51 protein-coding genes and 1 pseudogene (1 of these 52 only partly in view) are annotated in these 55,374 nt (G+C 73.4%); 24 read left to right on the top strand and 28 right to left on the bottom strand.

What is annotated here, in order from left to right:
• The first annotated feature begins 125 nt into the window (after positions 1 to 125).
• The 7 genes from ABD323_RS06385 (at position 126) to ABD323_RS06415 (ending at position 9,037) form a co-directional block, all read left to right on the top strand.
• A complete protein-coding gene (locus ABD323_RS06385) occupies positions 126 to 1,307 on the top strand; it encodes an amidohydrolase (RefSeq protein ID WP_344440181.1) in 1,182 nt (393 codons plus the stop codon).
• 261 nt (positions 1,308 to 1,568) lie between these two features.
• On the top strand, positions 1,569 to 2,633 hold the full coding sequence (locus tag ABD323_RS06390) for a BMP family lipoprotein (protein ID WP_344440184.1): 1,065 nt from the start codon (positions 1,569 to 1,571) through the stop codon (positions 2,631 to 2,633).
• 327 nt (positions 2,634 to 2,960) lie between these two features.
• Entirely contained in the window at positions 2,961 to 4,724 is a 1,764-nt protein-coding gene (locus ABD323_RS06395) for an ABC transporter ATP-binding protein (protein WP_344440186.1), read from the top strand.
• A gap of 5 nt (positions 4,725 to 4,729) precedes the next feature.
• On the top strand, positions 4,730 to 5,884 hold the full coding sequence (locus ABD323_RS06400) for an ABC transporter permease (protein ID WP_344440189.1): 1,155 nt from the start codon (positions 4,730 to 4,732) through the stop codon (positions 5,882 to 5,884).
• On the top strand, positions 5,881 to 7,155 hold the full coding sequence (locus ABD323_RS06405; RefSeq protein WP_344440191.1) for an ABC transporter permease: 1,275 nt from the start codon (positions 5,881 to 5,883) through the stop codon (positions 7,153 to 7,155). Before ABD323_RS06400 ends, ABD323_RS06405 begins: the two co-directional genes overlap by 4 nt.
• Positions 7,152 to 7,553 carry a cytidine deaminase gene (locus ABD323_RS06410; protein ID WP_344440193.1) on the top strand — a complete coding sequence of 134 codons (402 nt, stop codon included), beginning with the start codon at positions 7,152 to 7,154 and terminating at the stop codon, positions 7,551 to 7,553. The genes ABD323_RS06405 and ABD323_RS06410 overlap by 4 nt, the downstream gene beginning before the upstream one ends.
• Positions 7,554 to 7,759: 206 nt before the next feature.
• A complete protein-coding gene (locus ABD323_RS06415) occupies positions 7,760 to 9,037 on the top strand; it encodes a thymidine phosphorylase (RefSeq protein ID WP_344440195.1) in 1,278 nt (425 codons plus the stop codon).
• 60 nt (positions 9,038 to 9,097) lie between these two features.
• On the opposite strand, the gene ABD323_RS06420 is transcribed toward ABD323_RS06415, so the two are convergent.
• The 4 genes from ABD323_RS06420 to ABD323_RS06435 form a co-directional block, all read right to left on the bottom strand.
• On the bottom strand, positions 9,098 to 9,238 hold the full coding sequence (locus tag ABD323_RS06420) for a DUF397 domain-containing protein (RefSeq protein ID WP_344440286.1): 141 nt from the start codon (positions 9,236 to 9,238) through the stop codon (positions 9,098 to 9,100).
• On the bottom strand, positions 9,189 to 10,169 hold the full coding sequence (locus ABD323_RS06425) for a helix-turn-helix domain-containing protein (protein ID WP_344440197.1): 981 nt from the start codon (positions 10,167 to 10,169) through the stop codon (positions 9,189 to 9,191). Before ABD323_RS06425 ends, ABD323_RS06420 begins: the two co-directional genes overlap by 50 nt.
• Positions 10,170 to 10,299: 130 nt before the next feature.
• Positions 10,300 to 10,854, bottom strand: a complete 555-nt coding sequence (locus tag ABD323_RS06430; protein ID WP_344440199.1) for a Uma2 family endonuclease — start codon at positions 10,852 to 10,854, stop codon at positions 10,300 to 10,302.
• Positions 10,851 to 12,161: an MFS transporter gene (locus tag ABD323_RS06435; RefSeq protein ID WP_344440201.1), complete on the bottom strand. Its 1,311-nt coding sequence runs from the start codon at positions 12,159 to 12,161 to the stop codon at positions 10,851 to 10,853. The genes ABD323_RS06430 and ABD323_RS06435 overlap by 4 nt, the downstream gene beginning before the upstream one ends.
• A 67-nt stretch (positions 12,162 to 12,228) precedes the next feature.
• Between ABD323_RS06435 and ABD323_RS06440 the strand changes: the two genes are divergently transcribed.
• On the top strand, positions 12,229 to 13,179 hold the full coding sequence (locus ABD323_RS06440; RefSeq protein WP_425555881.1) for a LysR family transcriptional regulator: 951 nt from the start codon (positions 12,229 to 12,231) through the stop codon (positions 13,177 to 13,179).
• A gap of 91 nt (positions 13,180 to 13,270) precedes the next feature.
• On the opposite strand, the gene ABD323_RS06445 is transcribed toward ABD323_RS06440, so the two are convergent.
• Entirely contained in the window at positions 13,271 to 14,188 is a 918-nt protein-coding gene (locus tag ABD323_RS06445; protein ID WP_344440204.1) for an RNA polymerase sigma factor, read from the bottom strand.
• Entirely contained in the window at positions 14,185 to 15,075 is an 891-nt protein-coding gene (locus tag ABD323_RS06450) for a haloalkane dehalogenase (RefSeq protein ID WP_344440206.1), read from the bottom strand. The genes ABD323_RS06445 and ABD323_RS06450 overlap by 4 nt, the downstream gene beginning before the upstream one ends.
• Positions 15,076 to 15,260: 185 nt before the next feature.
• Between ABD323_RS06450 and ABD323_RS06455 the strand changes: the two genes are divergently transcribed.
• Together ABD323_RS06455 and ABD323_RS06460 are read left to right on the top strand one after the other, a co-directional pair.
• A complete protein-coding gene (locus ABD323_RS06455; protein WP_344440210.1) occupies positions 15,261 to 16,409 on the top strand; it encodes an adenosine deaminase in 1,149 nt (382 codons plus the stop codon).
• Between the two features lie 217 nt (positions 16,410 to 16,626).
• The gene (locus ABD323_RS06460) at positions 16,627 to 17,016 is read left to right on the top strand and encodes an ATP-binding protein (protein ID WP_344440211.1); all 390 of its coding nucleotides are present in this window, start codon (positions 16,627 to 16,629) and stop codon (positions 17,014 to 17,016) included.
• Positions 17,017 to 17,151: 135 nt separating this feature from the next.
• Here the strand turns inward: ABD323_RS06460 and ABD323_RS06465 are convergent, their stop codons facing one another.
• The 5 genes from ABD323_RS06465 to ABD323_RS06485 all read right to left on the bottom strand — a co-directional run bounded on the left by ABD323_RS06465 (position 17,152) and on the right by ABD323_RS06485 (position 21,372).
• Positions 17,152 to 17,334, bottom strand: coding sequence for a PspC domain-containing protein (locus ABD323_RS06465; protein ID WP_344440212.1), 183 nt, complete (start codon positions 17,332 to 17,334; stop codon positions 17,152 to 17,154).
• A gap of 251 nt (positions 17,335 to 17,585) precedes the next feature.
• On the bottom strand, positions 17,586 to 18,251 hold the full coding sequence (locus ABD323_RS06470; protein WP_344440214.1) for a VanZ family protein: 666 nt from the start codon (positions 18,249 to 18,251) through the stop codon (positions 17,586 to 17,588).
• 344 nt (positions 18,252 to 18,595) lie between these two features.
• Entirely contained in the window at positions 18,596 to 18,967 is a 372-nt protein-coding gene (locus tag ABD323_RS06475; protein ID WP_344440216.1) for a hypothetical protein, read from the bottom strand.
• Positions 18,968 to 19,023: 56 nt separating this feature from the next.
• Positions 19,024 to 20,643, bottom strand: coding sequence for a sensor histidine kinase (locus ABD323_RS06480; RefSeq protein WP_425555877.1), 1,620 nt, complete (start codon positions 20,641 to 20,643; stop codon positions 19,024 to 19,026).
• A 51-nt stretch (positions 20,644 to 20,694) separates the two neighbouring features.
• Positions 20,695 to 21,372 carry a response regulator gene (locus ABD323_RS06485; protein WP_344440220.1) on the bottom strand — a complete coding sequence of 226 codons (678 nt, stop codon included), beginning with the start codon at positions 21,370 to 21,372 and terminating at the stop codon, positions 20,695 to 20,697.
• A 243-nt stretch (positions 21,373 to 21,615) separates the two neighbouring features.
• Here ABD323_RS06485 and ABD323_RS06490 point away from each other — a divergent pair, with 243 nt between their 5' ends.
• Positions 21,616 to 22,536, top strand: coding sequence for a SigE family RNA polymerase sigma factor (locus tag ABD323_RS06490; RefSeq protein WP_344440222.1), 921 nt, complete (start codon positions 21,616 to 21,618; stop codon positions 22,534 to 22,536).
• A gap of 196 nt (positions 22,537 to 22,732) precedes the next feature.
• Here the strand turns inward: ABD323_RS06490 and ABD323_RS06495 are convergent, their stop codons facing one another.
• The 4 genes from ABD323_RS06495 to deoC all read right to left on the bottom strand — a co-directional run bounded on the left by ABD323_RS06495 (position 22,733) and on the right by deoC (position 27,091).
• Positions 22,733 to 23,380, bottom strand: coding sequence for an ATP-binding protein (locus ABD323_RS06495; protein WP_344440223.1), 648 nt, complete (start codon positions 23,378 to 23,380; stop codon positions 22,733 to 22,735).
• A 282-nt stretch (positions 23,381 to 23,662) separates the two neighbouring features.
• The gene (locus ABD323_RS06500) at positions 23,663 to 24,565 is read right to left on the bottom strand and encodes an aldehyde dehydrogenase family protein (RefSeq protein ID WP_344440225.1); all 903 of its coding nucleotides are present in this window, start codon (positions 24,563 to 24,565) and stop codon (positions 23,663 to 23,665) included.
• The gene (locus ABD323_RS06505; protein WP_344440227.1) at positions 24,558 to 26,099 is read right to left on the bottom strand and encodes an aldehyde dehydrogenase family protein; all 1,542 of its coding nucleotides are present in this window, start codon (positions 26,097 to 26,099) and stop codon (positions 24,558 to 24,560) included. Before ABD323_RS06505 ends, ABD323_RS06500 begins: the two co-directional genes overlap by 8 nt.
• Before the next feature lie 5 nt (positions 26,100 to 26,104).
• Positions 26,105 to 27,091, bottom strand: a complete 987-nt coding sequence (gene deoC / locus ABD323_RS06510; RefSeq protein ID WP_344440287.1) for a deoxyribose-phosphate aldolase — start codon at positions 27,089 to 27,091, stop codon at positions 26,105 to 26,107.
• Between the two features lie 104 nt (positions 27,092 to 27,195).
• Between deoC and ABD323_RS06515 the strand changes: the two genes are divergently transcribed.
• Complete coding sequence (locus ABD323_RS06515) at positions 27,196 to 27,948, top strand: TetR/AcrR family transcriptional regulator (protein WP_344440229.1); 753 nt, start codon at positions 27,196 to 27,198, stop codon at positions 27,946 to 27,948.
• A 70-nt stretch (positions 27,949 to 28,018) separates the two neighbouring features.
• On the opposite strand, the gene ABD323_RS06520 is transcribed toward ABD323_RS06515, so the two are convergent.
• Positions 28,019 to 28,669, bottom strand: a complete 651-nt coding sequence (locus tag ABD323_RS06520; RefSeq protein WP_344440231.1) for a YbhB/YbcL family Raf kinase inhibitor-like protein — start codon at positions 28,667 to 28,669, stop codon at positions 28,019 to 28,021.
• Positions 28,670 to 28,880: 211 nt separating this feature from the next.
• On the opposite strand from ABD323_RS06520, the gene ABD323_RS06525 reads away from it, so the two are divergent.
• From ABD323_RS06525 to ABD323_RS06535, 3 genes are all read left to right on the top strand, one after another.
• Positions 28,881 to 29,627: an ABC transporter ATP-binding protein gene (locus ABD323_RS06525; protein ID WP_344440233.1), complete on the top strand. Its 747-nt coding sequence runs from the start codon at positions 28,881 to 28,883 to the stop codon at positions 29,625 to 29,627.
• Positions 29,624 to 30,361 carry an ABC transporter permease gene (locus tag ABD323_RS06530; RefSeq protein WP_344440235.1) on the top strand — a complete coding sequence of 246 codons (738 nt, stop codon included), beginning with the start codon at positions 29,624 to 29,626 and terminating at the stop codon, positions 30,359 to 30,361. Before ABD323_RS06525 ends, ABD323_RS06530 begins: the two co-directional genes overlap by 4 nt.
• Positions 30,362 to 30,480: 119 nt before the next feature.
• The gene (locus ABD323_RS06535; protein WP_344440237.1) at positions 30,481 to 31,470 is read left to right on the top strand and encodes a zinc-binding dehydrogenase; all 990 of its coding nucleotides are present in this window, start codon (positions 30,481 to 30,483) and stop codon (positions 31,468 to 31,470) included.
• 25 nt (positions 31,471 to 31,495) lie between these two features.
• On the opposite strand, the gene ABD323_RS06540 is transcribed toward ABD323_RS06535, so the two are convergent.
• Positions 31,496 to 32,038 (bottom strand): HEAT repeat domain-containing protein, encoded by a 543-nt coding sequence (locus tag ABD323_RS06540; RefSeq protein WP_344440239.1) that lies wholly within the window; start codon positions 32,036 to 32,038, stop codon positions 31,496 to 31,498.
• Between the two features lie 61 nt (positions 32,039 to 32,099).
• Entirely contained in the window at positions 32,100 to 32,831 is a 732-nt protein-coding gene (locus ABD323_RS06545; protein ID WP_344440241.1) for an N-acyl homoserine lactonase family protein, read from the bottom strand.
• Between the two features lie 158 nt (positions 32,832 to 32,989).
• On the opposite strand from ABD323_RS06545, the gene ABD323_RS06550 reads away from it, so the two are divergent.
• Positions 32,990 to 33,298 carry a hypothetical protein gene (locus ABD323_RS06550; protein ID WP_344440243.1) on the top strand — a complete coding sequence of 103 codons (309 nt, stop codon included), beginning with the start codon at positions 32,990 to 32,992 and terminating at the stop codon, positions 33,296 to 33,298.
• A gap of 37 nt (positions 33,299 to 33,335) precedes the next feature.
• On the opposite strand, the gene ABD323_RS06555 is transcribed toward ABD323_RS06550, so the two are convergent.
• Complete coding sequence (locus ABD323_RS06555) at positions 33,336 to 35,567, bottom strand: carbohydrate-binding module family 20 domain-containing protein (RefSeq protein ID WP_344440245.1); 2,232 nt, start codon at positions 35,565 to 35,567, stop codon at positions 33,336 to 33,338.
• Positions 35,568 to 35,796: 229 nt separating this feature from the next.
• Here ABD323_RS06555 and ABD323_RS06560 point away from each other — a divergent pair, with 229 nt between their 5' ends.
• Positions 35,797 to 36,477, top strand: a complete 681-nt coding sequence (locus ABD323_RS06560) for a PH domain-containing protein (protein WP_344440247.1) — start codon at positions 35,797 to 35,799, stop codon at positions 36,475 to 36,477.
• Positions 36,478 to 36,588: 111 nt separating this feature from the next.
• On the opposite strand, the gene ABD323_RS06565 is transcribed toward ABD323_RS06560, so the two are convergent.
• The 3 genes from ABD323_RS06565 to ABD323_RS06575 form a co-directional block, all read right to left on the bottom strand.
• Positions 36,589 to 38,289: a phospho-sugar mutase gene (locus ABD323_RS06565; protein WP_344440249.1), complete on the bottom strand. Its 1,701-nt coding sequence runs from the start codon at positions 38,287 to 38,289 to the stop codon at positions 36,589 to 36,591.
• An 88-nt stretch (positions 38,290 to 38,377) separates the two neighbouring features.
• Complete coding sequence (locus tag ABD323_RS06570) at positions 38,378 to 39,211, bottom strand: purine-nucleoside phosphorylase (RefSeq protein ID WP_344440251.1); 834 nt, start codon at positions 39,209 to 39,211, stop codon at positions 38,378 to 38,380.
• A gap of 150 nt (positions 39,212 to 39,361) precedes the next feature.
• Positions 39,362 to 39,799, bottom strand: a complete 438-nt coding sequence (locus ABD323_RS06575) for a gamma-glutamylcyclotransferase family protein (RefSeq protein ID WP_344440253.1) — start codon at positions 39,797 to 39,799, stop codon at positions 39,362 to 39,364.
• Positions 39,800 to 39,957: 158 nt separating this feature from the next.
• Between ABD323_RS06575 and ABD323_RS06580 the strand changes: the two genes are divergently transcribed.
• Complete coding sequence (locus ABD323_RS06580; protein WP_344440255.1) at positions 39,958 to 41,394, top strand: NAD(P)H-quinone dehydrogenase; 1,437 nt, start codon at positions 39,958 to 39,960, stop codon at positions 41,392 to 41,394.
• A gap of 198 nt (positions 41,395 to 41,592) precedes the next feature.
• On the top strand, positions 41,593 to 42,513 hold the full coding sequence (locus tag ABD323_RS06585) for a DeoR/GlpR family DNA-binding transcription regulator (RefSeq protein ID WP_425555882.1): 921 nt from the start codon (positions 41,593 to 41,595) through the stop codon (positions 42,511 to 42,513).
• Positions 42,514 to 42,840: 327 nt separating this feature from the next.
• On the opposite strand, the gene ABD323_RS06590 is transcribed toward ABD323_RS06585, so the two are convergent.
• Positions 42,841 to 44,616: an acetyl/propionyl/methylcrotonyl-CoA carboxylase subunit alpha gene (locus ABD323_RS06590; protein ID WP_344440258.1), complete on the bottom strand. Its 1,776-nt coding sequence runs from the start codon at positions 44,614 to 44,616 to the stop codon at positions 42,841 to 42,843.
• A gap of 330 nt (positions 44,617 to 44,946) precedes the next feature.
• On the opposite strand from ABD323_RS06590, the gene ABD323_RS06595 reads away from it, so the two are divergent.
• Entirely contained in the window at positions 44,947 to 46,185 is a 1,239-nt protein-coding gene (locus ABD323_RS06595; RefSeq protein WP_344440259.1) for a glycosyltransferase family 4 protein, read from the top strand.
• A gap of 47 nt (positions 46,186 to 46,232) precedes the next feature.
• Here ABD323_RS06595 and ABD323_RS06600 read toward each other — a convergent pair whose 3' ends face one another.
• The 4 genes from ABD323_RS06600 to ABD323_RS06615 form a co-directional block, all read right to left on the bottom strand.
• Positions 46,233 to 46,835: a nucleoside triphosphate pyrophosphatase gene (locus ABD323_RS06600; RefSeq protein WP_344440260.1), complete on the bottom strand. Its 603-nt coding sequence runs from the start codon at positions 46,833 to 46,835 to the stop codon at positions 46,233 to 46,235.
• A 76-nt stretch (positions 46,836 to 46,911) separates the two neighbouring features.
• A complete protein-coding gene (gene mmpB, locus ABD323_RS06605; RefSeq protein ID WP_344440261.1) occupies positions 46,912 to 47,076 on the bottom strand; it encodes a morphogenic membrane protein MmpB in 165 nt (54 codons plus the stop codon).
• Between the two features lie 99 nt (positions 47,077 to 47,175).
• Positions 47,176 to 47,394, bottom strand: coding sequence for an acyl-CoA carboxylase subunit epsilon (locus ABD323_RS06610; RefSeq protein ID WP_344440262.1), 219 nt, complete (start codon positions 47,392 to 47,394; stop codon positions 47,176 to 47,178).
• Between the two features lie 24 nt (positions 47,395 to 47,418).
• Complete coding sequence (locus ABD323_RS06615) at positions 47,419 to 49,023, bottom strand: acyl-CoA carboxylase subunit beta (protein WP_344440263.1); 1,605 nt, start codon at positions 49,021 to 49,023, stop codon at positions 47,419 to 47,421.
• A gap of 234 nt (positions 49,024 to 49,257) precedes the next feature.
• Here ABD323_RS06615 and ABD323_RS06620 point away from each other — a divergent pair, with 234 nt between their 5' ends.
• The 3 genes and pseudogenes from ABD323_RS06620 to ABD323_RS06630 all read left to right on the top strand — a co-directional run.
• Positions 49,258 to 50,154, top strand: a complete 897-nt coding sequence (locus ABD323_RS06620; protein WP_344440264.1) for a biotin--[acetyl-CoA-carboxylase] ligase — start codon at positions 49,258 to 49,260, stop codon at positions 50,152 to 50,154.
• Positions 50,155 to 50,389: 235 nt separating this feature from the next.
• The gene (locus ABD323_RS06625; RefSeq protein WP_344440288.1) at positions 50,390 to 51,526 is read left to right on the top strand and encodes an adenylate/guanylate cyclase domain-containing protein; all 1,137 of its coding nucleotides are present in this window, start codon (positions 50,390 to 50,392) and stop codon (positions 51,524 to 51,526) included.
• Positions 51,527 to 51,911: 385 nt separating this feature from the next.
• Positions 51,912 to 53,078: pseudogene (locus ABD323_RS06630) on the top strand (GGDEF domain-containing protein); the annotation flags it as partial.
• A gap of 916 nt (positions 53,079 to 53,994) precedes the next feature.
• Here ABD323_RS06630 and fdhD read toward each other — a convergent pair.
• Complete coding sequence (gene fdhD / locus ABD323_RS06635) at positions 53,995 to 54,816, bottom strand: formate dehydrogenase accessory sulfurtransferase FdhD (protein ID WP_344440265.1); 822 nt, start codon at positions 54,814 to 54,816, stop codon at positions 53,995 to 53,997.
• A gap of 142 nt (positions 54,817 to 54,958) precedes the next feature.
• Between fdhD and hutH the strand changes: the two genes are divergently transcribed.
• A protein-coding gene (gene hutH, locus ABD323_RS06640; protein WP_344440289.1) for a histidine ammonia-lyase crosses the window boundary here: on the top strand, positions 54,959 to 55,374 show its 5' portion. Its footprint extends 1,159 nt past the window's final position; the window shows 416 of its 1,575 coding nt (coding positions 1-416); the start codon lies at positions 54,959 to 54,961; its stop codon lies beyond the right edge, outside the window.

Raw genomic sequence — 55,374 nt, forward strand, 5'->3', positions numbered from 1 at the left:
GTCCCGCGCGCGCCGAGGGGCCCGCGGCGCGGAGCGACGGGGCGGCCGCCGGGGCCGCCGGCGCGGGCGGTCGGCCATCGTCTCCTGACCGTGCGTCGGTTTCCGACGAATCGTCACTTCGGGCGTTGGTGCGGGGATATGACGCCGAGTTGATCGCCTTCCGGCGTGACCTGCACCGTCACCCCGAGCTCGGTCGCCAGGAGTTCCGCACCACCGGGCTGCTCTGCGACCGGCTGGTCGCGGCCGGCCTCGCGCCGCGGGTGCTGCCCGGCGGCACGGGTCTGATCGTCGATCTGGTCCCGCCCGGCACCCCCGACGGCACCCCGCTGCTGGCCTTCCGCGCGGACATCGACGCGCTGCCGATCGACGACGCCAAGTCGGAGGTCCCCTACCGCTCGACCGTGCCCGGCCGGGCACACGCGTGCGGCCACGACGTGCACACCTCGGTGGTGCTCGGGACGGCGCTGGTGCTCGCCGACGCCCTGCGCGAGGGGCGGCTGCGGCAGCCGGTGCGGCTGATCTTCCAGCCGGCCGAGGAGGTGATGCCCGGCGGCGCGCTGGACGTCATCGCGGCCGGCGGGATGGACGGGGTCGGACGGATCTTCGCGGTGCACTGCGACCCCAAGGTGCTGGTGGGCCGGGTGGGCCTGCGCACCGGCGCGATCACCTCGGCCTGCGACGCCCTGGTGCTGAGCCTGGACGGCCCCGGCGGCCACACCGCCCGTCCGCACCTGACCACCGACCTGGTCACCGCGATCGGCCGGCTCGCCGCCGACCTGCCCGGCGCGCTGGCCCGCCGGATGGACCCGCGCTGGGGGGTCAGCCTGGTCTGGGGCCGGATCACCGCGGGCTCCGCCCCGAACGTCATCCCGCAGCACGCCGAGCTGGAGGGCACCGTCCGCTGCCTGGAGCTGGCCGGCTGGCGCGAGGCGCCGGACGTCCTGCACGAGCTGCTCAGCAAGATGGCCGAGATCCATCGGGCGAAGTGGTCGCTGGACTACCGCCGGGGCGTCCCGCCGGTGGTCAACGAGGCCGAGTCGATCTCCCAACTGGAGACCGCGATGAAGCGGCAGTTCGGTTCCCGCGGTGGAGAGGTCGTGGAGGAGACGGAGCAGAGCCTGGGAGGCGAGGACTTCTCCTGGTACCTGGAGCACGCGCCGGGGGCGCTGGCCCGGCTCGGCGTGCGCGCTCCGCACGAGACGGCGGTGCGCGACCTGCACCAGGGGCGGTTCGACGTGGACGAGCGGGCGATCGGCATCGGCGTCGAGCTCTTCGTCTCGCTGGCCCTGGAGCACGCCCGGACCTGATCGACACCACGGTGTGCGACCCCTTCTCACGGTGCGCGGGAGAACGGACGGACGACGGCGCCTGGCCCGGGGAGGGCGGGCAGGCGTCGCGGGCGTGTGATACTGGAACGCTCGTACGTATTTGTCCTAGTTTGGTTGGTTCGAGTGCCACGGTTTGATAACAACCCGAATGGCCCGGCGACCCGTAATACAACCGTGTTCTACGCGCGTTACGGTGGCGTCCGACCACGCCAAACGGGTGTGTGAGAAGGAGATACTCCCTTGCGCCGTTCAGTAAAGCTCGCCGCGGTTGTGCTCACGGGTTCCCTGGGTATGGCCTCGCTCGCCGCTTGCGGCGCAAAGAGCACCGACAGCACCACCACCTCCGCCGGCGCGTCCGGCTCCGGTCTCAAGGTCGGCATGGCCTACGACATCGGCGGCCGTGGCGACCAGTCGTTCAACGACTCCGCCGCCCGTGGCCTGGACAAGGCCAAGAGCCAGCTCGGTGTCTCCGTGAAGGAGGCGGAGGCCAAGCAGGGTGAGGCCGACGCCGACAAGGAGGCCCGCCTGGAGAGCCTGGTCACCGCCGGCTTCAACCCGGTCGTGGCCGTCGGCTTCGTGTACCAGTCCGCCGTGGAGAAGGTCGCCAAGGCCCACCCGGACGTCAAGTTCGCGATCATCGACTCCGACTCGCCGACCCAGCCGTCGAACGTCACCTCGCTGGAGTTCACCGAGCAGGAGGGCTCCTACCTCGCCGGTGTCGCCGCCGCCCTGAAGACGAAGACCAAGGAGGTCGGCTTCATCGGTGGCGTCCAGAACGAGCTGATCAAGAAGTTCGAGGCCGGTTACCGCGCCGGTGTCGCCTCGGTCGACCCGAGCATCACCGTCGACGTGAAGTACCTGACCACCCCGCCGGACTTCAGCGGCTTCACCGACCCGGCCAAGGGCAAGGAGGCCGCGCAGGGCCTCCTGGACAAGAAGGACGACGTCATCTACAGCGCCGCCGGCTCTTCGGGCACCGGCGCCATCGAGGCCGTCTCCGACCGCGGCGCCTGGGCCATCGGCGTCGACTCCGACCAGGCCAACCAGCCGGCGCTGCAGAAGTACAAGGACCACATCCTCACCTCCATGGTGAAGAACGTGGACAACGCGGTGTACAAGTACATCGACAGCATCAAGAGCGGCTCGCCGCTGACCGGCGTGCAGAAGTTCGACCTCAAGGCGAACGGTGTCTCGCTGGCCACCACCGGTGGGCACATCGACGACATCAAGGGCAAGCTCGACGCGGCCGCCGCGGCGATCACCTCGGGTGCCACCACGATCCCGACCGCGCCGCCGGCCGGCTGACGCTCGTCGTCGCACCAGCACGCAAGTAGTACGCCAGTACCAGGGGAGGGGCCCGGTGGGTCGCGCGCGAGCGCACTCCGCCGGGCCTCTCCCGTACTCCCAGGCGTGGCTCCGGCCTGCCGCGGTACCCCCCCGCCGTATCTCCGGGCGCCCTCACCCGCGCTCCGTTCGTCCCGGCCTCCCCAGCGCAGCGAAGCGCTTGCTCACCACCAGGAGATCGCCATCACCGGTTCCGAACCCCCCCTGTCCAAGGGGGGTAACCCCAGCGCGGGGACGGCGACAGCGGCCGTCGAACTGCGCGGCATCACCAAGCGCTTCCCCGGTGTCGTGGCCAACCACGACATCGACATCACCGTCCGCACCGGCACCGTGCACGCCCTGATGGGTGAGAACGGCGCCGGCAAGTCGACGCTGATGAAGATCCTCTACGGGATGCAGCGCCCGGACGAGGGCACCATCGCGGTCAACGGCGAGCAGGTGGAGTTCCACAGCCCCGCCGACGCGATCGCCCGCGGCATCGGCATGGTCCACCAGCACTTCATGCTGGCCGACAACTTCACCGTGCTGGAGAACGTCGTCCTGGGCGGCGAGCACCTGTACGGCATCGGCGGCCGGGCCAAGGCGAAGATCAAGGAGATCTCCGACCAGTACGGCCTGAACGTGCGGCCCGACGTGCTGGTCGAGGACCTGGGCGTGGCCGAGCGCCAGCGCGTGGAGATCCTCAAGGTGCTCTACCGCGGCGCGCGGATCCTGATCCTGGACGAGCCCACCGCCGTCCTGGTCCCGCAGGAGGTCGAGGCGCTCTTCGGCAATCTGCGCGAGCTCAAGGCCGAGGGCGTCACGGTCATCTTCATCTCGCACAAGCTGCACGAGGTGCTCTCGGTGGCCGACGCGATCACCGTGATCCGCCGCGGCACCACGGTCGGCGACGCCGACCCGCAGCAGGTCACCGCCCGCCAGCTCGCCGAGCTGATGGTCGGTGCCGAGCTGCCCTCCCCGCAGAGCCGCGAGTCCACCGTCACCGACGTGGAGATGCTCCGGGTCGAGGACCTGCGGATCGCCAAGCCGGACGCCGAGGGCATCGAGCGCGTCGTGCTCGACGACATCTCGCTGACCATCCACAAGGGCGAGATCCTCGGCATCGCGGGTGTCGAGGGCAACGGCCAGGCCGAGCTGGTCGAGGCCATCATGGGCATGCTCCCGCTGGACGCCGGCACCGTGGTGCTGGACGGCACGGACCTGACCCGCACGCTGACCCGCGCCCGCCGCGAGGCCGGCATCGGCTACATCCCCGAGGACCGCCACCGGCACGGCCTGCTGCTGGAGGCCCCGCTCTGGGAGAACCGGATCCTGGGTCACGTCACCGAGGACCCCAACTCCAAGGGCTTCCGGCTCAACCCGTCCGGCGCCCGGCAGGACACCCTGCGGATCGTCGAGGAGTACGACGTCCGCACCCCCGGCATCGAGGTCACCGCGGCCTCGCTCTCCGGCGGCAACCAGCAGAAGCTGATCATCGGCCGCGAGATGAGCCACCAGCCCAAGCTGCTGATCGCGGCCCACCCGACCCGCGGTGTGGACGTCGGCGCGCAGGCGCAGATCTGGGAGCAGATCCGGGTGGCCCAGCGGGCCGGCCTGGCGGTGCTGCTGATCTCCGCCGACCTCGACGAGCTGATCGGGCTCTCGGACGCGATCCGGGTCATCTACCGCGGCCGCCTGGTCGCCGAGGCCGACCCGGCCACCGTCACCGCCGAGGACCTGGGCACCGCGATGACCGGTGCCGCCGCCGGCCGGATCGAGTCGGACGAGGTCGCGCTGGCCGAGGCCGCCCTGCTGGCCGCCGAGGAGCTGGGCCGCAGCGACGCCCCGGGCGGCGAGCCGATCGGCGCGCCGGCCGACGCCGTCACCGACGCCGACGCCGACGCCGATGCCGTCACCGTCACCGACGCCGATGCCGACGCCGCTGCCGGGTCCGACAGCGCGGCCGACGACGCCTCCGACGCCCCGTCCGCGGACGCGTCCGCTGCGTCGGACGGCACTCCGTCCGACGCCACCACCGAGACCGCTGCCGACGACCAGCAGACGGGGGAGTGACCGACATGACCACTTCGACCGAACCCGCCAAGCGCGGCTTCCTGCAGCGGATCGACCGCGAGCGCCTGCTGCTGGCGATCGCCGCCCCGGTGCTGGCCGTCGTCATCTCGGTGCTGATCAGCTCGCTGCTGCTGCTCGCCTCGGGCCGGGACCCGTTCCAGGCGTTCAACATCATGGGCACCTACGGCTCCGCCTCGGACGCCCAGGTCGCCACCCTGAACAAGGCGACGACCTACTTCCTCGCCGGTATCGCGGTCGCCTTCGGCTTCCGGATGAACCTCTTCAACATCGGCACCGAGGGCCAGTACCGCCTCGGCGCGCTGTTCGCCGCGTACGTCGGCGGTCAGGTGAACCTGCCGGCGTTCCTCGAGATCCCGCTGGTGCTGATCGTCGCCATGCTGGTCGGCGGGTCCTGGGCGGCCATCGCCGGTGTCCTCAAGGTCACCCGCGGGGTCAGCGAGGTCATCTCGACCATCATGCTCAACGCGATCGCCACGGCCGTGGTCGGCATGCTGCTGGTCCCCGGCGTCTTCGCGCCGGGCAAGAGCGTCAGCAGCAACACCATTCAGACCGTCAACATGGCACCCTCCAGCAACTTCTTCACCATCAGCACCCAGGGCGGTGACCTCTACGGCTTCATCATCCTGGCCGTGGTGATCGGCATCGCCTTCCAGCTGGTGCTCAGCCGCACCCGGTTCGGCTTCGACCTGCGCGCCACCGGCCGCTCGGAGACGGCCGCCGCGGCCAGCGGGGTCAACGTCAAGCGCATGGTGCTCACCAGCATGGTGGTCTCCGGCGCGCTGGCCGGCCTGATCGGCATGCCCGACCTGCTCTCCAGCTCGCACTACTACGGCCAGACCTTCCAGGCCGGCCTCGGCTTCACCGGGATCGCGGTCGCCCTGCTGGGCCGCAACACCCCGATCGGCATCGCCTTCGCGGCGCTGCTCTACGCCTTCCTGGACGTCACGGCGGTCCAGCTGCCGCTGCAGGGCGACTTCCCGCAGGAGATCGTCGCCGTCATGCAGGGCACCATCGTCATCTGCGTGGTCGTCGCCTACGAGCTGGTGCGCCGCTACGGCCTCAAGCGCCAGCAGCAGAAGGTCGGCGCCCAGCTCGCCGCTCAGGCCGCGTCGGCCGCCAAGAAGGAGGTCGCCGCGTGAGCACCGCGACTGCCACATCCCGTCCCAAGCCGGCCGGCAAGACGCCGGGCAAGGCCAACCGCAAGATGTCCTGGCCGGTGCTGCTCCTGCTGATCGCGGGCGCGCTGGTGCTCTTCTCGGCGGTCGGCGCCGCCACCGGCAACCACAGCCTGACCTCCTCGGGCCAGATCACCGCCGCACTCAGCGCCGCCGTGCCGATCGGCATGGCCGGTCTGGGCGGCCTGTGGTCCGAGCGGGCCGGCGTGGTCAACATCGGCCTCGAAGGCATGATGATCGCCGGCACCTTCTGCGGCGCCTGGGCCGGCTACCTGGTCAACCCGTGGGTCGGCGTGCTGGCCGGCATGGCGGGCGGCGCGCTCGGCGGCCTGCTGCACGCGCTGATCACGGTGACCTTCGGCGTGGACCACATCGTCTCCGGTGTCGGCATCAACATCCTGATCCCCGGCATCTGCGCGTACGTCAACAAGATCTACTACACCGACTACGTCTCGGTCGGCGCCGGCGCCAACCAGTCGCCGCCGGCCGACTCGCTGCCGCTGATCACCGTCCCGGGGCTCTCCGCCTTCCTGGACAAGATCGAGCTGCACCACTGGTTCCTGATCTCGGACATCGCGGGCATCCTCGGGGGCCTGGTCACCCAGCTCTCCGTGGTGACGGTCTTCGCCGTCGTGCTGATGGTGGCCAGCTACTTCGTGCTCTGGCGCACCACCTTCGGCCTGCGGCTGCGCTCCTGCGGTGAGAACCCGACCGCGTCCGAGTCGCTGGGCGTCAACGTCTACAAGTACAAGTACATCGCGGTCGTCGCCTCCGGCGCCTTCGCGGGCCTGGCCGGCTCCTACCTCTCGCTGGTGCTGGCGCACTTCTACAAGGACGGCCAGACCGGCGGTCGCGGCTTCATCGGCCTCGCGGCGATGATCTTCGGCAACTGGATGCCGGGCGGCCTGTCGGTCGGCGCCGGACTCTTCGGCTTCACCGACAGCCTCCAGCTGCGCGACGCCGACGCGGTGCACGACCTGATCCTGATCCTGGCGATCGCGCTGGCGCTCTTCGCGCTCTGGCAGGCCTGGCGCCGCAAGCTGGTGCCGGCCGCGGTCACCCTGGTGGCGGCCGGTGCGCTGGCGACCTGGTACGCGATGAGCAACGCGGTGCCGCGCCCGCTGATCGTGGCGACGCCGTACATCATCACGCTGGTCGTGCTCTCGCTGGCCACCCAGCGGCTGCGGCCGCCGAAGGCCGACGGCCAGATCTACCGCAAGGGTCAGGGCAAGTGACGGACACCCAGCAGCTCTCCCCCGACTGGGAGGCGCTGCGGGCCGCGGCCCGGGACGCGATGTCCCGGGCCTACGCCCCCTACAGCAAGTTCCCGGTCGGCGCCGCGGCCCTGGTCGACGACGGCCGCACGGTCACCGGGTGCAACGTCGAGAACGCCTCGTACGGGCTGGGGCTGTGCGCGGAGTGCGGGCTGGTCTCGGCGCTGTACGCGAGCGGCGGCGGCCGGCTGGTCGCCTTCACCTGCGTGGACGGCGCCGGGCAGGCCCTGATGCCGTGCGGGCGCTGCCGCCAGTTGCTCTACGAGCACGGCGGTCCCGAGTTGTTGGTGGACCTGCCCTCGGGCATCAAGCCGATGACCGAGGTCCTGCCGGACGCCTTCGGACCCGAACGGCTGTAATGCCCACAGCCTGCGGTTCCGGCGGCGGACGGTAGTAGCCGCGCGTCGTGTGACGCGCGTAGAGTGACGCGGGGGCGGCTTGAGCAGTGGCCGCCCCCGCGTTGCCGTTTCCTGAGCGTTTCCCACAGGGTTTCCCTGAGCGTTGCCTGCTGCGTTTCCTTCAGCGTTTCCCAGACGGTTCTCCCTCCCTCCCTGGAGCACATCCCATGGACGTCATCTCCGTCATCACCGCCAAGCGCGACCGCCGCGAGCTGACCGATCCCCAGATCGACTGGGTGATCGACGCCTACACCCGCGGCGAGGTGGCCGACGAGCAGATGTCCGCGCTGGCGATGGCCATCCTGCTGAACGGCATGAACCTGCGCGAGATCGGCCGCTGGACCGACGCGATGATCCGCTCGGGCGTCCGGATGGACTTCTCCGCGCTCGGCGTGCCCACCTCCGACAAGCACTCCACCGGCGGCGTCGGCGACAAGATCACCCTGCCGCTGGCCCCGCTGGTCGCCGCCTGCGGTGCCGCCGTCCCGCAGCTCTCGGGCCGCGGCCTGGGCCACACCGGCGGCACCCTGGACAAGCTGGAGTCCATCCCCGGCTGGCGCGCGCTGCTCTCCAACGAGGAGATGATGAGCGTCCTGCACGGCGCCGGCGCGGTCATCTGCGCCGCCGGCGACGGCCTGGCGCCCGCCGACAAGAAGCTCTACGCGCTGCGCGACGTGACCGGCACGGTCGAGGCGATCCCGCTGATCGCCTCCTCGATCATGTCCAAGAAGATCGCCGAGGGCACCGGCGCCCTGGTGCTCGACGTCAAGGTCGGCTCCGGCGCCTTCATGAAGAACCTGGCCGACGCCCAGGAGCTGGCCCGCACCATGGTGGGCCTGGGCCGCGGCGCTGGCGTCAACACCGTCGCGCTGCTGACCGACATGTCCACCCCGCTGGGCCTGACCGCCGGCAACGCCCTGGAGGTGCGCGAGTCGGTCGAGGTGCTGGCGGGCGGCGGACCGGCGGACGTGGTCGAGCTGACCCTGGCGCTGGCCCGCGAGATGCTCGCGGCCGCCGGCGTGCACGGCAAGGACCCGGCGCAGGCGCTCAAGGACGGCTCCGCGATGGACCACTGGCGCCGCATGATCACCGCCCAGGGCGGCGACGTGGACGCCCCGCTCCCGGTCGCCCGCGAGCAGCACGTGATCGCCGCCCCGGCCACCGGCGTGCTCACCGCGCTGGACGCCTACGCGGTGGGCGTCTGCGCCTGGCGCCTGGGCGCCGGCCGCGCGCGCAAGGAGGACCCGGTGCAGGCCGGCGCGGGCGTCGAGATGCACGCCAAGCCCGGCGACCGGGTGACCGCCGGCCAGCCGCTGCTGACCCTGCACACCGACACCCCGGAGAAGTACGAGTACGCGATCGCGGCGCTGGAGGGTGGCATCGAGGTCTCGCCGCTGGGCACCGAGTTCACCCCGGCGCCGATCGTGCTGGACCGCATCGCGTAACCGGCGCGACGAACTCCCGGGGCGCGCTTGTTGGGGGCGCGCCCCGGGGCTTTTCCGGTTTCAGCCGAGTGCGCCGTCGCGGACGGCGGTGGCGAAGGCGGCCCAGCCCGCGGGGGTGAAGCGCAGGGTGGGGCCGTGGGGGTCCTTGGAGTCACGCACGGGGACGGCGCCGGTGTGCGCGTAGGCGGGGGCCCATTCGATGCAGTTTCCGCTGTTGCCGTCGGAGTGGCTGCTCTTCACCCACACCGCGCTCGACAGATCCAGAGGCTGAGACATGGTCAAACTCCTTCAGGAGATGGCAGATCAGCTCGGCAGAGTCCCGCTCGGTGAGGGCCTGCGCACGGGTTTGATCATAGGCGTCGATGAATTGGCCGAGCTGTCCGTTGTCCTCGATGAAGTGCCCTTTGGCGAGGCTCTCGGAGTAGATGCGGCGGCGGCCGTTCGGCATCTCCAGGACGACCATGCCGGCCATCGGCATGTGGCTCGACTCGCCGGTGCCGAACGGGACCACCTGGACGGCGATGTTGGGACGGCGACCGAGTTCCAGGAGGTGGGCGAGCTGCTCCCGCATGATGAGCGGGGATCCCACCACACGGCGCAGGGTGCCTTCGTCGAGCAGGCTCACGAGCATGGGGCCGCCCGCGGCGAGGATCCGGTTCTGGCGACCGAGGCGGGCCCGCATCCGTTCGGCGAGTTGCTCATCGGACTCCCGCCAGTTGCGCGCGGTGAACAGGGCGCGCATGTACTCCTCGGTCTGCAGCAGCCCTGAGATGCGGCCGGTCTGGAGCTCGTGGATCCGCTCCGCCAGCGCCTCCGCCTTTCTGAACTCGTCGAACCAGTCCCAGTCGGGATGTGGGATGGCGAGGTAGGGGGCGATGAGCTCGTAGGCCGTGACCAGCTGACCCTTGCTGCCCAGGGCGGTGTCCAGCAGCTCGGCCCAGTCGCGGCTCGGGGCGGTCCGGCCGCTCTCCAGGTAGCTGATCGTCGAGGGGTGGGCCACGGCGCGGTCGGCCAGCTCGCTCTGCGAGATCTCGGCGGCTTCGCGGAGGTCCTTGAGTACGGTGCCCCAGATCTTCGGCTGGGCCGGAAGGGGCCTCGGCGGGGCGGGTGCCGGTGGCTTTCGCGTGACCATGGGTGTCTCCCCCTGGGCGTGAGTCGACAGCAGGAGTGCGACTCCTGGTAGCTGATCTATCACGCAGGGGAGGCGGCGTGTGCGGAGAACGGGGAAATCTCAACCCTTGCGGTGACGACGCGCCGGACCGTCAGCCGTAGGTGAGCAGGTCGCCGGTGTCGATGGTCCAGGGGCCGACGATGATGCGGTCACCGAAGGCGAAGGGCGTGCGGGAGCGGTAGTTGGGCTGCGAGTGCACGATCCCGGTGCCGTCGCGGGGGTCGACCAGCAGGTAGTGCGGGATGCCCATGGCGGCGTAGTCGGCCACCTTGTCGTGGTAGTCGTTCTCGGGGTTCGACCGGGAGACGATCTCGACGACCAGCAGGACCTCGTGCGGCAGGACCGCCGGCGGTTCGCTCTCCGGCGCGGCCTCGGCGAAGACCATGAGGTCGGGGCGGCGCAGCCGGCCCAGACCCGCGTCCTGCAGATCGGCCCCGGCGCGAGCGAGGAATCCCGGGTGGGTCTTCGGCAGTTGGAGGTGCAGTTGCCGGGCGATGCGAGCCACTGCGAGTTCGTGGCGCCGGACCGGGGGGAGCGTCAGGACGATCCCCCCGTGGGCGATCTCGACCTTCCCCACCCCCGGCAGCTCTGGCAGGTGCTCGGCGATCCTGCGGAGCCGGGCGAACGTCGACGGGCCGATGCTCATGGCCGCACAGTACCCAGTGCCGTCGTGCGGCGGGTGCGGACGGCCTGGCGGGTGGCGTACAGGGTCACGGCGGCGGCCGCGGTCATCGCGAGGAGGCCGACCAGGGCGGAGCCGGTCCAGCCGACCGCGTGGTAGGCGTCGGCGCCCAGGGTGCCGCCGAGGCTGTTGCCGACGTAGTAGGCGATCAGGTAGAGCGCGGAGGCCTGGGCGCGGCCGTGGTCGGCGGTGCGGCCCACCGCGGAGGAGGCGGTGGCGTGGCCGGCGAAGAACCCGGCGGTGATCAGCACCAGGCCGAGCAGCGCGCAGGGCAGTGAGTCGACCAGCGAGAGCAGCAGGCCGGCGGTGGTGAGGGTGATCGCCACGTACAGCGCGCCGCGCCGGCCCAGCCGGGCGGCGAGGCGGCCGGCGGCGGCCGAGGTGCCGGTGCCGACCAGGTAGACCACGAAGATCGAGGCGGCGATCGACTGCGGCAGGTGGAAGGGCGCGGCGATCAGGCGGAAGCCAACCGTGTTGTAGACCGCGCCGAAGACCGCCATGAAGAGCATCCCGAGCGCGTACAGCCGCAGCAGCAGCGGGTTGCGCAGGTGCGCGCCGACCGTGCGGGCCAGCGCCCGTCCGTCCACCGCGGTGCGCCGGAAGTGTCGGGCGGTGGGGATCAGCAGGCGGAAGGCGGCCACCGCCACCAGCGCCAGCAGCGCGGAGGCGGCCAGCCCCCAGCGCCAGCCCCAGGCGGCGCCGGCCCAGCCGGCCACCAGCCGCCCGCCCATCCCGCCGATGCTGTTGCCCGCCACGTACAGGCCCATCGCCGAGGACAGCGCGCTGGGGTGCACCTCCTCGGCCAGGTAGGCCATGGCGGTGGCGGGCAGGCCGGCGAGCGCCGCGCCCTGGAGGGTGCGCAGCACCACCAGGGTGGTCAGGTCCGGGGCGAAGGGCAGGGCGAGGGCGATCATCGAGGCGGCGAGCACGGAGGCGGTCATCACCGCGGTGCGGCCGTGCCGGTCGGAGAGCACGCTGGCCGGCAGCAGGCCCAGCGCCAGTCCGAGGGTGGCCGCCGAGGCCGTCCAACTCGCCTGGCCCGGCGTCAGGTTCAGGTCGCTGGAGAGCAGCGGCAGCAGGCCCTGGGTGGAGTAGAGCAGGACGAAGGTGGCGATGCCGGCGGCGAAGAGCGCGAGGTTGGAGCGGCGGAAGTCACGCTGGCCGGGGCGCAGTCGCCGGTCGGTGGTGGGGGTGGCAACGGTGGTGGCGTGGGGTGCGGCATCCGGGGCGGCGGTGGCAGGAGCGGACGCCTCGGTGACGACGGGAGGCATGGCACTGACGCTAGACCTGGCGCGTTCCATGCGTCCAATACATGAATTCGGCAGAATCCATACCGTGCTGCATGAGGAATCGATCACCCAGGGAACCGCCGAGCTCGACCCGGACGCCGCCGCCGTGCTGCTGGCGCCGCGGCTGGCCCAGTTCGCGGCGGTGGCCCGCCTCGAACACGTCACGCGCGCGGCGCAGGCGCTGGGCATGCCGCAGCCCACGCTGTCGCGGGCGGTGGCGCGGCTGGAGGAGGAGCTGGGGGTGGCGCTCTTCGCCCGGCAGGGGCGCACGGTCCGGCTGACCCGGGCCGGGCGGCTGCTGCTCGGGTCGGTGGAGCGGGCGCTGACCGAGCTGGAGCGCGGGGCGCAGGCGGCGCGCGAGGAGGCGGACCCGGCCGGGGGCCGGGTGGCGTTCGGCTTCCTCCACACCATGGGGACGGACGCGGTGCCGGCGCTGCTGCGCGGGTTCCGGGCCGACCGCCCGCGGGTGCGGTTCCAGCTGGTGCAGGACTACGTGGGCGCGATGCTGGAGCGGTTGTGGGCCGGCGAGCTGGACCTCTGCCTGGTCTCGCCGATGCCCACCGATCCCGAGCTGGCGGCCCGGCAGATCGACGAGCAGGTGCTGCACCTGGCGGTGCCGGCCGATCACCGCCTCGCCGGCCGGTGCCGGATCCGGCTGGCGGAGGTGGCCGAGGAGCCGTTCGTCGCACTCGAGCACGGCTACGGCCTGCGGGCGATCACCGACGGCTTCTGCGCGGAGGCCGGCTTCAGCCCGCGGATCGCCTTCGAGGGCGAGGAGGCGGAGACCCTGCGCGGGCTCGTCGTGGCCGGGCTCGGGGTGGCGCTGCTGCCGCCCGGGCCGGTGCCGCGGCCGGGCGTGGTGGAGCTGGCGGTCACCGCGCCGCGCACCCGCCGCGCGATCGGACTGGCCTGGGTGGCCGGGCGCCCGCTCACCCCGCCGGCGGCCGCCTTCCGCGACTTCGTGCTCTCCCGGCGCGGGCGGCTGCTGGCGCACGACTGACCGCCTGGCCGCCCGTCTGCCCGACCGCCGGCCTGCCTGCCTTCCTGGCTGCCGGCCGGCCGGCCGACCTGCCGCGGGCGCCACCCGCGGCTCAGTCGACCAGCGGGTAGCGCCCGGAGTTCAGCAGCGCCAGCACCGCGTCGGTGCGGGCCTGCGGGGCGGCGTAGTCCGGGTGCGCCTGCAGCACCGCGGCGGCCTGGTGCAGCCGGCGCAACTGCGTGGCCGCGGCCACCACCTCGCGCGCCGCGGCCACGTCGCGCCCGCCGGGGCTGACCGGGTGGGTGGCGAGGGCCGGCCGGCGGGGGTCGAGCCGGCCCGACCGCACCGCCGTGTCGACCCGCCTGGCGCACCGGCAGGCCGCCGCCGGATTGACGATCCCGCAGCTGGCGCCCATGAAGGCCCGGATCCGCCGGCGGGCCCGTTCCAGCCGCTTGCGGTAGGTGGCCGGCGTGGTGTCCAGGATCCAGGCGGCCTCCGCCCCGGGCAGCTCGAAGACCTCGCCCAGGACGTAGGCCACCCGCTCCTCGCGGGCCAGGCACTGCAGGACGGCCTGCGAGCAGCTGAGCCGGACCTCCTCGGAGAGCAACCGGGCCTCCGGGCCCTCGTAGTCGGCCTCCGCCAGGCCCTCCAGCAGCTTCTCGCCGAACACGTCCAGGGTGAGCCCGGCCGCCTCCGGTCCGGACCTGCGGCGCAGCCCCAGCAGGTAGGTGACGCCGATCCGGTAGGCCCAGGTGAGCAGCCGCGCCTCGGCCCGCCAGGTGGCCAGCCGGGTGATCACCTTGATCAGGATCTCCTGGGTGGCGTCCTCGGCGTCCGCCGGCCGCCAGGCCATCCGCAGGGCCAGCCGGTAGAGCGGGTCCTGGAGCCCGCGGACCACCTGTTCCAGCGCCGCCCGGTCGCCGTCGACGGCACGGGCGACCAGGGCGACCTCGGCCGCGAGCTCGGGAGAGGGTCCGGCGTCGGGTCCGGGCGCGGGCGCGGGCTGCGCGGTGGGTCGGGTCTGGGTCATGCGCCCGAGCCTGCCACGGCCAGCCGGTGGCGTTCGAGCCAGTTCGCGATCGCCGAACCGATCGCCACCGGCTGGTCCTCGGGCGCGTGGTGGCCCGCCCGGCCGATCGACTCGACCTCCAGGGCCGGGAAGGTCCGCGCGGCCCACGCGGCGTTCTCCGCCGAGCCCATGCCCACGCCGTTCTCCACCGTCATCAGCAGCTTCGGCACCTCGGGGGTCCCGGCCAGCCACCGGCCGTAGTCGAGCATCCGCTGGTGCACGTCGGCCGGCTCGCCGTCGAAGGGGATCTCGCACGGCCAGGCCAGCAGCGGCCTGCGCGAGGCGGGGTCCGGGTAGGGCGCGCGGTAGACGTCGTGGTCCTCGGGCGCGAGGCCGGTGACCACCCCGTGCGGCAGGTTGAACTCGATGAAGGTGTTCTCCTCCAGCAGCTTGGCCGCGCCCTGCGGCGTGCGGTACGAGCGGAACAGCTCGGCGCCCTGCGGGGGGAGGTCCGACCAGCTCAGCGGGCGCAGGAAGGTCTCGACCAGCGCCACCGCGCGCACCCGGCCCGGGTGCCGGGCCGCCCAGTCCAGGCCGAGCGCGCCGCCCCAGTCCTGGCCGACGACGACCACCTCGCCCAGCTCCATGGCCTCGAACCAGGCGTCCAGGTAGCGGACGTGGTCGACGAAGCGGTAGTCGATGTCGGGCTTGCCGGAGGCGCCCATGCCGATCAGGTCGGGGGCCAGGCAGCGGGCCCGGTCGGCGACCAGCGGGGTGACGCCCCGCCACAGGTGGGAGGAGGTGGGGTTGCCGTGCAGGAAGACCACCGGCAGGTCGCCGCCGCCGGTCTCGGTGTAGGCGATGAACGAGTCGTGGACGGCGACGGTCCGGGGGGCGGTGGTGATCACGGTGGCGGATCCTTCCGGGTCGGGTGGTGCTGGTACTCGGTTGGATGCGCGGGAGGGGGCCGTTGTGACCGGTGCGGCCGAACTTTTTTCCGGCGCGGCCCACCGCGGAGGAGACGGTGACCTGGCCGGCGGCGTGATCGTCGTGGCGAGTAGGAATCTACGCGCGTAGGCGCTACACTTCCGCGATGGAGAAGCAGATCACCGTCCCCGCGGGCACCACGGCCCCGCGTGTCCCCACCGCCGACCAGATCCGCCGCGCCCCCAAGGTGCTGCTGCACGATCACCTGGACGGCGGCCTGCGCCCCGAGACGATCGTCGAGCTGGCCGCCGCGTGCGGCTACCAGGGGCTCCCCACCACCGACCCGGCCAAGCTCGGCATCTGGTTCCGCGAGGCCGCCGACTCCGGTTCGCTGGTCCGTTACCTGGAGACCTTCGCGCACACCTGCGCCGTCATGCAGACCCGTGACGCGCTGGTGCGGGTCGCCGCCGACTGCGCGGAGGACCTGGCCGCCGACGGCGTCGTCTACGCCGAGGTCCGCTACGCGCCCGAGCAGCACCTGGAAGCCGGCCTGAGCCTGGACGAGGTCGTCGAGGCGGTCAACGAGGGCTTCCGCCTCGGTGAGGCCAACGCCCGCGCCAACGGCCACCGGATCAAGGTGGGCACGCTGCTCACCGCGATGCGCCACGCCGCCCGCTCGCAGGAGATCGCCGAGCTGGCCAACCGCTACCGCGACGCCGGCGTGGTCGGCTTCGACATCGCGGGCGCCGAGGCCGGTCACCCGCCGACCCGCCACCAGGGCGCCTTCGACTACCTCAAGGGCGAGAACAACCACTTCACCATCCACGCGGGCGAGGCCTTCGGCCTGCCGTCGATCTGGGAGGCCCTGCAGTGCTGCGGCGCCGACCGGCTCGGCCACGGCGTGCGGATCATCGACGACATCACCGTCCACGAGGACGGCACCGTCGCGCTGGGCCGCCTGGCCGCGTACGTGCGCGACAAGCGGGTCCCGCTGGAGATGTGCCCGACCTCCAACCTGCAGACGGCGGCGGCGAGTTCGTACGCCGAGCACCCGATCGGGCTGCTCAGCCGGCTGAAGTTCCGGGTCACCGTCAACACCGACAACCGGCTGATGAGCGGGACCAGCATGAGCCAGGAGTTCGCGCACCTGGTGGAGGCGTTCGCGTACGGGCTGGACGACATGCAGTGGTTCACCGTGAACGCCATGAAGTCGGCCTTCCTGCCCTTCGACGAGCGCCTCGCGATGATCAACGAGGTGATCAAGCCGGGCTACGCCGAGCTCAAGGCCGAGTGGCTGTTCGGGGCGTCGGCCTGACGGTCGATCAACTCGCCTCGGGGGGCTGGCGGTAGGACTGTCGGACGAGTAATCCGAGTGGGTGACGCGCCTTTGGTCCGTGCGTGGCGCTGTGTCTACGGTGAGCCAGTCACTGCTGACACGGACACGGTGCGGCGGCGTGAGCCATGGCGCCTGCCTCGGTGCGCGCCCCGCGCCTGCCCGCCCACCAGCCCCCCGAGGACACGAGGACGCACTCATGAAGCAGGCCACTCTCAAGGCCGCCGGTACCGTGGCGCTCGGCGTCGCCGTCGCGGCGGTCGCGGCCGGTTCGGCCTCGGCCGCCGCCAGCGGCGGTCTCGGCCTCCCCACCAGCGCGCTGGGGGACACCGGTAGCCTGACCAGCTCGCTCAACAAGGCGCCGGCGGTCGGCGGCCCGGTCTCGCAGACCACGGGCATGCTCAACCCGAACGCCGGCAGCCAGGCCCCGGCCTCCGCGGAGGGCCAGGCCGCCGAGCGTGCCGTGCCGGCCGGTGCGACCCGCGGCCTGCCGGTCGGGGCGGTGCAGGGCGCGGTCTCCAAGGCGCCCGTCGCCGGCGCGCTGGGCAGCCTGGTCCCGGTGGGCGGTGGCCTGCCGATCGGCGGCTGACCGGCGGCGGCCCACCGGCGCCTGACCGCCGTCCGCCGCCCGCCGTCACCATGCCGACAGGGCCGCCCGCTCCGCGTGTCGCGGGGTGGGCGGCCCTGTGCCGTGCCGGGTGGGGCGCGCGGTGGCGCGGGCCGGTCACGGCTCCTGCGGCAGGAGGAGCCAGAGCGCCAGGTAGATCAGGAACTGCGGCCCGGGCAGCAGGCAGGACGCCAGGAAGATCAGTCGCACGGTCCACGCGGTGAGGCCGAAGCGCTCGCCGATACCGGCGCAGACGCCGGCGAGGATGCGGTTGTGCCGGGGGCGGGCGAGGGTGCGCATGGTGGTCTCCGAGCTTTCGCGGGGCGGTCCCGGTTGCTCCCGGGTGGCTTGACTCCATCGTGGCCGCCGGCGGACCGAGCGGCGTCAGCCCGGATGCCGATCCGGCACCCCGGAGTCTGCGAGGGGCGGCGCGGCCCTCTCTCGGGGTCGGCGTCAGGGTCGGCCCTGAGCACCGGGGGGCCGCCGGGGCGCGGCGGCGGGCGGCGGGGAGCGGAGTTCGGTGCGGGGAGCGGTGGTGGGCCGGGCGGGGCTCAGCGGCGGCCGTGCTCGACCAGGCCGGCCGGGACGGGGCCGGCGGTGAGCACCGAGGCGGGGGCGCCGGTCCTGACCGGGGCGGAGAGCCGCAGCACGGTGGGGGTGGTCGGGGCCGCGCTCTGCGGTGCGGTCGGGCCCGCGGTGGTGCGGGTGGCCGGTGCGGGCCCGGCCGGCGCGGTCGCGGGTGCGGTCGCCGGCGCCGGGGCGGGTGCGCCGCGGGGCACGGACCGGCCGTGGGTCCGCAGTGCGGCCCGGCCGTACGGCACGACCGCCAGGTGCGCCAGGGCGGCGCCGAACACGGCGAGCAGCACGTCGTCGACGTTGAGGATGCGGGTGCCGAGCCAGGTCTGCAGGACCTCCAGCGCGGTGGCGATCACCCCCGAGGCCGCCGCGGCCTGGAGGAACGAGGGCAGCCAGGCCCGCCGCAGCCGTCCGCCGACCAGCGGGAGCAGCACCCCCAGCGGTGCCCCGCCGAGCAGCGGCCCGGCCAGTGCGCGCAGCGCGTCCGTGGAGCCGAGTGCCAGCGCGCGGTGGATCGAGGAGAACGGGGTGAGGTTGGCGTCGTAGGCCCAGGGGCCGGTGGGCGTCGACCGCAGCGCGAACCAGCCGGCGACCAGGAGGTACAGGGCGAGCAGCACCGCCCCCAGCAGGCGCAGCCGCACCGGCACCGCCTCGGGGCCGTGTTCCGGTGTGGACGGAAGGCCGCTTGCCGACAGGCCCGCCACGGGCTGCCGGTCGTCTCCGGTTCGCACACTGTCGCGCGCGCTCGGCGCGCCGGTGCCGTCTCGCTGCACGCTCCCCAGGACGCGTGTGCCGGGGCGGGTGGTTCCCGTGGGTGGCCGGATCGGTTCGGGCCCGACCCTCCCCGCCCGCCCGGCGGATCCGGTCGCACCGGCCCTGAGGTGCGGTTTCGGCCGTACGGGCGGGGTCCGGAGGGGGGCAGCCGCACGGCCGTTCGGTCGGGCCGGATCCCGCTTTCACCCGGACGGCCCAGAGCCGACAGGCCTCAGTCGCAGCGCTGGGCGGTGTTCGCGCTCGGGGTGGTGGAGGGCAGGGCGCTGAAGAGGCTGCCGCCGGGGGTGGCCGGCGCCGCGCTGGGGGTGCTGGTGGGCGCGGGCGAGACGCTGGGCGCGGCGGAGGCCGACCGGGTCGCCCCCTTGGCGACGGTGGGCGCCGGGGTGGTCGGCGCGGCCGGCGGGTGCACCGGGCTCGAGCAGGCGGTGCGGCTGGCCGGCGCGCCCGCGTCCACCGGGATCGCGGTGGGCCGGATCCCGCAGCCGGTGGCCAGCGCGCTGGTGAGCGCCGCGACGCCCAGGGCCGCGGCCCAGCGCCGGTACCGCCCGTGGCGCCCCGGCACGGCTGCGTCCGCTCCCGTCATCGTCGTGGTCCTCACGGTCCTCGCCCCGGACCGCTGCCCGCTACCGCTGACCTGCATCACCGTCCAGCCCTCCGCCCGGGTCCGTCCTGCGGGCCCCCCGAGCTTCGCACGTCCGCCGGGCCGCCCGCGCCGCCCGGGTCGTGCGGCGCCAGGCCGTCGCGGGCCGGCGGGACCAGCGGCAGGCGCAGCGTGAACACCGCGCCGCCGGTGCCGGCCGGGGCGTTGGCGGCGGTGATGGTGCCGCCGTGGATCTGCGCGTTGGCCATCGCGATGGAGAGCCCGAGCCCACTGCCCTCCGAGCGGGCCCGCCCCTTGTCGGCCTTGTAGAACCGGTCGAAGACGTGCGGCAGCACGTCCGGCGGGATGCCCGGACCGCTGTCCGAGACCGCCACGACCACCTCGCCGGCGCCGGTCGGCCCCACCCCGCGGCTGACGCGCACCCGCACCGGCGAGCCGCCGTGCTTGAGCGCGTTGCCGATCAGGTTGGCGAAGACCACGTCGAGCCGGCGCGGGTCGACCACGGCCAGGATCCCGCGCGGGGCGTCCACCTCCACCGCGTCGTACCAGGCCCGCCCGTCGATGCAGGACGTGATCAGGTCGGCGATGTCCATCTCGTCGGCGACCAGCTTGGCGGTGCCGGCGTCGAACCGGGTGACCTCCATCAGGTTCTCCACCAGGTCGGAGAGCCGCCGGGTCTCGCTCACCACCAGTCGTACGGCCGGCTCGATCATCGGGTCGAGCGACTCGGCCTCGTCCTCCAGGATGTCGGTCACCGCGGTCATCGCGGTGAGCGGGGTGCGCAGTTCGTGCGACATGTCGGCGACGAAGCGGCGGCTCTGCGCCTCGCGGGCGCTCAACTCCTTGACCTGATCGGAGAGGGCCTGCGCGGTGCTGTTGAACGTCCTTGCCAGGTCGGCGAGTTCGTCCGCACCACTGACCTCGAGCCGGGTGTCGAGCTCGCCCTGGCCCAGCAGCCTGGCCGCGTCGCCGAGTTGGCGCACCGGACGGAGCACGGTGGCGGAGGCGGCCTGCGCCAGCAGGGTGGCGGCGATCAGCGCCAGCGTGGTGGCCACCGCCAACGACCAACCCAGGGTGTTGAGATCGGCCCGCTCGTTGTCCAGCGACTTGAACATGTACGCGGTCGGCCCGCTCGGCACCACCCGGGTGCCGCCCACCACGAACGGCTCGCCGTCGATGTTCACCCGCTGCCAGTACAGGTGGTACGCGTACGGGTTGCCCGGGCCCACCGTGCGCGGCTTGGGGACGGCGGCGGCCAGCGCGGCCGGCACCTGGGCCGGTGTGAACCGCGGGTCGGAGACGGCCGTGCAGTCGGGCTGGTTCTCGTCCACCACCACGACGTTGTAGCTCAGCCCGGAGCTGGCCACGTCGTTGGCCAGCTGGACGAGTTGGGGGCAGCTCGCGCCGAGCGGCAGGTTGGAGACGTTGCGGCTGAGCGAGACCCGGAAGTCGTTCAGGGCGGTGTCCTGGGCGCGCTTGAGCACCGCGTCCCGGTTGAGCCAGTAGGCGATGCCCGAGGCGGAGACGGCGGCGGTCAGCGCCACCACGGCGAAGACCGCGGCCAGCCGCACCCGCAGCGAGCTGAGCCGCAGCCGTCGCCACAGGCCGGAGGCCAGGTTGCGGCGGTTCTGAAGGTCGGTCACGAGTGGGGTAGCCATTCGGTGTCGGCAGGGCGGGGCCGGGTCAGGCGCCGCCTGGGCGCGCCCCGGTCAGGACGGCGGGTCCAGACGATAGCCCACCCCGCGCACCGTGCGGATCAGGGTGGGGGCCGAGGGCACGTCCTCGACCTTGGCCCGCAGCCGCTGGACGCACGCGTCCACCAGGCGCGAGTCGCCCAGGTAGTCGTGCTCCCAGACCAGGCGCAGCAGCTGCTGGCGGGAGAGCGCCTGGCCCGGTCGCCGGCTCAGCTCCAGCAGCAGCCGCAGCTCGGTCGGCGTCAGCTGCAGGTCCTCGCCGTCCTTGGTGACGGTCATCGCGGAGCGGTCGATCACCACCGAGCCGTAGGCGGAGGAGTCGGAGCTCTCCCGCTCCCCGCGCCGCAGCACGGCCCGGATCCGGGCGTCCAGCACCCGGGGCTGGACCGGCTTGACCACGTAGTCGTCGGCGCCGGACTCCAGCCCGACCACCACGTCGATGTCGTCCGAGCGCGCGGTGAGCAGGATGATCGGCAGTTGGTCGGTGCGCCGGATGCGCCGGCAGACCTCGAAGCCGTCGATTCCGGGCAGCATCACGTCCAGCACGATGAGGTCCGGCCGCTGCTCCTTGAAGAGCTTCAGGCCGTCCTCGCCGGAGGCAGCGGCGGCCACGCGGTGGCCCTGGCGGGTGAGGGCGAGTTCGAGGCCGGTGCGGATGGCGTCGTCGTCCTCGATCAGTAGGAGGAATGGCACGCGCTCATTCTGGCTTACCGGGTGTGCCGCCGGGAACCGTGGAGCGGGGCCCGGCGTCCTGGGCATCGAGTGGCACGAACGGGACTTTGGTCCCGTCCCTTGTGACACCGCTGTGACAGTCGCCGGACACCGCCATGACGGGCGGCGGGCAAGCTTTCCCTTGTCACCGCGTCGGACCAGCAGGAACGGGCCGCGGCGGGGGCACTGGAAAGGACCCGCTCGGACCGAACATGGGGGCGCACGATGAACGCAACGCTTGAGACCCGGGGCATCTGGGATGCGCACAACCCGGCCGTCCGCGGCGTTCGTCCCTCGGCGCACGCCAGGACCGAGCACGGCCGGATAGAACACGGTCGGGTCGAGCAGTGTTCGGGGGCCCGCCGGTCGGTCGGCGGGAGCAGGACGGGGGAGCTGCACGGGGTGGCCCGGGCAGGGGTCGCGGCGGCCGTGGTTGTTCCGGGGGGGACCATCACGGCGGGGGGCGTCCTGGGGGAGAAGGCCAAGGGGCGCGGTGCCGACTCGGGGGAGTCGGTCCGCGAGGCCACGGGCGCCACCCTCTACCGGCTGCGGCCGGTGGAGGTGCCCGCCCCGCGTGACGAGCAGGGAGGCGTGCAGGGGGAGCACTCGGCCACCGCGGAGGAGCACCTCGCGGAGTTCACCGCGTACGTGCGCGAGCGCCGCGCCTCCCTGTACGCCACCGCCTACCACCTGACCGGTGACCGCTTCGAGGCCGAGGACCTGCTGCAGAGCGCCCTCTTCAGCACCTACCGGGCCTGGGGCCGGATCACCGACAAGGCCGCCGTCGGCGGCTACCTGCGCCGCACCATGACCAACCTGCACATCTCGGCCTGGCGCCGGCGCAAGCTCAACGAGTACCCCACCGAGGAGCTGCCGGAGACGGTCGGCGACACGGACGCGATGGGCGGCACCGAGCTGCGTGCCGTGCTGTGGCAGGCGCTCGTCAAGCTCCCGGAGAACCAGCGCACCATGCTGGTGCTGCGCTACTACGAGGGCCGCACCGACCCGGAGATCGCCGGCATCCTCGGCATCAGCGTCGGCACCGTCAAGAGCAGCATCTGGCGCGCGCTGCGCCGGCTGCGCGACGACGAGCAGCTCAACCGCACCGGTGACACCGCGCACGCCTTCGGCGAGCTGGTGGCGTAACCGGGCACACAAGGACTCCCGTCGGGGGACGGGGTGAGGATCGCGGAGCCGGCCGAGGGCTCGGGGGAGCCGAAGGCCGGAGGGAAGCCGCGATCCCGCACAGAAAAGCAGCTGGGCCCGCGTCTCGGGAGAGGACGCCGGGCCCAGCTGCACGTGCGCTGCCGGTGGGGTGCGCGCACCGGGGGCGGGGGCGCGGTCAGGCGCTGACCGCCACCGGCCGGGCCGCGTGGACGGTGGCACGCACCCGGGCGGTCGCCTCCGGGCCGGCGCAGGCGTGCGCGCCGAGCGCGACCTGGCGGGCCACGATGCCCCGTTCGGCACGCATCAGCCGCCAGCCGCGGCGCAGCAGGTAGGGGACCGACTTGCGGCCCTCGCGCACGTCGCGGCGAAAGCGCCGCCAGGCGGTGGTCAGCGGCCGGTTGCGCAGGCAGAGCGCGTCGCCCAGCAGGCCCTCGGCCTCGCAGCGGGCGACCAGTTCGGCCGCGAAGATGCCCTCGGCGATGAAGGCGGGCGCGCCGTCCAGGTCGAGGGTGCGGCTGCCGGCACGGCCGTTGGCCGGGATCGAGTACACCGGCACCTCGGCCCGGCCCCGCTCGACCAGCAGCCGGATGGCGGCCAGTGCCTCGCCACCGTGCCAGGAGAGCGGCGAGTCCCAGTCCGTCCCGGTGCCGTCGGCCAGCAGCGGCAGCGTCGGGTCGTCGCCGTCCTTGTAGAAGTCGTCGAGTTGGAGCACCGGCAGGCCGGCGCGCTCGGCCAGCGAGGACTTCCCCGATCCCGAGGGGCCGGAGAGCAGCACCACGCGGGCACGGGTGGTCGAGGCGGCGTTCAGCGGGGAGTCACTCACGAGTCACCAGTCTGACGCATCAGGTGCGGTGCCCGGAACCCGTGGGACCGGCAGTGGCATAACCCACATCGGGCGGCCGGTACTTCGGGCCCGCGGTCCGGACCGTCCTTCGGAACGCCGGGCGGTGCGGGCATGGGACGGGCCCGCGCCAGGGGGGGTGAGGCGCGGGCCCGTCAGTGGCGCGTCCGGGCCCCTGGGGGGAGTAGGGGCACTGGGGACGGCCAGTCTGTGGAGTTGTCCACCGGTCGGTCGGTCGCCGGGGCGGCCGACCGGGCTGCGGTGCTACTGACCCAGCGGATGCCAGACCGTCTTGGTCTCCAGGAAGGAGAGTAGCCGGTCGGTGCCGGGGGCACGGGTCCAGTCCTGCGCCGCCGGGTCGAGCGACGGGCGCAGCACGCGCTTCAGCGTATCGGCGGGCGCCTCCTCCAGGGCGCGCGCCGCGCCGGGTCCTTCGCCTGCGATCGCACCGGCGAGGTCCAGCGCGTTGACGTCCTGGTGCGAGGCCAGGGTGGGCGCGATGTCCGCGGTCCGGCCGGAGATCAGGTTGACCACGCCGCCGGGCAGGTCCGAGGTGGCCAGCACCTCGCCCAGCGAGAGCGCCGGCAGCGGCGCGTCCGCGGCCGCCGCGACCACCGCGGTGTTGCCGGTGGCGATCACCGGGGCGATCACCGAGACCAGGCCCAGGAAGGAGTACCCGTACCCGGCCTGCGGGGCGACGACGCCGACCACGCCGGTCGGCTCGGGCACCGAGAGGTTGAAGTACGGACCGGCCACCGGGTTGGCGGAGCCGGCGATCTGCGCCACCTTGTCGGTCCAGCCCGCGTACCAGACCCAGCGGTCGATGGCCTGCTCGACCAGCGCGGCCGCCTTCTTGCCGCTCAGTCCCTCGGCGGTGGCCACCTCGGCGGCGAACTGCTCACGCCGTCCCTGGAGCATCTCGGCCACCCGGTAGAGCACCTGGCCGCGGTTGTAGGCGGTGGTGCCCGCCCAGCCCTTGACCGCCGCCCGGGCCGCGAGCACCGCGTCACGGGTGTCCTTGCGGGTGCCCAGCGGGGCGTTGGCCAGCCACTGGCCCTTGCTGTCGGTCACCTCGTACACCCGTCCGCTCTCGGAGCGCGGGAACTTCCCGCCGACGAACAGCTTGTAGGTCTTCAGCACGTCCAGGCGCGCGGAGAGCTCAGACATCACGGACCCCGACATTCAAGTACATCTCCAGACCGTGGCGGCCACCCTCGCGGCCGTAACCCGACTCCTTGTACCCGCCGAACGGCGAGGACGGGTCGAACTTGTTGAAGGTATTGGCCCAGACCACACCGGCCTTGAGGCGCTCGGCGGTCCACAGGATCCGCGAGCCCTTCTCCGTCCAGATGCCGGCGGACAGGCCGTACTGGGTGTTGTTGGCCTTCTCGACCGCCTCGGCGGGGGTGCGGAAGCTCAGCACCGAGAGCACCGGTCCGAAGACCTCCTCGCGGGCGATCCGGTGCGCCTGACTCACGCCGGTGAAGATGGTGGGCGCGAACCAGTAACCGGCGGAGGGCAGTTGGCACTCGGGGGCCCAGCGCTCGGCGCCCTCGGCCTCGCCCGCGGCGGTCAGCTCGCGGATCCGGGCCAGCTGGGCGGCCGAGTTGACGGCGCCGATGTCGGTGTTCTTGTCCAGCGGGTCGCCGAGGCGCAGGGTGGACATCCGGCGCTTGAGCGCCTCCAGCAGCTCGTCCTGGATCGACTCCTGGACCAGCAGCCGGGAGCCCGCGCAGCAGACGTGGCCCTGGTTGAAGAAGATGCCGTTGACGATGCCCTCGACGGCCTGGTCGATCGGCGCGTCGTCGTAGACGATGTTCGCCGCCTTGCCGCCCAGCTCCAGCGACAGGCGCTTGTCGCTGCCGGCCAGCTGGCGGGCGATGGCGCGGCCCACGTTGGTCGAGCCGGTGAAGGCGACCTTGTTGACGTCCGGGTGCGCGGTGAGCGCGGCGCCGGTGCGGCCGTCGCCGGTGACGATGTTGACGACACCCTTGGGCAGGCCGGCCTGGCGGCAGATCTCGGCGAACCGCAGGGCGGTCAGCGGGGTGGTCTCGGCCGGCTTCAGGACGACCGTGTTGCCGGTGGCCAGCGCCGGGGCGATCTTCCAGGCCAGCATCATCAGCGGGAAGTTCCACGGGATGACCTGCCCGGCCACGCCCACCGGGCGCGGGTTGGCGCCGAAGCCGGCGTAGTCCAGCTTGTCGGCCCAGCCGGCGTAGTAGAAGAACCAGGCGGCGACCATCGGCAGGTCGAAGTCGCGGGTCTCGCGGATCGGCTTGCCGTTGTCGATCGACTCCAGCACGGCCAGCTCGCGCGAGCGCTCCTGGACGATCCGGGCGATCCGGTACAGGTACTTGGCGCGCTCGCTGCCGGGCAGCGCCGACCAGTCGGTGAACGCCTTGCGGGCGGCGGCGACCGCCCGGTCGACGTCCTCCTCGGTGCCCTGCGCGAACTCGGCGAGCACCTGCTCGGTGGCCGGGTTGACGGTCTTGAGCGCCTCGCTGCCGCTGGAGTCGACGAACTCGCCGCCGATGAAGTGGCCGTAGGAGGTCGCGATGTCGCCGGCCGCGGCGGGGGACTCCGGGGCCGGGGCGTAGGCGAACAGGCCGCCCCTGGCGGGGGCGGGGGCGCTCGCCGCGGCGGCGGGCGCGGGGGCCTGGGCGGCCGCGGCGGGGGCCTCGGTCTTCTTGGTCTTGGCCATGGTGATCAGTCCACCGTCACGTAGTCGGGACCGGAGTACCGTCCGGTGCTGAGCTTCTGACGCTGCATCAGCAGGTCGTTGAGCAGGCTGGAGGCGCCGAAGCGGAACCAGTGCGGGGACAGCCAGTCGTCGCCGAGGGTCTCGTTGACCATGACGAGGTACTTCATGGCGTCCTTGGTGGTCTTGATGCCGCCGGCCGGCTTCACGCCGATCTGCACGCCGGTGGCGGCCCGGAAGTCGCGCACCGCCTCGAGCATCAGCAGCGTCACCGGGGGAGTGGCGTTGACGGTGACCTTGCCGGTGGAGGTCTTGATGAAGTCCGCGCCGGCCAGCATCGCCAGCCAGGAGGCGCGACGCACGTTGTCGTAGGTCTGCAGTTCGCCGGTCTCGAAGATCACCTTGAGGTGGGCCGCGGTGCCGTCGGGGCGCCGGCAGGCCTCCTTGACGGCGGTGATCTCCTGGAAGACGTCCAGGTAGCGCCCGGAGAGGAAGGCGCCGCGGTCGATCACCATGTCGATCTCGTCGGCGCCGGCGGCCACCGCGTCGGCGGTGTCGGCCAGCTTGACCGGCAGCGCGGCGCGCCCGGCCGGGAAGGCGGTGGCGACCGAGGCGACCTGGATGCCGGTGCCCTGCACGGCGGCCTTGGCGGTGGCGACCATGTCCGGGTAGACGCAGATCGCGGCGACCCGCGGGGCGGTCGGGTCGCTGGGGTCGGGGTGCTTCCCCTTGGTGCACAGGGCGCGCACCTTGCCGACCGTGTCCGCGCCCTCCAGCGTGGTCAGGTCGATCATCGAGATGGCGAGATCGATCGCGAAGGCCTTGGCCGTCGTCTTGATCGAACGCGTACCGAGGGAGGCGGCGCGGGCTTCCAGGCCGACGGCGTCGACGCCGGGCAGGCCGTGCAGGAAGCGGCGGAGCGAGGCCTCGGAGGCGGCGACGTCGCTCAGGCCGCTGCCCGCGGCGCCGGGGGCGGTGGCTGCAACAGTGGACATAGTCACCAGATCAGCATATCTACGCGCGTAGCCATCCGCTAGGGGGCCCCTGCTTCGATGCGGGACCGAGATCTGGGAGGGGTGGGTCGGGCGAGAATGGTGGGATGGCCTCCGAATCCCAGCCCGCTGCCGAGCCGTCCGCCGCCCGGCCCGTCGCTGCGCCTGCCGTCGAGGCGGACGCTGCCTTGCCGGAGGCCGCCGTGCCCGCCGTCGTGCGGGACGCTGCTGCGTCCGACGCCCGGGCGAGCGCCGCGCCGCCCGCGCGCCGGCGCACCGGTCGCCGGCCGGGCGGGCCGGACACCCGGGCGGCGGTGCTGGAGGCGGCCCGCACGGAGTTCGGCTCGCGGGGCTACGAGAAGGCGAGCATGCGGGCGATCGCCCGCGGCGCCGGGGTGGACGCGGCACTGCTGCACCACTACTTCGGCACCAAGGACCGGCTCTTCCTGGCCGCCCTGGAGTTCCCGGTCGACCCGCAGGTGGTGGTCGAGCAGGTGATCGCCGGCGACCGCTCGGCGGTCGGCGAGCGGGTGGCCCGCTTCGTCCTCGCGATCTGGGAGCAGCCGGCCGTGCTGACCCGGCTGCTCGCGGTGATCCGCGCGGCGGCCACCACCGAGGAGGTCGCGCAGCTGATGCGGGAGTTCGCGGTGGACCAGCTGGTGCGTCGGATCGCGGCCGAACTGGACGTCGAGCAGGCCGACCTGCGGGTGGAGCTGATGGTCTCGCAGATCGTCGGGCTGGCGATGGCGCGGTACGTGCTGCGGATCGAGCCGCTGGCCTCCGCCGGACCCGAGGACCTGGTGCCGCTGCTCGCCCCGACCTTCCAGCGCTACCTCACCGACGGGCGCGGGCCGGTCTGAGCCGGGCCCGCGCCGGGGCGTGGGGGCGCCAGGGCGTGCGTGTCGGGCGGGCGTCCCGTAGGCCCGGGGCCTACGGGAGGCGGAAGGTGCCGATCATGACGGTGGACCCGAGCACGGCCGGGTCGATCGTGCCGAGCAGCTGCTCGTAGCTGAGCGCGTCGCCGGGCACCGAGGGAGTGTCGAGCGCGTACAGCGTGAAGATGTAGTGGTGGGTCTGCCCGGTGGCGGGCGGGCAGGGGCCGCCCCAGCCGACCACGGGCACGCCGTTGGCCTGCCAGCTGGTGGTGCCCTGGGTGTACTCGACCGTGCCGTGGCCCTTGAGCCGGCCCGCGCTGCCGGGGATGTCGTAGACCACCCAGTGGTGCCAGCCGCCCGCGATCGGGGCGTCCATGTCGTTGACGAGGAGCACGTAGCTCCGGGTGCCGGCCGGCGCGTTGCGCCAGTCGAGTTCGGGCGCCAGGTTCCTGCCGTTGCAGCGCGTCTGGTGGGCGGGGTCGCCGAACTCGGTCCAGGTGGGGAGCTTGCCGCCGTCGCGGAAGTCGGGGCTGGTGAGCGTGAACGGTGCCAGGTGGGCGGGGGCGGGGTTCGAGGCGGCGGCCGGGGTGGCCGCGGCGGCGCCGCTCAGCGTGAGCGCGGCGGCCAGGACGGTGGCCGCGAGCCCGGCGCCGCGCGGGCGGCGGCCCGGGCGGGCGGCGCCGGTCGCGGACGCGGGTGTGGGCATGGACCTGGGCATGGACGTGGACATCTGGACCCCCCGTGACGGCCGGCCTGACCGGACGTCAAAGCCGTTGCGGGACAAGCTAGATGCCGTCATCGGCCCGGGGCAATGCCCGATCGGGCACTCTTGGTGCGCGCCGCGGCGGCGGAGTGCGGATCGTGGTCCGCTGCGCCGGCCGCTTGACGGGCGCCGTGCGGCGCGCAAAACTCATCACATGATGAATTCAAGGCCGCGGGCCGTCCCCGCGATCCGGGCAGCCGGCCTGAGCGTGGTCCGCGGCGGCCGCACCGTCCTGCACGACCTGGACCTGGAGGTCCCGCCGGGTTCGATCACCGGTCTGCTCGGCCCCAGCGGCTGCGGCAAGACCACCCTGCTGCGCTCGGTGGTCGGCGTGCAGCGCACCGCCGCCGGGCGCGTCGAGGTGCTCGGGCTGCCGGCCGGCAGTGCCGCGCTGCGCAGCAAGGTCGGGTACGTCACCCAGGCGCCCTCGGTCTACAGCGACCTCTCGGTCGCCGAGAACCTGCGCTACTTCGCCGCGGTGCTCGGCGTGCCGGCGCGCGACGCGGCCCGGGTGGTCGCCCAGGTCGGCCTGACCGGTCGCGAGCACGATCTGGTCGCCCGGCTCTCCGGCGGCCAGCGGGCCCGGGTCTCGCTCGCCGCGGCCCTGCTGGGACACCCCGAGCTGCTCATCCTGGACGAGCCGACGGTCGGCCTCGATCCGGTGCTGCGCCAGGAGTTGTGGCAGCTCTTCCGGCGACTCGCCGACGACGGCGCGACCCTGCTGGTCTCCAGCCACGTCATGGACGAGGCCGTGCGCTGCGACCGGCTGCTGCTGATGCGCGAGGGCCGGCTGCTGGCCGACGGCAGCCCGCAGGACCTGCTGGACCGCACCGGGACGGCCGACATCGACGCCGCCTTCCTCGCCCTCGTCGCCACCACCCAGCCCGAGGTGACCGCATGAACCTCTCCCGCACCCTCGCCACCGCCCGCCGTGTCCTGGCCCAGCTGCGGCACGACCCGCGCACCATCGCCCTGCTGCTGGTGGTCCCGTGCGTCCTGCTGACCCTGCTGCGGTTCATGTACGACGGCCAGCCGCACGCCTTCGACCGGATCGGCGCCGCGCTGCTGGGCATCTTCCCGCTGCTGGTGATGTTCCTGGTCACCTCGGTGGCGATGCTGCGCGAGCGGACCAGCGGCACCCTGGAGCGCCTGCTGACCATGCCGCTGGGCCGCCTCGACCTGCTGCTCGGCTACGCGCTGGCCTTCGGCGTGGTGGCGCTGCTGCAGGCGGGCGCGGCCTGCGCGCTCACCCTGGGACTGCTCGGGCTCAAGGTGGTCGGCCCGACCTGGCTGCTGGTCGCGGTCGCGCTCGGCGACGGCCTGCTCGGCATGGCGCTGGGCCTGTTCGTCTCCGCCTTCGCGGCCACCGAGTTCCAGGCCGTGCAGTTCCTGCCCGCCGTCCTGCTGCCGCAACTGCTGCTCTGCGGCCTCTTCGTGCCGCGCGAGCGGATGGCCACCGGCCTGCACTGGGTCTCGGACGCCCTGCCGCTCTCCTACGCGGTGGACGCGATGGCCCGCCTGGGGACGGACAGCGGTGTGAGCGGTACCACCGTGCTCGACCTCGCCGTCATCGCGGGCGCGGCCCTGCTGGCGCTGGCCCTGGGCGCGGCCACCCTGCGGCGGCGCACGGCGTGAGCGGTGCCGGCGGGCCGGGACTTACGGTGCTTGACCTCAAGTCGACTTGACGTTTCATGATGACTCCGGACCGGGACGATCTCGGATCCCGGCACGTCGGATCCCGGCACGGAGGAATCATGCGCGCGGTGTGGCTCAAGGAGTTCGGTGCTCCGCAGGTGCTGGTGGCGGGGGAGGCGGCGGAACCGGCGGCCGGCGCGGGGCAGGTCCTGGTGGAGGTGGCGTACGCCAACATCACCTTCGTGGAGACCCAGTTCCGGGCGAGCGGGGCGGGACCGTTCCGCGCCGAGCTGCCGATGATCCCCGGCAACGGGGTCGGCGGGGTGGTCACCGCACTCGGCGAGGGGGTCGACCGGCGGTGGCTGGGGCGGCGGGTGGTGAGCACCACGGGCGGCGCCGGCGGGTACGCCGAGCGGGTCGCGGTCCCCGCCGCAGGGCTCTTCGAGGTACCGGACGGCCTCGCGCTGGACGCCGCCGTCGCGCTGCTCGCCGACGGGCGCACCGCCGTGCTGCACCTGCGGGCCGCCGGGGTCCGCCCGGGTGACCGGGTGCTGGTCGAGGCGGCCGCCGGCGGGGTGGGCAGCCTGCTGGTGCAGCTCGCCAAGGCGGCCGGCGCGCGGGTGGTCGCGGTCGCGGGCGGCGCGCGCAAGCTGGAGCTGGCCCGTGAGTTGGGCGCGGACGTCGCCGTCGACTACCGGGAGGCCGACTGGGCCGACCGGGTCAGGGCGGCCGTGGGGGCGGTGGACGTGGTCTTCGACGGAGTCGGCGGGGAGATCGGCCGGACCGCCTTCGAGCTGCTCGCCCCCGGTGGGCGCCTCGTCAGCTACGGCCTGGCCAGCGGCGCCTGGACCGGCGTCTCGCCCGAGCAGGCCGCCGAACGCGGGGTCCGGCTGGTCACCGGCGACCGCACGCCCGAGCACCTGCGGGCCTGCACCGACCACGCGCTCGCGCAGGCGCTGGCCGGCCGGCTGCGTCCGGTAATCGGCGCCCGCTTCCCGCTGGAGCGCGCCGCCGACGCGCACGCGCTGATGGAGGCGCGGGGCACGGTCGGCAAGACGCTGCTGGAGACGGCCGGCGCACCGCGGGCGCGGCGCGGTCCGGTCCGCTAGCGGGACGCGGGACGCGGGACGCGGGTCAGTGGGGCGTGGGTGGGGCGGTCCGTTCGTAGATGGTCCCGCCGGGGGTGTACCAGCCCGCCTTCTTGCGGACGGCCGGGCTCGGGTCCGTGCGGTGCGACGCCTGCAGGGCGGCGAGCGCCCGGGGGTCGGTGTGGACGAACCTGCCGACGAGCTCGGCGGCCATCGACCGGGCCCGTGGGGCGGGGTCGTCGGCCAGGTGTCGCAACGCGGGTTCCAGGACCTGGTCCTGGCCCGGCGCGCAGGTGTCGCCCTTGCAGCGGTCGCAGGCCAGGGCGTGCAGCGCCGCGATCCTGACCCGGGCGTCGGGGTCGTCGGCCATGGCGATGAGCTGGCCCATGGACTCGGTGTCGACCAGGTGGTCCAGCAGCCGGCAACAGCCCTCGCGGACGCCCGGGTTCGCGTCCCGCAGGCCGGCCCGGATGGCGTCGAGCGCCTCCGGTCCACGGCGCAGCAGTTCCCGGTAGGCCCCCACGGTGCGCTGTGGGTCGCCCAGGCACGAGACGAGGGCGGAGTGGTCGGTCCTGGCGAATCCGAGCATGGACCCAGTGTCGGCGCGACCCGCGAGCCCCGCAAAGGGATTTCGCGAAGCCCTGGGCCGGTCAGTCCAGCGGCTCCCAGATCGCCGCGTCGTGGGCGAACAGCACGCGGTCCGGGGCGAGTTCGGCGATCCGGTCCAGCCAACCGGGGTAGTGGGGCAGCGGCGGGTCGACCGCGTCGCGGTGGGCCTGGCGGGCGAGTTGGTCCGAGCCGAACTCGGAGGCGAAGTCGCGCGCCTGGCCGGCCAGCAGCAGCGTCGCGTCCGGCTGTTCGACGAGCAGTGACTGGTGGCCCGCGGTGTGCCCCGGCGTGGGGATGATCCGCACGCCCGGCCAGACCTCCAGTTCCCCCTCCACCTCGCGGTAGGTCACTTCGGGGAAGTCCACCAGGTGGTCCAGGGTGTAGTGGCCGCGCCGGGCGCGGGCCAGTTCCGTGCGCTGGACCAGGATCGGCGTGCCGGGCGCCAGCAGCGGGTTGCCGCCGCAGTGGTCGAAGTGCAGATGGCAGTTGACCACCACCGAGACGTCGGCCAGGTCGACTTCCGCCGCCGCGAGCGCCTGTGCCAGCGGCCGGCGACGCGGACGGTAGTGGGCCTCGGTCTGCGGCTCGCCGCCCCCGATGCCGGTGTCGAAGAGCAGGAGACCTTCGGGTCGGCGCACCAGGTAGCCGAGGACGGGCTCCACCCGCGGTTGCCCGGTGCCGGTCTCCGAGGCGGGACGGACGAACGAGCCCAGGTCGAGCCGGCGCGTCGTGAACGGTCCGGTGCGGGTGGGGGTGTGCGGACCCACGGACATCCTCCAAATGTGATCGTGCGATTGGCATAACCATCTGGCAACCCGTCAGAAATCGGCAAGTCCGAAGCGGGGACCGATCCGTCGCCGGGCGGGTAGTACGGCCCGGGGGAGGGGTAGCGTCCTGGTAAGGGGAGTGAGTACCGGGGGAGGTGGCACGGGTGGTCGAGTCGGCGAAATGGCCGGTGATCTGGACCGGGTTCCTGATGATCGCGGTGAGCGTGCGGTTGGCCGCGACGGCGCGGATGCACCGTCACCGGCGGCTGGCCCGGGGCAGGCGTCCGAGCCACCTGGAGTGGGTGCCCGCCCTGGTGGGACTGCCGGCGGTGCTCGGCGCGGCCCCACGGATCCTGTGCGCGGGCCACGACGTGCTGATGGCCGCGGACGAGGTCGGGCTGGTGCTGTTCGTGGCGGCCTGCGGGTTGCTGCTCTACGGGGTCGTGGTGCTGGCCCGGCGGGTGCCGCGCTGATCGTGGCGGCCGCCGGGCCCCGGGAGCTGGCGGGGTGCTACTTCCAGGTGTCGGAGAGGGTCACCGAGCCACCCGCGCCGGTGGTGCAGGTGCGGTTGTCGCCGGACTCCCAGGTGACGTTCCCGGCCGCGTCCTTGAGCAGGTACTTGTAGGCGAAGGCGGTGGCGGCGGGGAGCGTCACCGTGCCGGTCCAGTTCGGGTAGGCCGCGGAGGACAGGGCGAGTGCCGCGTTCGGGTCCCAGCTGCCGAGCTGGGGGATCGAGCCGACCAGGTAGACGTTCTGGCCCCACACGGTGGTCCGGTTCTCGCTGAAGTTCACCGTCACCTGTCCGGTCGAACTCCCCTGTCCCCAGGTGTCGTCGAGCGTCGCGCCGCTCGTCGTGGTGGTGGCGGTGCGGTTGTCGCCGGGCTCCCAGGTGACGTTCCCGGCGGCGTCCTTGAGCAGGTACTTGTAGGCGAAGGCGGTGTTGGCGGGCAGCGGCACGGTCGCGCTCCACACCGGGTAGCCGGTGGCGGCCAGCGGGATCGCCGCGTCGGGGTTCCAGCCGCCGAGTTGGGGGATCGAGCCGACCAGGTAGAGGTTCTGGCCGGGCACGGTGGTCCGGGTGGCGTGGAAGGTCTCGCTGACCGTGCCGGTCCCGGTGCCGGTCGGGGTCGGGGTGGGGGTCGGGCTCGGTGTCGCCGTCGGCGTGGGGGTCGGCGACGGGCTGGGGCAGCCGGCCGTGCAGCCGGCGCCGGTCGCGTACAGCGCCACGGAGTCGCCGGCCGCCACCGTGACGGTGGCCCGGCCGGTGGCGTCCACCGTCACCCGCGGCCCGCTGCAGCCGCCGCCGGCGGACGGGTCACCGTGCACCACGTCGCAGTAACTCCCGGCCGCCAGGCCGGTGGTGAAGCTCTGGGTGACGGCCGTCCCGCTGTTGTTGAGGGCGATCCAGGCGGTACCGCCACGCGAGAACGCGATGGCGTTGTTCCCGTTGTCCCACCAGTTGGCCACCGGCTGGCCCTGCGCCGCGTTGTGCCAGCCGACCAGGTTGGCGATGCCCTGCACCCGGTCGGTGCAGACCCAGGCGGCCGAGGAGCAGTCGGTGGCGGTCACGAAGCCGCCCGCGTCGGCCGGCGGGGAGTCGTCGGAGGCGGCGAAGGCGAAGCCGGAGTAGACGCTGGGGGTCCCGTAACCCCAGGCGAGCATGAACTCGTTGGCGAGCCGGAACTGCGCGCCGCTCTTGTAGTTCAGCGTGGAGCCGTCCCGCTCGGTGTCGTGGTTGGTGACCATCGAGCCGTCCTTGGCACTGGGCTCCAGGCCCCAGCTCTGGCCGAACGTCCGCAGACCCGCGATGTTGCCCTGGAACTGGCCCTTCAGGGCGTCGGCGTAGTCGAATCCGATCAGGCTGCCGTTGCTCTCGAAGGCGGCGGGCGCGAGGTTGCCGCTGCTGCCGGGGAAGACCTCCTGCAGCACGAACGGGCGTCCGCCCGCGAGGGTGCCGGTCAGCCGGGACTCGATGTTCGCGAGGTCGGCCTGGTTGATGTGCTTGGCCGCGTCCACCCGGAAGCCGTCGACGCCGTAGCCGAGCAGCTTGTTGAGGTAGCCGGCCTCCGCGGCGCGCACGTGGTCGCTCTCGGTGCGCAGGTCCTCCAGCGAGAGCAGGTCGCACTCCTGCACCTGGGTCTGGTTGTTCCAGTCGGTGATGGCCAGGCCGGAGTTGGGGCAGTCGCCGGGGTAGCCGTGGAAGTCGCCCGGGCCGTAGGGGACCTGCTGGTAGCTCCGGGCGGCGGTGGAGAAGCCGTCGCCGCCGTAGGAGTCGGTGCTGGACTGGTTGGAGCCGGCCATGTGGTTGAGCACCACGTCCGCGTAGACCCGCACGCCGGCGCCGTGGCAGGTCGCCACCATGGCCTGGAACTGCGCCTCGGTGCCCATCCGGCTGTTGAGGTCGTAGCCGACCGGCTGGTAGACGTCCCACCAGGGGTGCGGGGAGCCGGCCAGCCGGATCGAGTCCTCGGGCGGGGCGACCTGGACGGCGCCGTAGCCCTTGGGGCCCAGCACGCCGGTGCACTCGGCGGCGACCGAGGACCAGTTCCACTCGAAGAGGTTGGCGATCACGTCGCCGCCGGTGGCCGTGGCCGCCGCGTGGGCGCTGGACTGCAGGCCCAGGGGTGCCAGCGCACCGGCGAGCAGGGCGCCGGCGGCGACCAGCGCGGCGCGCGGGGCGCGGAAGGAGGGAGTGGGGGTGGGGGTGGAGGTTCTGGTCCGGTCTCGACGGAGCAGTCTCATGGCAGAGGACTCCCGAAAGAGGGGGTGGGGGTGGACCGTGCAACGCCCGGTCGGCGCGGCTCGACGATCCCGCCCCCCTGAGGCAGCGTCAAGACTTCGGTGAAACATTTCAGAAACTTGCGGAAAGTTCTTGCTGTGATCGCCGTCGGCGGCCACTGGCACCGTTGCGGCCGAATAGTGACCCTCGGGAGCCCGGGGTCGCCGGGGCCGATGCGGCAGAATCGACTCCATGACCGATTCCGACGGCATGCCCGACCCCGGCTCTGCCGCCCCCGCCGATGGGCCGAAGTACGCAGATCACGTCTTCCGCTCGACCCCCGGCATCATCTCCGGCGTCCTGCTGCTGGCGCTCGCCGCTTGGCTGATTGTCGACGCCATGGTGTCCAGTAGCGGCAAGACGCCCTGGGTCGCCCTGGCCGCCGCCCCGGTGTTCTGCCTGCCGGTGATCGCCTACACCCTGCGCCCCTCGGTCTCCGCCGGGCTCGACCGGCTGGTGGTGCGCAACCCGCTGCGGACCGTCACCGTGCCGTGGGCCGCGGTGGAGGGCCTGCGCTCGGGCTACTCGGCCGAGCTGACGGCCGGCGGTCGGACCTACCAGCTCTGGGCGGTGCCGGTCTCGCTGCGCCAGCGCAACAAGGCCGCCCGGCGGGCCGACGTCGCGCGCGCCTCCGGCGACCTGCAGCCCCGCTCGGCCGGCCTGACCGGCGGGCTGCGGCGCGGGGCGGTGCCCGGCGCCCCCGACCCCAGTCGCGCCTGGTCGGACCAGGTGGTCGACATGCTGCGCGAGACGGCCACGATGAACGCGGTCCGGCCGGACGCCAAGGGCGAGATCGAGGTCACCTGGTGCTGGTGGGTCATCGTGCCGACCCTGGTGGGCCTGGTCGCCCTGGTCACCCTGATCGCCCTCTGACACCCGGCCGAAGCGCAGGAACGCGGAAGCGCGCAAGCGCGGACAGACCGAACGGCCCGCACCCCGGCGAGGGGGTGCGGGCCGTTCGGCGTTCCGGCGGGCGGTGGCGGGTCAGATCCCGGCGGCCGCGCCGAGGTCCCGCTTGAGACCCGCGATCAGCTCGGCGGCCCGCTCGCGCGCGCCGGTCAGCTCGGCGGCCGAGGCCACCGGCAGCACGACCTCCAGGTAGCACTTGATCTTCGGCTCGGTGCCGGAGGGCCGCACCACGATCCGCGCGCCCAGCACCCCCTCGCCCGCCAGGTAGTAGCGCAGGCCGTCGGTCGGCGGCAGCTCGGGCGAGCCGGCGGCCAGGTCGTCCGCGCGCGTCACCCGCAGGCCCGCGAGGTCGGTCGGCGGCTGCTCGCGCAGCCGGCGCATCGCGTCGGCGATCAGCGCGAGGTCCTCGACCCGGGCCGAGAGCTGGTCGGTGGCGTGCAGGCCGTGGGTGAGCGCGAGGTCGTCCAGCAGGTCGCTCAGCGTGCGGCCGGTCCGCTTGAGGGTGGCCGCGAGCTCCGCGATCAGCAGGGCGGCCGTGATGCCGTCCTTGTCGCGCACGCCGTCCGGGTCGACGCAGTAGCCGAGCGCCTCCTCGTAGCCGTAGCGCAGGCCCTCGGCGCGCGAGATCCACTTGAAGCCGGTCAGCGTCTCGCCGTACGCCAGGCCGGCCGCCTCGGCGATCCGGCCCAGCAGGGTGGAGGAGACGATCGTGGTGGCGAAGGTGCCGGTGGCCCGCTTGGCGACCAGCGCCGCGCCCAGCAGCGCGCCCACCTCGTCGCCGCGCAGCATCCGCCAGCCGCCCACCGTCGAGGGGTCCGGCACGGCCACCGCGCAGCGGTCGGCGTCCGGGTCGTTGGCGATCACCAGGTCCGGACCGACCGAGGAGGCGGTGCCGAAGGCCAGGTCCATCGCCCCGGGCTCCTCCGGGTTGGGGAAGGCCACGGTGGGGAAGTCGGGGTCGGGCTCGGCCTGCTCGGCGACCACGGTCGGGGCCGGGAAGCCGGCCTGCTTGAACGCGGCGACCAGGGTGTCCCGGCCGACCCCGTGCAGCGGCGTGTAGACCACGTCCAGGTCGCGCGGCCCGCCCGGCTCGACGACGGTGACGGCGCGCGCCAGGTAGGCGTCCAGCACCTCGTGGCCCAGCACCTGCCAGCCCTCGGTGGCCAGCGGGACGTCGGCGAGCGCGTCCACCGCGTCGATCTCGGCGGCGATCAGCGCGTCGGCCGGCGGCACGATCTGCGAGCCGTCGCCCAGGTAGACCTTGTAGCCGTTGTCCTGCGGGGGGTTGTGACTGGCGGTCACCATCACCCCGGCCGCGGCCCCCAGGTGGCGGATCGCGAAGGCGAGCACCGGGGTGGGCAGCGGGTGCGGCAGCAGGGCCGCGCGCAGGCCGGCGCCGACCATCACGGCCGCGGTGTCCCGGGCGAAGTCGTAGGACTTGTGCCGGGCGTCGTAGCCGACCACCACGAGGTCGCCCTCGCCGGCCGAGCGGACGTAGGCGGCCAGGCCCGCGGCGGCCCGGATGACGACCGCGCGGTTCATCCGCATCGGGCCCGCGCCCAGCTCACCGCGCAGGCCGGCGGTGCCGAACTGGAGCCGGTCGGCGAAGCGCTCCGCCAGTCGCGCCCAGGCCGGCCGGTCGCCGTCGTCGGCGCCCTGCTGCCGCTCGGCGGCGGCCAGCAGCTCGGCCAGCTCCTCGCGGGTCTCGGCGTCGGGGTCCTCGGCCAGCCACTGGCGGGCCCGGGTGAGGAGGTCGGTGGTGCTTGCCTGAGCCATAGAAGCGCCTACTCCGGTAGGTAGGGATCGGTGGAACAACGATCGGCCCGGCCCCTCCCCGGCGGGGAGAGGCCGGGCCGTGGACGGGTCAGATCCGCTCGAGGACCTTCGCCAGCAGCGCGCCCATCCGCTCGGCGGAGGCCTTGCCGGCCTCCAGCACCTCGGCGTGGTTGAGCGGCTCGCCGGTGATCCCGGCCGCCAGGTTGGTGACCAGCGAGATGCCCAGCACCTCGGCGCCGGCCTCGCGGGCCGCGATGGCCTCCAGCGTGGTCGACATGCCGACCAGCTCGCCGCCGATCACCCGGGCCATCTGCACCTCGGCCGGGGTCTCGTAGTGCGGGCCGCGGAACTGCACGTAGACGGCCTCGTCCAGGCTCGGGTCGACCTCGCGGCACAGCGCGCGCAGCCGCTTGGAGTACAGGTCGGTGAGGTCGACGAAGTTCGCCCCGACGATCGGGGAGTCCGCGGTCAGGTTGATGTGGTCGCTGATCAGCACCGGCTGGCCGGGGGTCCAGCCCTCGCGCAGGCCGCCGCAGCCGTTGGTCAGCACGATGGTCTCGCAGCCGGCGGCGGCGGCGGTGCGCACGCCGTGCACCACGGTGGCCACGCCGTGGCCCTCGTAGTAGTGGTTGCGGCCCAGGAAGATCAGGGCGCGCTTGTCGCCGATCCGCACCGAGCGGATCTTGCCGGCGTGACCGGCGACGGCGGGGGCGGGGAAGCCGGGCAGCTCGGTGACCGCGAATTCGACGGTGTCACCGCCCGCGGGATCGCCGATGGCGTCGGCGGCCGGCACCCAGCCGGAGCCCATCACCAGGGCGACGTCGTGGCGCTCGGCACCGGTCAGCTCGCGCAGGCGGGCAGCGGCGGCCTGAGCGGCGGCATAGGGGTCGGCGGACACGGCGGTCTGAGGAGAAGCGTTCACACCGCCGAGGATAGACAAGAAATGCCTACGCGCGTAGAACAAGCCGCCAGGCCATGCCGGATCGTTACCCGGTTGACCCAAAAGCACCAGCTATGGCTGGTTTTGCGTGACCGTTTTCGTGTGATCGTGCAGTGGCCGTGGCCCGACCCGTCAGCAGGGGCGTCGGCGCAGGTCAAGCACGTAGTCGTGGGGGGCGCCCGCGCTCTCGGCGGCGTCCGCGACCAGCCCCAGGTAGCGGGCGGCCGGCAGCCCGCCCTCGTAGTCGTTCAGCACGTAGGTCCAGACCGGGATGTCCCCGTCCAGGGTGTGCGCCCGCAGCCGGACCTTGCGGTAGATGCCGAGCTGCAGCCCCTCCCAGCGGTCCAGGCCGTCCTCGTCCATCGGCGACACGTCGTAGAGCGAGACGAAGACCTGCTCCTTCTCGTCCTCCACCACCGTGGCCAGCGAGCCTTCCCAGCCCAGGTGCTCGCCGCCGAAGGTCAGCCGCCAGCCGTCCAGCCAGCCCGTGCCGCGCAGCGGCGAGTGCGGGGCGCGCCGGCTCATCTGCCGGGCATCGAGGTTCGTGGCGTACGCGGCGTAGAGCGACATGGGCGCCAGCCTACGGGAGCCGGTCGCCGCCACCGGGGCAGGGTGCGGGCGCCGTGGCGCTCCCACCGGCCCCGCCCGGGCGTGGGCTGCGTCACACCCGTCGGTGGATCGCACCGATCGACGGCCCCGTTGTCGCGTCCGGCTCGGCGTGCGGGACAATGGTGCACGTGACTCGGATCGTGATCATCGGTGGCGGACCCGGCGGATATGAGGCAGCCCTGGTGGCGGCCCAGCTCGGCGCGGAGGTGACCGTCGTGGACCGCGACGGTCTGGGCGGATCGGCGGTGCTCACCGACTGCGTGCCGTCGAAGACCCTGATCGCGACGGCCGAGGTGATGACCGGCTTCGACGCGTCCTACCAGGAGCTCGGCATCACGCTGGCCTGCGAGGCGGAGCGCGCGATCAGCGTGGACCTGGGCAAGGTCAACCGCCGCGTGAAGCGGCTGGCGATCGCCCAGTCGCACGACATCACCCAGTCGGTCACCCGGGCCGGGGTCACCGTGCTGCGCGGCAAGGGGCGGCTGGGCACCGGCGGCCAGGGGGTCGACGGCTCGCGCGAGGTCGTGGTGGAGGGGCCCGACGGCAGCAGCCAGTCGGTGCGCGCCGACGCGGTCCTGATCGCCACCGGCGTCCACCCGCGCGAGCTGCCGGACGCCAGGCCCGACGGCGAGCGGATCCTCACCTGGACCCAGGTGTACGACCTGGACGAGCTGCCGCGCGAACTGATCGTGGTCGGCTCCGGCGTCACCGGCGCCGAGTTCGCCGGCGCCTACCAGGCGCTCGGCTCGCGGGTCACCCTGGTCTCCAGCCGCGACCGGGTGCTGCCCGGCGAGGACCCGGACGCCGCCGAGGTGCTGGAGGACGTCTTCCGCCGCCGCGGCATGAACGTGATGAGCCGCAGCCGCGCCGAGTCGGTCAAGCGCGTGGGCGACCAGGTGGAGGTGACCCTGGGCGACGGCAGCGTGATCACCGGCACGCACTGCCTGATGGCGGTCGGCTCGATCCCCAACACCGCGGACATGGGGTTGGAGGAGGCCGGGGTCAAGCTCAACGACTGGGGCCAGATCAAGGTGGACCGGGTCTCGCGCACCTCGGTGCCCGGCGTCTACGCGGCCGGCGACTGCACCGGCGTCTTCATGCTCGCCTCGGTCGCCGCCATGCAGGGCCGGATCGCGATGTACCACGCGCTGGGCGACGCGGTGCAGCCGCTGAACCTCAAGACCGTCGCCTCCAACGTCTTCACCGACCCGGAGATCGCCACCGTCGGCTACACCGCCGCGGACGTCTCCTGCGGGAAGATGGACGCCGTCGAGGTCAAGCTGCCGCTGCGCGGCAACCCGCGGGCCAAGATGCAGGGCATCCGGGACGGCTTCGTGAAGCTGTTCTGCCGCCCGGGCACCGGCATCGTGGTCGGCGGGGTGGTGGTCGCGCCGCGCGCGAGCGAGCTGATTCACTCGATCTCGCTCGCGGTGGACAACAACTTGACGGTCGAGCAGGTGGCGAGCGCGTTCACCGTCTACCCCTCGCTGTCCGGTTCGACCGCCGAAGCCGCCCGTCAGCTGCACATTCGTAAGCGGGCCGAGAACGGATCCTGACCCTTTCACCCCGTTGCGCGCCCGGTTCCTCCGGACGGCCGGGGGCACGCCGGGGCATGGCGGCGCGCATTGTACGGCCGCGCGCCGCTCTGGGGTGAGCAGTTCCTGTTACTAGCGGCAAACGCCTGAAAGCGGACGGTCAGGGGAGTTACCGTCGGTTCTGTGTTTGCTGCAGAACGTCGCCAGTTGATCCTCGAAATGGTCCGGGCCAACGGAGCCGTGTCGCTCCGTGAGCTGGCCCGCGTCGTCCAGACCTCCGAAGTGACCGTCCGCCGAGACGTCCGGGCGCTGGAGGCCGAAGGGCTGCTCGACCGCCGGCACGGCGGCGCGGTGCTCCCCGGCGGCTTCAGCCGGGAGCCCGGCTACCCCCAGAAGACCCACCTCGCCGCCGCCGAGAAGAGCGCGATCGCCGACCTGGCGGCCGGGCTCGTCGAGGAGGGCGACGCGGTGGTGATCGGAGCCGGCACCACCACCCAGGAGCTGGCCCGCCGGCTCGCCCGGGTCCCGGGCCTGACGGTGGTCACCAACTCGCTCCTGGTCGCCCAGGCGCTCGCGCACGCCAACCGGGTGGAGGTGGTGATGACCGGCGGGACCCTGCGCGGCTCCAACTACGCCCTGGTGGGCAGCGGGGCCGAGCAGTCGCTGCACGGGCTGCGGGTCTCCAAGGCCTTCATCTCCGGCAGCGGGCTGACCGCCGAGCGCGGCCTGTCCACCACCAACATGCTCTCCGCGAGCGTGGACCGGGCTCTGGTGCAGTCGGCCGCCGAGGTCATCGTCCTCGCCGACCACACCAAGCTCGGCGCGGACACCATGTTCCAGACGGTGCCGACCGACGCGATCACCCGCCTGGTCACCGACGAGCACACGGCCGGGCACGACCCGACCGCCCGTGAGCTGGACGCGCTGGCCGACTGCGGCGTGCAGGTCGCGCTCGCGCAGCAGGGCCTGACCGCCGAGCCGCCGGGCCACCCCGGCAGCCTGGAGCGCCACGCCCCGCAGGGCCCGGGCGCCCCGCGCCGCACCGCCCCCGGCCCGGTCCCGGCGGGCGCCCCGCTGCCGGGACAGCGTCGGCCGGGGGTGCATCCGGCCTTCAGGCCGCTCGCCGCCGGGCGCTCCTGACCCGGCGGTGACGTTCCTCGCTCCGGCGTTCGCTCGTTCCTCGCTCGCTTGTCGCTCGTCGCTCTCACCACCGGCGCGCCCTTTGGCTCGCGGTCGCCTTCAGACCGCTCGCCGCCGGGCGCTCCTGACCCGGCGGTGACGTTCCTCGCTCCGGCCGCTCGCTGCCGGGCGCTCCTGACCCGGACCGTTGCCTCGCGCAGCTGCTTGCGTCCTGCCCCGGCGGGCGTGGCCCGGGCAGCCGTGTGGCCCGCCGGTTGACGGGCGGCCGGCGGGCCACAGGGTGGTGCGGGGGAGGCCGGTGGGGTCACCGGCTCCCGGGGTGCGAGGTCAGTCCTTGATCTCGCAGAGCGCCGCGCCGCTGCTGACGCTCGCGCCGACCTCGGCCTTGAGGCCGACGACGGTGCCGGCCTTGTGCGCGTTGAGCGGCTGCTCCATCTTCATGGCCTCCAGGACGACGATCAGCTCGCCCTCGGCGACCACCTGACCCTCCGCCACGGCGACCTTGACGATCGTGCCCTGCATCGGCGAGGCCAGGGTGTCGCCCGAGACGGCCGCGCCGGCCTTCTTGGTGCCGACCCGGCGCTTGGCCTTGGCCCCGGCCGCCGGACCGGCGGCGGGGGCGGTTCCGACGCCCAGCGAGGCGGGCAGCGAGACCTCGATCCGCTTGCCGCCGACCTCGACCACCACGGTCTCCCGGCCGTCGGCCTCCTCGCCCTCCACCGCCCCGCCGGTGAACGGCGCGATGGTGTTGACGAACTCGGTCTCGATCCAGCGGGTGTAGATGGTGAACGGCTCGTCGGAGCCGTGCGTCTCCGGCGCGAAGGCCGGATCGGCGACGACCGCCTGGTGGAACGGGATGGCGGTGGCCATGCCCTCCACCCGGAACTCGGACAGCGCGCGCTTGGCCCGCTCCAGGGCCTGCTTGCGGTCGCGGCCGGTGACGACGAGCTTGGCGAGCAGCGAGTCCCAGGCGGGGCCGATCACCGAACCGCTCTCGACGCCGGAGTCCAGGCGCACGCCCGGGCCCGACGGCGGGGCGAAGAGCGTCACCGTGCCGGGGGCCGGCAGGAAGCCGCGGCCCGGGTCCTCGCCGTTGATCCGGAACTCGAAGGAGTGCGCGCGGATCGCGGGGTCGTCGTAGCCGAGCTCCTCGCCGTCCGCGATCCGGAACATCTCGCGGACCAGGTCGATGCCGGTGACCTCCTCGGTCACCGGGTGCTCGACCTGCAGGCGGGTGTTGACCTCCAGGAAGGAGATCAGACCGTCCTGGGCGACCAGGAACTCGCAGGTCCCGGCGCCGACGTAGCCCGCCTCGCGCAGGATCGCCTTGGAGGCCCGGTAGAGCTCGGCGTTCTGCTCGTCGGTCAGGAACGGCGCGGGGGCCTCCTCGACCAGCTTCTGGTGGCGGCGCTGCAGCGAGCAGTCACGGGTGGAGACGACCACCACGTTGCCGTGCTGGTCGGCCAGGCACTGGGTCTCCACGTGCCGCGGGTTGTCGAGGTAGCGCTCCACGAAGCACTCGCCGCGCCCGAAGGCGGCCACCGCCTCGCGCACCGCGGACTCGAACAGCTCCGGGATCTCCTCCATCGTGCGGGCCACCTTCAGCCCGCGACCGCCACCGCCGAAGGCGGCCTTGATGGCCACCGGCAGGCCGTGTTCGGTCGCGAAGGCGACCACCTCGTCCGGGCCCGCGACCGGGTCGGGGGTACCGGCCACCAGCGGCGCGCCGGCCCGCTGGGCCACGTGCCGGGCGGTGACCTTGTCCCCGAGGTCGCGGATGGCCTGCGGCGGCGGGCCGATCCAGATCAGACCGGCGTCCAGCACCGCCTGGGCGAACTCGGCGTTCTCGGAGAGGAAGCCGTAACCGGGGTGGACGGCGTCGGCCCCCGAGTCGGCGGCCGCCTTGAGGACCTTGGCGATGTCCAGATAGCTGGTCGCGGGGGTGTCGCCGCCAAGAGCGTATGCCTCGTCGGCCGCGCGAACGTGCAGCGCGTCCCGGTCCGGCTCGGCATAGACGGCGACACTGGCGATACCGGCGTCCGAGCAGGCCCTGGCGACGCGGACGGCGATTTCCCCGCGGTTGGCGATGAGCACCTTGCGCACTGTGGCTCCCTTCTTGAACCTCGATGGAGTTTAGGGATGTGGGGGTGGTACCGGCGAGTAGCCCCTGGTGGTGAGCTTGCCCACACGGAGCGTGACGCAGATCGTGATCATCCGCGCACGGAACGGGAGGTCCGCAGGTGGCAACCGTACGCCTGCGGACCTGCGCGCTGCTTGAGTGGGGGCGAAGCCGTAGTGGGCTTGGTCACGTTGTTCGTTCCGGTCGGGACGGGTTGTGGCCGGGGCGGTCGTCGCGGGAAAGCGGGCCGAACGGCGAGACCGGTGGAGCACTAGGCAAGGCTGACCCGACAGCACGATACTGGTCGGTTCAGTATGCGTATTCTTGCCTATTGCACTGAATGGAACCCCCACGGGGGCGGTATCGCGGCCGTGAACCGGAGCCTCGTCGAGGGGCTCGCGGCCGCCGGCCATGAGGTCTTCGTCCGCGTCGGGCACGAGGTGCCGCCGGCCGTCGCGGGCGGGCGCATCCACCTCATCGGGCCACGTCATTACGATCCCCACCGCAGCGAGCAGGAACAGCTCGGGTACGGCGGTGAGGACCTGCCTCGGGACATCGACGCCATCATCGGACACAGCAGGTTCTCCGGTCCTGAGGCGCTCAGGGCACGCGACCGGTGGTACCGGGACACGCCGTATGTCCAGGTGATCCACATGGTGGCTGGGGCGCTGGCTCGAGTGGCCGACCGGCCGGACCTGGAGAGGGAGTTCGAGGGCATCGAGCGCCGCATGGTCGCTGCCGCGGACATGGTCGCGGGGGTCGGCCCCGTGCTCGTGGCCGAGGCTCGGCGGCTCGTCGCCACCAATCGGGGGTGTCACAGCCCCGCCATCCACCAGATCGTCCCCGGAGTGCTGTTCGACGAGCAGCGGCTGCTTCCGTGGGAGGGGGAACGGACCTGCCGCGTTCTGCTGGTCGGCCGCGCCGACGCCCCGCAGAAGGGGGCCCGCCACGCCGCCCTGATGGTCCGTCTGTTGGACAAGGAGGGCATCGAGGCCAGGCTCACGGTGCGCGGCGCCTCTCCGGAGACCGTGGAGCAGGTCAAGGAACAGCTGTCGAACACCGCCGGCAGGGAGGTGGTGGTCAAGCCGTTCTCGATCGACCGCAGCGAGATCCTGGCCGATATGAGGCAGGCGGACGTCCTGGTCATGCCCTCGCGGGCGGAGGGCTTCGGGCTGGTCGGGCTTGAGGCCGCAGGTGCGGCGATGCCTGTGCTGCTGCCCGACACGAGTGGCGTCGGGATCTTCTTCGGTGATCGGGCCCGCTTCCCGCCTGAGATAACGAGGCACTGCCTCGTCGAGCAGGGCTTCGAGGACGAAGTGGACGTCGCACGCTGGACGGAGCGGCTCAGGGACATCCTGCTCGACATTCCCAAGGCGCGGGAGAACGCACTCGCCCTGCAGCAGTGCCTGCGCGAGGCCAACACGACTTGGCGGGGCGCAGCCGAAGCCCTGGTCACCGCGATCCAGGCGATGCCGGACCGCCGTGCGCCACGGCCCGAGGCGTCAACGCCGGCGGCAACGATCGCGCGGTACGGCTGGCCGAGCCGCCGCTGATGCCGGGTGCTCGGCCGCGCGTTCCCCCAGATCGCGGCAGGCGCCGATCAGGTGCTCCAGAGATCGGTGATCCGCACGTCGAGCCCGGCCAGGAGCTCGCGCAGCAGGGGCAGTGACAGGCCGATCACGTTGCCGTGGTCGCCCTCGATGCCGGCCAGGAACGGCGCGGAGCGCCCGTCCAGGGTGAAGGCGCCGGCCACGTGCAGCGGCTCGCCGGTGGCCACGTAGGCCTCGATCTCGGCGTCGTCGGGGGTCCCGAAGTGGACCGTGGTGGAGGCGGTGGCCGAGGTCCGGGCGCCGTTCGCGGTGTCGATCACGCAGTGTCCGGTGCGCAGCACGCCGCTGCGTCCGCGCATCGAGCGCCAGCGGGCCAGCGCGTCGGCCGCGTCGGTGGGCTTGCCCAGCGCCAGCCCGTCCAGCTCCAGCACCGAGTCGCAGCCGATCACCAGCTCGCCGTCGGTCAGCCCGGCCGCCACCGCGGCCGCCTTCGCCTCGGCGAGCACCAGGGCCAGCTCGCCCGGGGTGGCGGCGTTGATCGCGTCCTCGTCCACCCCGCTGACGATCACGCGGGGGTCGAGCCCCGCCTGGCGGAGCAGCCCGAGCCGGGCGGGGGAGGCGGAGGCGAGCACGAGGGTGCGGCGGTCGGTCATGCCGCCCAGCCTAGGGCCTGCCCGCCGGCCCTCTCCCGACCCGACCCGGGCCCGCCCGCGGGCCGCCGGCGGCCGCTCAGAGCCGCAGCATCAGCAGCAGCGCGATCAGCACCACGGCCGCCGCCAGCAGCGGCCCGGCCCGCCGCAGCATCGCCCGCACCCGCCGCGCCTCGCGCGACTCCTCGTCCCGCGGATCCGACCAGAGCATGCCGCCACTGTGCCCCGGTTCGTCCGCGAACACCTGAGTACGGGTACTCAGAAAACCGCCTGGTCGAGCGCGACGACGATCACCCGCCCCGGGGGCCGAGGGCCCCCGGGGCGGGTGATTGCTCCGGTCGGGTTACTGCGCCCAGCCGGAGGTGCGCCAGGCGTCGGTGCCGGGGCGCGGCACGGGGCGCAGGCGGCGGGCCGGGTCGGTCCACGCGGAGTCCGGGCCGCTCGCCGCGCGGCGGGCCGCCTCGGCGGCCTGGGCTGCGGCGGCCCGGACTGAGACCACCGCCAGGACGGTGGCCAGCTCCTCGGGGGTCGGCTGCCCGTGCAGCACCTGGATGGGGGGCATGAGCGAGTCCTCTCCTCGGGGGGCCTACAGGGGGATGTTGCCGTGCTTCTTGGGCGGCAGCACCTCGCGCTTGCCGCGCAGCGCCCGCAGGCCCCGCACGATGTGCTTGCGGGTCTCGGAGGGCGCGATCACCGCGTCCACGTAGCCGCGCTCGGCGGCCAGGTACGGGTTGAGCAGGGTGTCCTCGTACTCCGCGACCAGTTCGGCGCGCCGGGCGTCGACGTCCGCGCCGGCGGCCGCGGCCTCGGCCAGCTCGCGCCGGTAGACGATGTTGGCCGCGCCCTGCGCGCCCATCACGGCGATCTGCGCGGTGGGCCAGGCGAGGTTGAGGTCGGCGCCCAGGTGCTTGGAGCCCATCACGTCGTAGGCGCCGCCGAAGGCCTTGCGGGTGATCACGGTGATCAGCGGGACGGTCGCCTCGGCGTAGGCGTAGATCAGCTTGGCGCCGCGCCGGATGATGCCGTCCCACTCCTGGTCGGTGCCGGGCAGGAAGCCGGGCACGTCGACGAAGGTGAGCACCGGGATGTTGAAGCTGTCGCAGGTGCGCACGAAGCGGGCGGCCTTCTCGCTGGCCGCGATGTTGAGGCAGCCGGCCAGGTCCATCGGCTGGTTGCCGACGACGCCGACCGGGTGGCCCTCGACCCGGCCGAAGCCGGTGATGATGTTGCCCGCGTAGAGCGGCTGGGTCTCCAGGAACTCGCCGTCGTCGAGCACGTGCTCGATGATCCTGTGCATGTCGTACGGCTGGTTGGCCGAGTCCGGGATGATCGCGTCGAGCTCGAGGTCCTCGTCGGTGACGGAGAGGTCCGCCTCCTCGGGGAAGGCCGGCGGCTCGGAGAGGTTGTTGGAGGGCAGGTACGAGAGCAGGCTCTTGACGTACTCGATGGCCTCCTTCTCGTCGGCGGCCAGGTAGTGCGCGTTGCCGGACTTGGTGTTGTGGGCCCGGGCGCCGCCGAGCTCCTCCATGCCGACGTCCTCGCCGGTGACGGTCTTGATCACGTCGGGGCCGGTGATGAACATGTGCGAGGTCTGGTCGGCCATCACCACGAAGTCGGTGATCGCCGGCGAGTAGACGGCGCCGCCCGCGCAGGGGCCCATGATCAGCGAGATCTGCGGGATCACCCCGGAGGCGTGCACGTTGCGGCGGAAGATCTCGCCGTACAGGCCGAGCGAGACCACGCCCTCCTGGATCCGGGCGCCGCCGGAGTCGTTGATGCCCACCACCGGGCAGCCGGTCTTCAGCGCGAAGTCCATCACCTTGACGATCTTCTCGCCGAAGACCTCGCCGAGCGAGCCGCCGAAGACGGTGAAGTCCTGCGCGAAGACGGCGACCTGACGGCCGTCGACGGTCCCGTAGCCGGTGACCACGCCGTCGCCGTACGGCCGGTTCTTCTGCTGGCCGAAATTGGTCGACCGGTGCCGGGCGAACTCGTCGAACTCCACGAAGGAGTCCTCGTCCAGCAGCTCGACCACCCGCTCACGGGCCGTCAGCTTGCCCTTGGCGTGCTGCTTCTCCACCGCGGCGGCCGAGCCGGAGTGGGCCGCCTCGTCGATCCGGCGGCGCAGGTCGGCGAGCTTGCCGGCGGTGGTGTGGGGGTCCAGCGAGGGGTCGTACGGCACGTCGGTCATCCCGTGGAGTTCCTCACTCGAGAGTCGCGGGGAGAGGGTGGTTTCGGGTCCGGGCATGACGAGGCCGCGAACTACCGTTCAGTAGCGTAGCCAGCCGCGCGCCCTTGGCGTTATGGCCAGCGACACAGTGTGTTAACGGGCGTTCTGCGGGACGATGGGTCGGCCTACGGCCTGTCCGACAGGCCCTGCGGCCGGATCGGGGCCGTCGGCCCCCGCGCGCCCTACGCTAGGCCCATGACCGAGGCTGATCGTCCCCGCCGCAGCGGACTGCGTGGTTTCGGCCACGACGGACCCTCCCCCTGGACCGACCTCGAGCGCCCCCCGCTGGACGCCGCCGCGCTCCGCCGCGACCTGGTGCTTCCCGGCGGCCTGTGGAGCGCGCTCGACGTGGTCGAGGAGACCGGCTCCACCAACAGCGAGCTGACTGCCCGCTCCCGCGAGGGCGCCCCCGAGGGGGCGGTCCTGGTGGCCGAGCGGCAGAGCGCCGGGCGCGGCCGGCTCGACCGGCAGTGGAGCGCCCCCGCGCGGTCGGGCCTGTTCCTGTCGCTGCTGCTGCGGCCCACCGTCCCGCCCGAGCGGCTGGGCTGGCTGCCGATCCTGGTGGGCGTCTCGGTGGCGAGCACGGTGAGCCGGATCGCCAAGGTGGAAGTCGGCCTGAAATGGCCCAACGACCTCCAGGTCGAGGTGGCGGGCGAGGAGCGCAAGGTCGGCGGCATCCTCACCGAGCTGACCGGCGGGGCGGTGGTGGCGGGACTGGGACTGAACGTCTCGCTGCGCGCGGACGAGCTGCCGGTGCCCACCGCCGCCTCGCTGGCGCTGGCCGGCGCCGAGGTCACCGACCGGACCACGCTGCTGCGCGCCCTGCTGCGCGACTTCGCCGAGCGGTACGGCGAGTGGCAGGCCACCGCCGGCGACCCGCAGGCCAGCGGCCTGCTGCCGGCGTACACGGCGCGCTGCACCACGCTGGGGCGCGCGGTGGTCGTCCAGCTGCCCGGCGGGCGCGAGCTGCGCGGCGAGGCCGTGGCGCTGGACGGGGACGGGCGCCTGGTGGTCCGCACCGCGGACGGCGCCCGGCAGGCGGTCGGCGCGGGCGACGTGGTCCATGTGCGCCCGGAGCCGCGGCCGGCCTGAGGACGCGCCGCCGGTGCGCCCGGCCGGTCGGTCCGCGGGCCCCTCGCCGCGGGCGGATGCCCCGGATCGGACGATTCCGTGCGACCATTCCACCTGGCAACGGTGTGAGGCGCGCCACTGTCGAAGCGGCGGTGCGGTGCCTCGCAGCAGGACAGCACCTCACAGGCAAGTGCGGCGACCGCACGGGGACGGACCGGTGGCAGACGACGACGGCAGGCTCGCTCCGGACGAGGGCGTGCTCGGCAGTGACGGCCCCGAAGAGGTCGACCCCACCGTCGCGCTCGACCTGGAGGAGCTGATCCTCGGGGCGCCGCGCCGGTTCACCCCGTACCAGGCGGCGCGCACCGCCGAGGTGCCGATGGAGCTGGCGACCCGGTTCTGGCGGGCCATGGGGTTCCCCGACATCGGCCAGTCCCGGGCCCTCAACGACGGCGACGTGATCGCGCTGCGCCGGCTCGCCGGCCTGGTGGAGTCCGGGCTGATCAACGAGGCGATGGCGATCCAGGTGGCCCGGTCCACCGGCCAGACCACCGCCCGCCTGGCCGGCTGGCAGATGGACACCTTCCTGGAGAACCTCACCCAGGCGGCCGAGCCCGGGCTGACCCGCGCCGAGGTGGCCTACCCGCTGGTCGAGCTGCTGCTGCCGGAACTGGAGCAGTTCCTGGTCTACGTCTGGCGGCGCCAGCTGGCCGCCGTCACCGGCCGCGTGGTGCAGGCCGCGGAGGACACCGAGATCACCAGCGGTCGACTCGCGGTCGGCTTCGCGGACCTGGTCGGCTTCACCCGGCTGTCGCGCCGGCTGGAGGAGGAGGAGCTCGGCTCGCTGGTGGAGACCTTCGAGTCCACCTGCGCCGACCTGATCGCCGGTCAGGGCGGGCGGCTGATCAAGACGCTGGGCGACGAGATCCTCTACGTCTCCGAGGACCCGGTGACGGCCGCCGAGATCGCGCTGAGCCTGGTCGAGACGCTCACCGAGGAGGAGAGCATCCCGGCGCTGCGGGTCGGGATGGCGTTCGGCACGGTCACCTCGCGGATGGGCGACGTCTTCGGCACCACGGTCAACCTGGCCAGCCGGCTGACCTCGATCGCGCAGAAGGACGCGGTGCTGATCGACGGCGAGTTCGCCGCCGCGCTGGAGCAGGCGGGGGCGGCGGCGCAGGGCGCGGCGGACGGGTCGGGCACCGCGCAGGCGCACCTCGCGGAGGCGCTGGCCGCGCACGCGGGCGCGCCGCTGGGCGCGCTGACGTCGTCCGGCGGGGCCGCGGGGACGCCGCGCTTCCAGCTGCAGGCGATGTGGCGCCGGCCGGTGCGCGGGCTCGGGCTGGTCGAGCCCTGGCTGCTCACCCGGCGCCCGCGCCCACTGCCGGGCTGAGGCCGGGGCCACTGCTCGCTCTCGTCGCTGACCGTCACCAATGGTCACCGGCTGCGCTGATCGGTGGGCACTTCTCCGGCAAACCGGGCATACCCTCGGTAATCACCCCTAGGCTGGACCCGAAGCGGGACTCCGGACCGATGCGGCAGGGGTGAATGTGGGCGGTGCTCAGGTGATGGCGGAACTCGGACACCCTGCGGAGCGCGGACCGGTCGGCTCGGGCGCCGGCAACGATGCGGGCGGCCCTGGTGCCGGCGGCCCCGGTACGGGCGGCTCCGGTGCGGGCGGCTGCGGCGATGGGGGCTCCGGAGTGAGCGGCCCGGACCAGGTGACGGCCACCGGACTGGACCGCCGGCTGCAGGCCGTCGTCGAGATGGCCCAGGACATGGCCGGGGCGATGAGCGCCCTGGAGGCGGTGCGGGCCGCGGCCGCCCGGGCCACCACCGCGCTCGGTGCCACGATGGCCGCCGTCTCGGTCTGGGAACGTGAGTCCGGCCGGCTGCGGGTCCTGGTCAACCACGGCGAGCTGGCCGCCGGCGAGGAGGAGATCCCGGAGGACGAGTCCTACCCGGTGGCCGACTTCCCGGAGATCGTCACCTACCTCGACGAGCACTGGAGCACCGGGCGGCTGCCGCGCGCCTGGATCCAGACCGCGGAGGACCTACTGCCGCACGCCGTGCACGGCCACCCCGGCGGCAACGAGTTCTGCCGCGAGCGGGCCGCCGGACTGCGCCGGCGCGGCCGCTCCTGCTGCCTGGTGGCGCCGATCGTGCTGCACGGCCAGGCGTGGGGCGAGCTGTACCTGGCGCGCAGCGAGGCGCTGCCGGTCTTCACCGACGCCGACGCCCAGTACGCGACCCTGCTGGCCGCGCAGATCTCGGCCGGTCTGGCGCAGACCGAGCGGCTGGCCGACCTGCGCCGGCTCGCCTTCACCGACCCGCTGACCGGGCTCGCCAACCGCCGGGCGGTGGACGCCCGGCTGGAGACCGCGCTGGCCGCGCACAACCGGGACAACACCGTGGTGTCACTGGTGGTCTGCGACGTCAACGGCCTCAAGCGGATCAACGACCAGCACGGTCACGAGATGGGTGACCGGCTGCTGGAGCGGTTCGCCAACCAGCTGTCGCTGGCCGGCGCCAAGCTGCCCGGCTCGCTGGCGGCCCGGCTCGGCGGCGACGAGTTCTGCCTGCTCGCCGAGGGCCAGAAGTCGGACGAGGTGGTCGCGGTCGCGGAGGAGCTCTGCGCCAAGGCGCTGCAGCTCGCCGACGGTGAGGGGGTGGCCTGCGGGATCGCCTCCACCGGGGACTCGATCGGCCCGGTCAGCACCTCCGACCGGCTCTTCCGGCTCGCCGACGCCGCGCAGTACCGGGCCAAGGCCTCCCGGGCCGCCCATCCGGTGGTGGCCGGGCGCAGCCACGGCCCGGGGCTGTCACCCGACCCCACCGTGCTGCTCGCCGACGCCGCCGACCCGCACCACCGCGCGGACGGCCGTGGCAAGCCGGGTGGGTCGGCCGGGCGCGGGGCGCACGGCGACCGCCGCCGGTTCCGCGGGGCGGCGCACAGCGCGGACCCCGGACAGCTGCTGACGGCCGTGCTCGGCGCGCTGGACCAGGAGAGCGGGGCACGGGTCCACCACCCGGCGGACACGCTGAGCCGGCTGGCGACGGTGGCCGAGACCACTTCGCGGCTGCTGGACGCGGTGGCCTGGTGGGTCTCCTACGTGCCGCCCGGCTCACGCCTGATGCGCACCACGCAGCACGCCGTGTACCGGATGACCAGCGGGCCCAGCACCCGGGGTGAGGGGGCCGTCTCACCGGGGGCGGCGCGCCGCGCGGAGAGCCAGCGGGCCCGGATCGAGGCGCCGGACGCGGTCTTCGACCTACAGCACTACCCGCTGACCCGGCGGGCGGTGCGCGGCGGCAGCTTCGCGTTGCGCACCGGTGCGGTCGGCAACGACCCGGGGGAGGAGGCGGTGCTGGTGGTCGGCGGCTACCGCGGCATGGTCGCGGCCGGCGGCGCCAATCCGGCCGGTGGATGGCTGCTGGAACTCTTCGCGGACGACGCCACCCTGCCGCTGGGCCAGGTCGCGCCGGCGTTGCGCTCGCTGGTGGCGGTCGCGCTGTCGGGTCCGGCCTCGCCGCCGCCGAACTGAGGGCGCTTTGCAAACGTTGCAACGTCTTGCGGCCACGCGGGGGGACGCTGCTGTGCACGCTGTGCAACGCCCTGCCGCCATGCGGGGGAGGCCTGCTTTGCAAGCTTTGCAACGCCAGGGTGCCCACGGGCTGACGCGCGGCGGGCGAGCCGCGCGGGGCGCTGCTGCCGTCAGATCGAGACGGGCTTTGCAAACTTTGCAACGCGGTGCCGCCATCGCGTGGACGCGCGCCGGGCAGACGCTCCACAGTGCCGAGCCGGACTGTGCAAACTTTGCAAAGTCCGGGAGGCGGCCCCGGCCGAGCCCCCCGTCAACGTCAGTCGAGCACCCGGTCGGCGCGGGTGTACACGTTGGCGCTCTCGCCGCGCAGGAAGCCGACCAGGGTCAGCCCCAGCTCCTCGGCCAGCTCGACGGCGAGCGAGGAGGGCGCGGAGACCGCCGCCAGCAGCGGGATCCCGGCCAGCGCCGCCTTCTGGGTGAGCTCGAAGGAGGCCCGGCCGCTGACCAGCAGCAGGTGCCCGCCGAGCGGGAAGCGCCCCGCCCGCAGCGCCCAGCCGATCACCTTGTCCACCGCGTTGTGGCGCCCGACGTCCTCGCGCGCGCAGAGCAGCTCACCGTCCGGGGCGAACAGGCCGGCCGCGTGCAGCCCCCCGGTGGAGTCGAAGGTGCGCTGGGCGGCGCGCAGCCGCTCGGGCAGCGCGTACAGCAGCCCGGGGCGCACGGCGAGCGGGTCGGCCTCCACCGGCCACCGCACGTGGGTGCGCACCGCGTCCACGGTGTCGCGCCCGCACAGTCCGCAGGCGCTGGTGGTGAGCAGGTTGCGGTGGGCGGAGAGCGGCAGGGCGGCGGCCGTGCGCAGGGTCGCGTCCACCACGTTGTACGTGTTCTGCCCGTCCCCGTCGGTCCCGGCGCAGTAGCGCAGCGCGGCCAGTTCCTCCGGCGCGTGCAGCAGCCCCTCGCCGACCAGGAAGCCCGCCACCAGGTCGAAGTCCTGCCCCGGCGTGCGCATGGTGACGGTCAGCGCCTCGCCGCCGATCCGGATCTCCAGCGGCTCCTCGGCGGCCAGCGCGTCCGGGCGGGCCGTGCGCCGTTCGCCCTCCAGTCGTGTGACCCGTCGCCGCGTCGTCGCCCGTACCATCGCGCCCGTTCCTCCGTGCGTCCGTCCGCCGGCGAGCTCCACCGGCCCGCGTGCTGTCGACCTCCAGCATGAAGCACGGTGGAATCCTCCGGTTGGCCGGTTGTCATATCTTCATTCAGCTGATCTGATAGTGCATATGGATATGCACAGTGCTCCGGCCGCCGACGCGCCGCTCGTCCTGGTCGGCAAGGCCGACGTCACCGCTGAGGACGTGCTGGCCGTCGCGCGCGGCAACGCCCGGGTCGAGATCGGCCCCGACTCGCTGGCCGAGATGGCCGTCTCCCGCGCCCGGATCGACGCGCTGGCCGCCGAGCCGCGCCCGGTCTACGGCGTCTCCACCGGCTTCGGCGCCCTCGCCGTGCGCCACATCAGCCCCGAGCTGCGCGCCCAGCTGCAGCGCTCGCTGGTCCGCTCGCACGCCGCCGGCATGGGCCCGGCGGTCGAGCGCGAGGTCACCCGCGCGCTGATGTTCCTGCGGATGAAGACGCTGGCCTCCGGCCGCACCGGGGTCCGCCCGCTGGTCGCCGAGACGATGGCGGCCCTGCTCAACGCGGGCAT

This window comes from Kitasatospora nipponensis, from assembly GCF_039528135.1.
Classification (GTDB): domain Bacteria; phylum Actinomycetota; class Actinomycetes; order Streptomycetales; family Streptomycetaceae; genus Kitasatospora; species Kitasatospora nipponensis.

What these genes read in the sequence shown, in the direction of transcription:
- ABD323_RS06400 (WP_344440189.1), top strand. Translation starts at nt 4,730, where the DNA reads ATGACCACTTCGACCGAACCCGCCAAGCGCGGCTTCCTGCAGCGGATC.
- ABD323_RS06415 (WP_344440195.1), top strand. Translation starts at nt 7,760, where the DNA reads ATGGACGTCATCTCCGTCATCACCGCCAAGCGCGACCGCCGCGAGCTG.
- ABD323_RS06425 (WP_344440197.1), bottom strand. Translation starts at nt 10,169, where the DNA reads ATGGTCACGCGAAAGCCACCGGCACCCGCCCCGCCGAGGCCCCTTCCG.
- ABD323_RS06430 (WP_344440199.1), bottom strand. Translation starts at nt 10,854, where the DNA reads ATGAGCATCGGCCCGTCGACGTTCGCCCGGCTCCGCAGGATCGCCGAG.
- ABD323_RS06435 (WP_344440201.1), bottom strand. Translation starts at nt 12,161, where the DNA reads ATGCCTCCCGTCGTCACCGAGGCGTCCGCTCCTGCCACCGCCGCCCCG.
- ABD323_RS06445 (WP_344440204.1), bottom strand. Translation starts at nt 14,188, where the DNA reads ATGACCCAGACCCGACCCACCGCGCAGCCCGCGCCCGCGCCCGGACCC.
- ABD323_RS06455 (WP_344440210.1), top strand. Translation starts at nt 15,261, where the DNA reads ATGGAGAAGCAGATCACCGTCCCCGCGGGCACCACGGCCCCGCGTGTC.
- ABD323_RS06460 (WP_344440211.1), top strand. Translation starts at nt 16,627, where the DNA reads ATGAAGCAGGCCACTCTCAAGGCCGCCGGTACCGTGGCGCTCGGCGTC.
- ABD323_RS06465 (WP_344440212.1), bottom strand. Translation starts at nt 17,334, where the DNA reads ATGCGCACCCTCGCCCGCCCCCGGCACAACCGCATCCTCGCCGGCGTC.
- ABD323_RS06475 (WP_344440216.1), bottom strand. Translation starts at nt 18,967, where the DNA reads ATGACGGGAGCGGACGCAGCCGTGCCGGGGCGCCACGGGCGGTACCGG.
- ABD323_RS06480 (WP_425555877.1), bottom strand. Translation starts at nt 20,643, where the DNA reads ATGGCTACCCCACTCGTGACCGACCTTCAGAACCGCCGCAACCTGGCC.
- ABD323_RS06490 (WP_344440222.1), top strand. Translation starts at nt 21,616, where the DNA reads ATGAACGCAACGCTTGAGACCCGGGGCATCTGGGATGCGCACAACCCG.
- ABD323_RS06500 (WP_344440225.1), bottom strand. Translation starts at nt 24,565, where the DNA reads ATGTCTGAGCTCTCCGCGCGCCTGGACGTGCTGAAGACCTACAAGCTG.
- ABD323_RS06505 (WP_344440227.1), bottom strand. Translation starts at nt 26,099, where the DNA reads ATGGCCAAGACCAAGAAGACCGAGGCCCCCGCCGCGGCCGCCCAGGCC.
- deoC (WP_344440287.1), bottom strand. Translation starts at nt 27,091, where the DNA reads ATGTCCACTGTTGCAGCCACCGCCCCCGGCGCCGCGGGCAGCGGCCTG.
- ABD323_RS06515 (WP_344440229.1), top strand. Translation starts at nt 27,196, where the DNA reads ATGGCCTCCGAATCCCAGCCCGCTGCCGAGCCGTCCGCCGCCCGGCCC.
- ABD323_RS06520 (WP_344440231.1), bottom strand. Translation starts at nt 28,669, where the DNA reads ATGCCCACACCCGCGTCCGCGACCGGCGCCGCCCGCCCGGGCCGCCGC.
- ABD323_RS06525 (WP_344440233.1), top strand. Translation starts at nt 28,881, where the DNA reads ATGATGAATTCAAGGCCGCGGGCCGTCCCCGCGATCCGGGCAGCCGGC.
- ABD323_RS06530 (WP_344440235.1), top strand. Translation starts at nt 29,624, where the DNA reads ATGAACCTCTCCCGCACCCTCGCCACCGCCCGCCGTGTCCTGGCCCAG.
- ABD323_RS06535 (WP_344440237.1), top strand. Translation starts at nt 30,481, where the DNA reads ATGCGCGCGGTGTGGCTCAAGGAGTTCGGTGCTCCGCAGGTGCTGGTG.
- ABD323_RS06540 (WP_344440239.1), bottom strand. Translation starts at nt 32,038, where the DNA reads ATGCTCGGATTCGCCAGGACCGACCACTCCGCCCTCGTCTCGTGCCTG.
- ABD323_RS06545 (WP_344440241.1), bottom strand. Translation starts at nt 32,831, where the DNA reads ATGTCCGTGGGTCCGCACACCCCCACCCGCACCGGACCGTTCACGACG.
- ABD323_RS06555 (WP_344440245.1), bottom strand. Translation starts at nt 35,567, where the DNA reads ATGAGACTGCTCCGTCGAGACCGGACCAGAACCTCCACCCCCACCCCC.
- ABD323_RS06560 (WP_344440247.1), top strand. Translation starts at nt 35,797, where the DNA reads ATGACCGATTCCGACGGCATGCCCGACCCCGGCTCTGCCGCCCCCGCC.
- ABD323_RS06565 (WP_344440249.1), bottom strand. Translation starts at nt 38,289, where the DNA reads ATGGCTCAGGCAAGCACCACCGACCTCCTCACCCGGGCCCGCCAGTGG.
- ABD323_RS06575 (WP_344440253.1), bottom strand. Translation starts at nt 39,799, where the DNA reads ATGTCGCTCTACGCCGCGTACGCCACGAACCTCGATGCCCGGCAGATG.
- ABD323_RS06580 (WP_344440255.1), top strand. Translation starts at nt 39,958, where the DNA reads ATGGTGCACGTGACTCGGATCGTGATCATCGGTGGCGGACCCGGCGGA.
- ABD323_RS06585 (WP_425555882.1), top strand. Translation starts at nt 41,593, where the DNA reads ATGGTCCGGGCCAACGGAGCCGTGTCGCTCCGTGAGCTGGCCCGCGTC.
- ABD323_RS06595 (WP_344440259.1), top strand. Translation starts at nt 44,947, where the DNA reads ATGCGTATTCTTGCCTATTGCACTGAATGGAACCCCCACGGGGGCGGT.
- ABD323_RS06600 (WP_344440260.1), bottom strand. Translation starts at nt 46,835, where the DNA reads ATGACCGACCGCCGCACCCTCGTGCTCGCCTCCGCCTCCCCCGCCCGG.
- ABD323_RS06610 (WP_344440262.1), bottom strand. Translation starts at nt 47,394, where the DNA reads ATGCCCCCCATCCAGGTGCTGCACGGGCAGCCGACCCCCGAGGAGCTG.
- ABD323_RS06615 (WP_344440263.1), bottom strand. Translation starts at nt 49,023, where the DNA reads ATGACCGACGTGCCGTACGACCCCTCGCTGGACCCCCACACCACCGCC.
- ABD323_RS06620 (WP_344440264.1), top strand. Translation starts at nt 49,258, where the DNA reads ATGACCGAGGCTGATCGTCCCCGCCGCAGCGGACTGCGTGGTTTCGGC.
- fdhD (WP_344440265.1), bottom strand. Translation starts at nt 54,816, where the DNA reads ATGGTACGGGCGACGACGCGGCGACGGGTCACACGACTGGAGGGCGAA.